This window comes from Bacillus spongiae, assembly GCF_037120725.1.
Taxonomy (GTDB): Bacteria; Bacillota; Bacilli; order Bacillales; family Bacillaceae_K; genus Bacillus_CI; species Bacillus_CI spongiae.
Genome location: NZ_JBBAXC010000014.1, coordinates 57,672 through 115,342, shown reverse-complemented (window position 1 = coordinate 115,342; position 57,671 = coordinate 57,672). Strand labels below are relative to the sequence as shown.

General features: G+C 35.7%; 65 protein-coding genes, 1 riboswitch and 1 other annotated feature (2 of these 67 cut by a window edge). Of the genes, 54 read left to right on the top strand and 11 right to left on the bottom strand.

All coding sequences use genetic code 11. The features are described from left to right. The 3 genes in view from liaF to WAK64_RS16455 are tightly spaced (each overlapping or abutting the next) and all read left to right on the top strand, a layout consistent with a single transcriptional unit that may run on beyond the window. On the top strand, positions 1-408 hold the 3' portion of the coding sequence (gene liaF / locus WAK64_RS16465; RefSeq protein WP_336588086.1) for a cell wall-active antibiotics response protein LiaF. The gene continues 318 nt to the left of window position 1, outside the view; the window shows 408 of its 726 coding nt (coding positions 319-726); the start codon falls outside the window, past its left edge; the stop codon is at positions 406-408. Then, positions 405-1,439, top strand: a complete 1,035-nt coding sequence (locus tag WAK64_RS16460) for a sensor histidine kinase (protein WP_336588085.1) — start codon at positions 405-407, stop codon at positions 1,437-1,439. Before liaF ends, WAK64_RS16460 begins: the two co-directional genes overlap by 4 nt. Then, on the top strand, positions 1,432-2,064 hold the full coding sequence (locus WAK64_RS16455) for a response regulator transcription factor (RefSeq protein WP_336588084.1): 633 nt from the start codon (positions 1,432-1,434) through the stop codon (positions 2,062-2,064). Before WAK64_RS16460 ends, WAK64_RS16455 begins: the two co-directional genes overlap by 8 nt. A gap of 200 nt (positions 2,065-2,264) precedes the next feature. Here the strand turns inward: WAK64_RS16455 and WAK64_RS16450 are convergent, their stop codons facing one another. Further along, entirely contained in the window at positions 2,265-2,552 is a 288-nt protein-coding gene (locus WAK64_RS16450; RefSeq protein ID WP_336588083.1) for a hypothetical protein, read from the bottom strand. Positions 2,553-3,382: 830 nt separating this feature from the next. Here WAK64_RS16450 and WAK64_RS16445 point away from each other — a divergent pair. The 3 genes from WAK64_RS16445 (at position 3,383) to WAK64_RS16435 (ending at position 6,087) form a co-directional block, all read left to right on the top strand. After that, positions 3,383-3,877 (top strand): PH domain-containing protein, encoded by a 495-nt coding sequence (locus WAK64_RS16445; protein WP_336588082.1) that lies wholly within the window; start codon positions 3,383-3,385, stop codon positions 3,875-3,877. Continuing rightward, positions 3,877-5,364 (top strand): PH domain-containing protein, encoded by a 1,488-nt coding sequence (locus WAK64_RS16440; protein ID WP_336588081.1) that lies wholly within the window; start codon positions 3,877-3,879, stop codon positions 5,362-5,364. The genes WAK64_RS16445 and WAK64_RS16440 overlap by 1 nt, the downstream gene beginning before the upstream one ends. Before the next feature lie 168 nt (positions 5,365-5,532). Then, positions 5,533-6,087 carry a GNAT family N-acetyltransferase gene (locus WAK64_RS16435; RefSeq protein WP_336588104.1) on the top strand — a complete coding sequence of 185 codons (555 nt, stop codon included), beginning with the start codon at positions 5,533-5,535 and terminating at the stop codon, positions 6,085-6,087. Positions 6,088-6,300: 213 nt separating this feature from the next. Here WAK64_RS16435 and WAK64_RS16430 read toward each other — a convergent pair whose 3' ends face one another. Further along, entirely contained in the window at positions 6,301-6,873 is a 573-nt protein-coding gene (locus WAK64_RS16430) for a beta-class carbonic anhydrase (protein ID WP_336588080.1), read from the bottom strand. A gap of 272 nt (positions 6,874-7,145) precedes the next feature. Further along, a riboswitch (PreQ1 riboswitch) is annotated at positions 7,146-7,192 on the top strand. 73 nt (positions 7,193-7,265) lie between these two features. Here WAK64_RS16430 and queF point away from each other — a divergent pair. The 24 genes from queF to WAK64_RS16310 all read left to right on the top strand — a co-directional run bounded on the left by queF (position 7,266) and on the right by WAK64_RS16310 (position 28,301). Further along, positions 7,266-7,763 carry a preQ(1) synthase gene (queF, locus tag WAK64_RS16425; RefSeq protein WP_336588079.1) on the top strand — a complete coding sequence of 166 codons (498 nt, stop codon included), beginning with the start codon at positions 7,266-7,268 and terminating at the stop codon, positions 7,761-7,763. A gap of 354 nt (positions 7,764-8,117) precedes the next feature. Then, positions 8,118-8,330 carry a hypothetical protein gene (locus tag WAK64_RS16420; protein WP_336588078.1) on the top strand — a complete coding sequence of 71 codons (213 nt, stop codon included), beginning with the start codon at positions 8,118-8,120 and terminating at the stop codon, positions 8,328-8,330. 278 nt (positions 8,331-8,608) lie between these two features. After that, entirely contained in the window at positions 8,609-9,268 is a 660-nt protein-coding gene (locus WAK64_RS16415) for a uridine kinase family protein (RefSeq protein ID WP_336588077.1), read from the top strand. Between the two features lie 90 nt (positions 9,269-9,358). Next, a complete protein-coding gene (locus WAK64_RS16410; protein WP_336588076.1) occupies positions 9,359-9,535 on the top strand; it encodes a hypothetical protein in 177 nt (58 codons plus the stop codon). Positions 9,536-9,655: 120 nt separating this feature from the next. Continuing rightward, positions 9,656-9,866 (top strand) — a binding site (T-box leader). A gap of 42 nt (positions 9,867-9,908) precedes the next feature. Continuing rightward, the gene (locus WAK64_RS16405; protein WP_336588075.1) at positions 9,909-10,484 is read left to right on the top strand and encodes a GNAT family N-acetyltransferase; all 576 of its coding nucleotides are present in this window, start codon (positions 9,909-9,911) and stop codon (positions 10,482-10,484) included. Positions 10,485-11,239: 755 nt separating this feature from the next. Then, positions 11,240-11,371 carry a hypothetical protein gene (locus WAK64_RS16400; protein WP_336588074.1) on the top strand — a complete coding sequence of 44 codons (132 nt, stop codon included), beginning with the start codon at positions 11,240-11,242 and terminating at the stop codon, positions 11,369-11,371. Positions 11,372-11,443: 72 nt separating this feature from the next. After that, entirely contained in the window at positions 11,444-11,575 is a 132-nt protein-coding gene (locus tag WAK64_RS16395; RefSeq protein WP_336588073.1) for an RAxF-45 family protein, read from the top strand. Positions 11,576-11,748: 173 nt separating this feature from the next. Further along, complete coding sequence (abc-f, locus tag WAK64_RS16390) at positions 11,749-13,596, top strand: ribosomal protection-like ABC-F family protein (protein WP_336588072.1); 1,848 nt, start codon at positions 11,749-11,751, stop codon at positions 13,594-13,596. A gap of 362 nt (positions 13,597-13,958) precedes the next feature. Next, positions 13,959-14,189, top strand: coding sequence for a hypothetical protein (locus tag WAK64_RS16385; protein WP_336588071.1), 231 nt, complete (start codon positions 13,959-13,961; stop codon positions 14,187-14,189). A 336-nt stretch (positions 14,190-14,525) separates the two neighbouring features. Continuing rightward, complete coding sequence (locus WAK64_RS16380) at positions 14,526-15,194, top strand: PspA/IM30 family protein (protein WP_336588070.1); 669 nt, start codon at positions 14,526-14,528, stop codon at positions 15,192-15,194. Between the two features lie 19 nt (positions 15,195-15,213). After that, a complete protein-coding gene (locus tag WAK64_RS16375) occupies positions 15,214-15,750 on the top strand; it encodes an NfeD family protein (protein ID WP_336588069.1) in 537 nt (178 codons plus the stop codon). A 10-nt stretch (positions 15,751-15,760) separates the two neighbouring features. Beyond that, positions 15,761-17,308, top strand: a complete 1,548-nt coding sequence (locus tag WAK64_RS16370) for a flotillin family protein (RefSeq protein ID WP_419465961.1) — start codon at positions 15,761-15,763, stop codon at positions 17,306-17,308. 326 nt (positions 17,309-17,634) lie between these two features. After that, complete coding sequence (locus WAK64_RS16365) at positions 17,635-18,711, top strand: nitric oxide synthase oxygenase (RefSeq protein ID WP_336588068.1); 1,077 nt, start codon at positions 17,635-17,637, stop codon at positions 18,709-18,711. Positions 18,712-18,958: 247 nt separating this feature from the next. After that, positions 18,959-19,651 (top strand): hypothetical protein, encoded by a 693-nt coding sequence (locus tag WAK64_RS16360; protein WP_336588067.1) that lies wholly within the window; start codon positions 18,959-18,961, stop codon positions 19,649-19,651. A gap of 76 nt (positions 19,652-19,727) precedes the next feature. After that, on the top strand, positions 19,728-20,153 hold the full coding sequence (locus WAK64_RS16355) for a GNAT family N-acetyltransferase (protein WP_336588066.1): 426 nt from the start codon (positions 19,728-19,730) through the stop codon (positions 20,151-20,153). A 226-nt stretch (positions 20,154-20,379) separates the two neighbouring features. Next, positions 20,380-20,907: a GNAT family N-acetyltransferase gene (locus WAK64_RS16350; RefSeq protein WP_336588065.1), complete on the top strand. Its 528-nt coding sequence runs from the start codon at positions 20,380-20,382 to the stop codon at positions 20,905-20,907. Between the two features lie 217 nt (positions 20,908-21,124). Continuing rightward, entirely contained in the window at positions 21,125-21,694 is a 570-nt protein-coding gene (locus WAK64_RS16345; RefSeq protein ID WP_336588064.1) for a non-canonical purine NTP pyrophosphatase, read from the top strand. Positions 21,695-21,834: 140 nt separating this feature from the next. Next, entirely contained in the window at positions 21,835-22,386 is a 552-nt protein-coding gene (locus WAK64_RS16340) for a putative glycolipid-binding domain-containing protein (protein ID WP_336588063.1), read from the top strand. 353 nt (positions 22,387-22,739) lie between these two features. Beyond that, positions 22,740-24,314, top strand: a complete 1,575-nt coding sequence (locus tag WAK64_RS16335; protein WP_336588062.1) for a DNRLRE domain-containing protein — start codon at positions 22,740-22,742, stop codon at positions 24,312-24,314. 18 nt (positions 24,315-24,332) lie between these two features. Continuing rightward, complete coding sequence (locus WAK64_RS16330) at positions 24,333-24,902, top strand: hypothetical protein (RefSeq protein WP_336588102.1); 570 nt, start codon at positions 24,333-24,335, stop codon at positions 24,900-24,902. Between the two features lie 10 nt (positions 24,903-24,912). Beyond that, a complete protein-coding gene (locus WAK64_RS16325; RefSeq protein ID WP_336588061.1) occupies positions 24,913-25,278 on the top strand; it encodes a hypothetical protein in 366 nt (121 codons plus the stop codon). 16 nt (positions 25,279-25,294) lie between these two features. Then, positions 25,295-26,686: a hypothetical protein gene (locus WAK64_RS16320; RefSeq protein WP_336588060.1), complete on the top strand. Its 1,392-nt coding sequence runs from the start codon at positions 25,295-25,297 to the stop codon at positions 26,684-26,686. Positions 26,687-26,700: 14 nt separating this feature from the next. Continuing rightward, on the top strand, positions 26,701-27,039 hold the full coding sequence (locus WAK64_RS16315) for a hypothetical protein (RefSeq protein WP_336588059.1): 339 nt from the start codon (positions 26,701-26,703) through the stop codon (positions 27,037-27,039). Between the two features lie 209 nt (positions 27,040-27,248). Then, the gene (locus tag WAK64_RS16310) at positions 27,249-28,301 is read left to right on the top strand and encodes an aldo/keto reductase (protein ID WP_336588058.1); all 1,053 of its coding nucleotides are present in this window, start codon (positions 27,249-27,251) and stop codon (positions 28,299-28,301) included. 119 nt (positions 28,302-28,420) lie between these two features. On the opposite strand, the gene WAK64_RS16305 is transcribed toward WAK64_RS16310, so the two are convergent. After that, complete coding sequence (locus WAK64_RS16305) at positions 28,421-28,645, bottom strand: hypothetical protein (protein WP_336588057.1); 225 nt, start codon at positions 28,643-28,645, stop codon at positions 28,421-28,423. Positions 28,646-28,829: 184 nt separating this feature from the next. Here WAK64_RS16305 and WAK64_RS16300 point away from each other — a divergent pair, with 184 nt between their 5' ends. The 10 genes from WAK64_RS16300 (at position 28,830) to WAK64_RS16255 (ending at position 35,291) form a co-directional block, all read left to right on the top strand. After that, entirely contained in the window at positions 28,830-29,795 is a 966-nt protein-coding gene (locus WAK64_RS16300) for a helix-turn-helix transcriptional regulator (RefSeq protein WP_336588056.1), read from the top strand. A gap of 72 nt (positions 29,796-29,867) precedes the next feature. Beyond that, on the top strand, positions 29,868-30,500 hold the full coding sequence (locus tag WAK64_RS16295; RefSeq protein ID WP_336588055.1) for a type 1 glutamine amidotransferase family protein: 633 nt from the start codon (positions 29,868-29,870) through the stop codon (positions 30,498-30,500). Between the two features lie 440 nt (positions 30,501-30,940). After that, on the top strand, positions 30,941-31,837 hold the full coding sequence (locus tag WAK64_RS16290; RefSeq protein WP_336588054.1) for a phosphotransferase enzyme family protein: 897 nt from the start codon (positions 30,941-30,943) through the stop codon (positions 31,835-31,837). Positions 31,838-31,965: 128 nt separating this feature from the next. Next, entirely contained in the window at positions 31,966-32,238 is a 273-nt protein-coding gene (locus tag WAK64_RS16285) for a hypothetical protein (RefSeq protein WP_336588053.1), read from the top strand. 94 nt (positions 32,239-32,332) lie between these two features. Further along, positions 32,333-32,641 carry a hypothetical protein gene (locus WAK64_RS16280; RefSeq protein WP_336588052.1) on the top strand — a complete coding sequence of 103 codons (309 nt, stop codon included), beginning with the start codon at positions 32,333-32,335 and terminating at the stop codon, positions 32,639-32,641. A gap of 98 nt (positions 32,642-32,739) precedes the next feature. Then, the gene (locus tag WAK64_RS16275) at positions 32,740-32,997 is read left to right on the top strand and encodes a hypothetical protein (RefSeq protein WP_336588051.1); all 258 of its coding nucleotides are present in this window, start codon (positions 32,740-32,742) and stop codon (positions 32,995-32,997) included. A gap of 76 nt (positions 32,998-33,073) precedes the next feature. Beyond that, positions 33,074-33,286 (top strand): ATPase, encoded by a 213-nt coding sequence (locus WAK64_RS16270; RefSeq protein ID WP_336588050.1) that lies wholly within the window; start codon positions 33,074-33,076, stop codon positions 33,284-33,286. Positions 33,287-33,403: 117 nt separating this feature from the next. Beyond that, positions 33,404-33,835, top strand: coding sequence for a GNAT family N-acetyltransferase (locus WAK64_RS16265; protein ID WP_336588049.1), 432 nt, complete (start codon positions 33,404-33,406; stop codon positions 33,833-33,835). A gap of 96 nt (positions 33,836-33,931) precedes the next feature. Next, the gene (locus WAK64_RS16260; RefSeq protein WP_336588048.1) at positions 33,932-34,822 is read left to right on the top strand and encodes an alpha/beta fold hydrolase; all 891 of its coding nucleotides are present in this window, start codon (positions 33,932-33,934) and stop codon (positions 34,820-34,822) included. Positions 34,823-34,943: 121 nt separating this feature from the next. Then, positions 34,944-35,291, top strand: a complete 348-nt coding sequence (locus tag WAK64_RS16255; protein ID WP_336588047.1) for a hypothetical protein — start codon at positions 34,944-34,946, stop codon at positions 35,289-35,291. 743 nt (positions 35,292-36,034) lie between these two features. Here WAK64_RS16255 and mreBH read toward each other — a convergent pair. After that, positions 36,035-37,042 carry a rod-share determining protein MreBH gene (mreBH, locus tag WAK64_RS16250; protein WP_336588046.1) on the bottom strand — a complete coding sequence of 336 codons (1,008 nt, stop codon included), beginning with the start codon at positions 37,040-37,042 and terminating at the stop codon, positions 36,035-36,037. A 302-nt stretch (positions 37,043-37,344) separates the two neighbouring features. Beyond that, positions 37,345-38,568, bottom strand: a complete 1,224-nt coding sequence (locus WAK64_RS16245; protein ID WP_336588045.1) for an aminopeptidase — start codon at positions 38,566-38,568, stop codon at positions 37,345-37,347. A gap of 229 nt (positions 38,569-38,797) precedes the next feature. On the opposite strand from WAK64_RS16245, the gene WAK64_RS16240 reads away from it, so the two are divergent. Together WAK64_RS16240 and WAK64_RS16235 are read left to right on the top strand one after the other, a co-directional pair. Next, positions 38,798-39,187, top strand: a complete 390-nt coding sequence (locus WAK64_RS16240) for a hypothetical protein (protein WP_336588044.1) — start codon at positions 38,798-38,800, stop codon at positions 39,185-39,187. Positions 39,188-39,327: 140 nt separating this feature from the next. Then, the gene (locus tag WAK64_RS16235) at positions 39,328-40,092 is read left to right on the top strand and encodes a creatininase family protein (RefSeq protein ID WP_336588043.1); all 765 of its coding nucleotides are present in this window, start codon (positions 39,328-39,330) and stop codon (positions 40,090-40,092) included. Between the two features lie 82 nt (positions 40,093-40,174). Here the strand turns inward: WAK64_RS16235 and WAK64_RS16230 are convergent, their stop codons facing one another. Then, positions 40,175-40,801: a hypothetical protein gene (locus WAK64_RS16230; protein WP_419465960.1), complete on the bottom strand. Its 627-nt coding sequence runs from the start codon at positions 40,799-40,801 to the stop codon at positions 40,175-40,177. 214 nt (positions 40,802-41,015) lie between these two features. Between WAK64_RS16230 and WAK64_RS16225 the strand changes: the two genes are divergently transcribed. Continuing rightward, a complete protein-coding gene (locus tag WAK64_RS16225) occupies positions 41,016-42,032 on the top strand; it encodes a catalase family protein (protein ID WP_336588041.1) in 1,017 nt (338 codons plus the stop codon). A 152-nt stretch (positions 42,033-42,184) separates the two neighbouring features. Here WAK64_RS16225 and WAK64_RS16220 read toward each other — a convergent pair whose 3' ends face one another. Beyond that, complete coding sequence (locus tag WAK64_RS16220; protein WP_336588040.1) at positions 42,185-42,349, bottom strand: hypothetical protein; 165 nt, start codon at positions 42,347-42,349, stop codon at positions 42,185-42,187. 314 nt (positions 42,350-42,663) lie between these two features. Here WAK64_RS16220 and WAK64_RS16215 point away from each other — a divergent pair, with 314 nt between their 5' ends. From WAK64_RS16215 to WAK64_RS16205, 3 genes are all read left to right on the top strand, one after another. Further along, the gene (locus tag WAK64_RS16215; protein ID WP_336588039.1) at positions 42,664-43,785 is read left to right on the top strand and encodes a carbohydrate kinase; all 1,122 of its coding nucleotides are present in this window, start codon (positions 42,664-42,666) and stop codon (positions 43,783-43,785) included. Further along, the gene (locus WAK64_RS16210) at positions 43,769-44,683 is read left to right on the top strand and encodes a pseudouridine-5'-phosphate glycosidase (protein WP_336588101.1); all 915 of its coding nucleotides are present in this window, start codon (positions 43,769-43,771) and stop codon (positions 44,681-44,683) included. Before WAK64_RS16215 ends, WAK64_RS16210 begins: the two co-directional genes overlap by 17 nt. 240 nt (positions 44,684-44,923) lie before the next feature. Then, positions 44,924-45,436 carry a type 1 glutamine amidotransferase domain-containing protein gene (locus WAK64_RS16205; protein ID WP_336588038.1) on the top strand — a complete coding sequence of 171 codons (513 nt, stop codon included), beginning with the start codon at positions 44,924-44,926 and terminating at the stop codon, positions 45,434-45,436. A gap of 137 nt (positions 45,437-45,573) precedes the next feature. Here the strand turns inward: WAK64_RS16205 and WAK64_RS16200 are convergent, their stop codons facing one another. After that, a complete protein-coding gene (locus tag WAK64_RS16200) occupies positions 45,574-45,795 on the bottom strand; it encodes a DUF1128 domain-containing protein (RefSeq protein ID WP_336588037.1) in 222 nt (73 codons plus the stop codon). 247 nt (positions 45,796-46,042) lie between these two features. Between WAK64_RS16200 and WAK64_RS16195 the strand changes: the two genes are divergently transcribed. Continuing rightward, positions 46,043-46,858, top strand: a complete 816-nt coding sequence (locus tag WAK64_RS16195; protein ID WP_336588036.1) for a YihY/virulence factor BrkB family protein — start codon at positions 46,043-46,045, stop codon at positions 46,856-46,858. Between the two features lie 223 nt (positions 46,859-47,081). Here the strand turns inward: WAK64_RS16195 and WAK64_RS16190 are convergent, their stop codons facing one another. Both WAK64_RS16190 and WAK64_RS16185 read right to left on the bottom strand, forming a co-directional pair. Next, positions 47,082-49,001, bottom strand: a complete 1,920-nt coding sequence (locus WAK64_RS16190) for a heavy metal translocating P-type ATPase (RefSeq protein ID WP_336588035.1) — start codon at positions 48,999-49,001, stop codon at positions 47,082-47,084. A gap of 306 nt (positions 49,002-49,307) precedes the next feature. After that, positions 49,308-50,501 carry an MFS transporter gene (locus tag WAK64_RS16185; protein WP_336588034.1) on the bottom strand — a complete coding sequence of 398 codons (1,194 nt, stop codon included), beginning with the start codon at positions 50,499-50,501 and terminating at the stop codon, positions 49,308-49,310. A gap of 155 nt (positions 50,502-50,656) precedes the next feature. Here WAK64_RS16185 and WAK64_RS16180 point away from each other — a divergent pair, with 155 nt between their 5' ends. Further along, entirely contained in the window at positions 50,657-51,046 is a 390-nt protein-coding gene (locus WAK64_RS16180; RefSeq protein ID WP_336588033.1) for an OsmC family protein, read from the top strand. A 64-nt stretch (positions 51,047-51,110) separates the two neighbouring features. Here the strand turns inward: WAK64_RS16180 and WAK64_RS16175 are convergent, their stop codons facing one another. Continuing rightward, a complete protein-coding gene (locus WAK64_RS16175) occupies positions 51,111-51,533 on the bottom strand; it encodes a pyridoxamine 5'-phosphate oxidase family protein (RefSeq protein WP_336588032.1) in 423 nt (140 codons plus the stop codon). Between the two features lie 88 nt (positions 51,534-51,621). On the opposite strand from WAK64_RS16175, the gene cax reads away from it, so the two are divergent. The 6 genes from cax to WAK64_RS16145 all read left to right on the top strand — a co-directional run. After that, the gene (cax, locus tag WAK64_RS16170; protein ID WP_336588031.1) at positions 51,622-52,680 is read left to right on the top strand and encodes a calcium/proton exchanger; all 1,059 of its coding nucleotides are present in this window, start codon (positions 51,622-51,624) and stop codon (positions 52,678-52,680) included. Positions 52,681-52,867: 187 nt separating this feature from the next. Beyond that, positions 52,868-53,668, top strand: a complete 801-nt coding sequence (locus WAK64_RS16165) for a YfkD famly protein (RefSeq protein WP_336588030.1) — start codon at positions 52,868-52,870, stop codon at positions 53,666-53,668. Positions 53,669-54,144: 476 nt separating this feature from the next. Next, positions 54,145-54,573, top strand: coding sequence for a 3-deoxy-8-phosphooctulonate synthase (locus WAK64_RS16160; protein ID WP_336588029.1), 429 nt, complete (start codon positions 54,145-54,147; stop codon positions 54,571-54,573). Positions 54,574-54,587: 14 nt separating this feature from the next. Beyond that, on the top strand, positions 54,588-54,911 hold the full coding sequence (locus tag WAK64_RS16155) for a hypothetical protein (protein ID WP_336588028.1): 324 nt from the start codon (positions 54,588-54,590) through the stop codon (positions 54,909-54,911). Positions 54,912-55,458: 547 nt separating this feature from the next. Beyond that, positions 55,459-56,436: a substrate-binding domain-containing protein gene (locus WAK64_RS16150; protein WP_336588027.1), complete on the top strand. Its 978-nt coding sequence runs from the start codon at positions 55,459-55,461 to the stop codon at positions 56,434-56,436. Beyond that, on the top strand, positions 56,433-57,671 hold the 5' portion of the coding sequence (locus WAK64_RS16145) for a sensor histidine kinase (protein ID WP_336588026.1). It continues 225 nt past the right edge of the window; the window shows 1,239 of its 1,464 coding nt (coding positions 1-1,239); the start codon lies at positions 56,433-56,435; its stop codon lies off the right edge, out of view. The genes WAK64_RS16150 and WAK64_RS16145 overlap by 4 nt, the downstream gene beginning before the upstream one ends.

Here is a 57,671-nt window from a genome sequence, read left to right as displayed (position 1 = left end):
GGGGGAGGTTATGCAGATGAAATAGTACGATCCCAACCTTTATTTCAAAATAAATGGATTGGTTCCCAAGAAACTACAGAGCGGGTATATGAGTGGAATGACATAAATGTACAAGGTGGAATTGGAGATACCGTTGTTGATCTAAGCTATACTGTATTACCAAAAGGAGAGTCTGTTATATTTATTCGTCATTTTTTAGGAAATATAAAGATTCTTGTTCCTTATGAAGTCGAAGTAAATATTCAACATTCAGTGATTGCAGGTGCAACAAATATTTTTGGGATAGAAGAGAAAACACATTTTAATAAAGTGTTTTATTATAAAACTACTCGATATGAACAGGCAACATCAAAAGTGAAAATTGTCACTTCACTGGGAATTGGAGATATTGAGGTAAATAGAATATGAACATCATTCAGCGACATACGCTTTTAATCATTCTATTTACGTTTATTATTGGCCCCCTTTTTTTTCTCGTTACCTTTATGACGTTTCCAATTAACTCACTTTCACAGCTTTGGGAACAGGAGCTGTTTGATATTCCATTTATCTTTGCCGTGCCTGTTTTGCTGCTATTAATTGGCTCATTCTATGGACTTATATCGGGCATTTATTGGCGAAAGAAATGGAAATCGATTGATTATGCTGTTAAGCAACTTCAACAAGGGATACATGTTCAACCAGGCATCATAGGTATAAAAGAATTAGATGATATTATGGATCGACTTATATCTGTAGATAAACAAATAACAGAGCAAAGAAAACAAGCGCAGAAACTTGCTAATGAAAAGGCGGAAGTTCAAGAAAAACAAGTACAAAAGCTCGTATCTCAAGAGCGAAATCGATTAGCGCGTGAGTTACATGATTCCGTTAGTCAACAGTTATTTGCTGCGTCGATGTTAATGTCTGCTATCACAGAAACGGTTGATGCTAAGGACTCCAAGCAATTACTTATGGTAGAAGAAATGATTCATCAATCTCAGCTTGAAATGAGAGCATTACTACTTCATTTAAGGCCTATCGCATTAAAAGGGAAGACGTTAAGAGAGGGGATAGAAGAACTTCTAATGGAGCTGCTTCAAAAGGTACCGATAAAAATTTCTTGGAAAGTAGAAGAAATGTCTCTAGATAAAGGGATTGAAGATCACCTTTTTCGTATTTTGCAGGAATCTGTATCGAATACTCTTAGACATGCAAAAGCCAGCTCTTTGAGAGTGTTGTTAATTGAGCGTGATGATGTGCATATATTAAGAGTAGAGGATGATGGGGTTGGATTCAATGTTGAAGAAACCAAAGCAGGTTCCTACGGATTACATATGATGAATGAACGTGCAATTGAGTTAGGTGGTTCATTGAAAATTATTAGTCTGCTGAATCAAGGAACAATTCTAGAAGTAAGAATTCCTAAAATAGCCAATGGAGGGGAAGAGAATGATTAGAGTTTTATTTGTAGATGATCATGAAATGGTTCGAATCGGAGTTTCTTCCTATTTATCTGCTCAATCCGATATTGAGGTCGTTGGTGAAGCAGACGATGGCAGTACGGCAATTGACCTTGCTTTGGAATTAAAGCCTGATATTATCTTAATGGATTTAGTCATGAAAAAAATGGATGGAATTGAATCGACAAAGGAAATTATTAATAGATGGCCAGAAGCGAAAATTATTATTGTAACCAGCTTTATTGATGATGAAAAGGTTTATCCTGCGCTTGAAGCTGGGGCGACTAGTTATATGTTAAAGACATCGAAAGCAAGTGAGATTGCTGATGCTATACGTAAAACATACAATGGCCAAACTGTACTAGAGCCAGAAGTGACAGGAAAGATGATGACAAAGATGAGATCAGGCAATCCTCCCGCACTTCACGAGGATCTTACAAACCGAGAAATGGAAATTTTGTTATTAATGGCTGAAGGAAAAACAAATCATGAAATTGCTGATGGGTTATTTATTGCACATAAAACAGTTAAAACTCATGTAAGCAATATTCTCAGTAAATTAAATGTCCAAGATCGTACACAAGCAGTAATATATGCATTTAAGCATGCACTTGTAGAATGAAAAATCTCAGTCCTGTATCTGAGATTTTTCTATTTTTAGTGAATAAGTAGGTATAGCTTTTTACTCTTCACAACATAGTATCTCAATCTAGTAATTAGGAAAAATTAGTGGAATAAGGGAGAGGGTAAACGAGTGTATTGTCAATGTTACATAAAAGAAAGTAAAAAAGCACTTTTATGAGAAGTGCTTTTTTCTTATCCCTATTCTGTCCCTGGCCCTTTTTTGAGTTCTAAAGCGAGGACTAGTGCTGCTATTCCGTGCGCGAATACGCGAATGACGGGGAAAAAATTAGTGAAAGCAGCTACCATACCAAGAAAACTTCCCAAAGTTGGTTCGTCTTCATCCCTTGAAATAACGAGAACAGCAGCGTGCCAAATGGCGATCCAAGAAAGCAGGTATGGCATCATTTCAGCTAATACTCCCCCGAAAATAGGGATGGCTAAAAATAATTCGATAGAAAGGGAAAGCCACTTTAAGCGAGAGATCATGAAACACCCCTCCTTTTATATCGCCTTTTCTTTTAGTGTATGGATGAAGGCAAAAATTGCCCCTGTCAGCTGGAAAATAGAATTATTATTAGACGTTTTACACTTATCTACCTAATTTCAAGTAAGACTTGAGTGCCACTTTTATGAGCTATTATTGTAATACCAATCCGATACACTTTAAAGAAACGGTTTCTCCATCAATATTAGTTATTTTGGAATGAGATGATGTGTGCAAAATTCACATAATGAAACGTTTATCGTTTCAAGTACAGAAGATGCGGGTGGAGGTTGGTGTTAGTCGGAAAATGTATGTCCCGTTGAGATTCTTACGAAAGAGGTAGAGAAACTGTATGCTTTACCGTTTGCTTTTTAGTGATGTTTCATATAGGGAGTCAACCTGACTAAATGACATGAAGAAGGGCGTTATCACTTTACTTTCTATATAGATTAAGAGAGTAAGTTTACTAATAAAATTATTTACATTTATTTAAAATATTGATACAAATAGATATTGTGGTATTTTTTTACCATTTAGTTTAGTAGAGTTGGTGTCTTTCATTGGGAGGAGAGCGAAAATGAAATGTTTAACTAACTTTATTTAAGCTAATCCAGATTACACTAAAATGAGTAAGTGGCAAAAACACTAATAGCAAGAAAGAGCTTAAATTTCCTCAAATACATAAGAACAATGAATGTTTTTTTAAACTCTTTGAATCGTTTAAATGACTTATTATATCGATGATTCTAGGTCGATTACATACTACAAAATTGAATTTATTTCCTTTTAAAAAAGGGAATATTACTATGTTTAAAAATGAAGGAGTGATTTCTTGTTTTCTCAAATTCACGCACCACAAAACCGCCTATCTAAAGATGCAGTAAAAGTATGGATCATTAGTGAAGTGATATCTTCTAGCATTATTTTCAGCCTACTTACAGTGGTGTTTTATTTAGACCATCTGTTTTTATGGAAAGAGTGGGTCGGTTGGATTCTTATCGGAATCACTGTTCTATCGATATTTTCTACTGTGTGGTCAATTTTTTTTCGCCCATTTCTCTTGTATAAAATTTGGCGCTATGATGTCGATGAAGATTTTCTACAATTGAAATCTGGTGCATTTACGGTTCGGCATGAGCTTGTCCCTATGACGAAAATACAATCAGTCGAAACAAATCACGGACCATTATTAAGGAAATATGGGCTTCGGACTTTGTCGATTACTACGATGGGCTCCACTCACGTCATACCTGCTTTACCAAAAGATGTAGCAATCGAACTGAGGGATCAAGTTGCTCATTTTGCCAAAGTGAACGAGGTGGGTTAATGATTGACGTGAAGCATTACAATCCATTACTCATTCTTTTCAACTTAAGAAAACTTGTAAAGAATTCAATCTTTATTTTCATCTATTTGTTCGTTATAAAAATGGGATCAGAATCTACATTTATTCAATATGGAAGACTTATTTTTCTTCTATGTATAGGAGTGACCATTGTTTCCATTATTATTAAATGGTTAACCCATACATACCAATTAGATGAAACTTCCTTTCATCTTTATAAAGGGTTGTTCAAAAAAACGAAGCAAACTATCCCTTTTTCCAAAATTCAAAATGTTAATCGTCATACAAGCATACTTCATCGAATATTTAACGTTACTTCCCTTAGCTTTGAAACGGGGACGGCTGGTAAAGATGGTACTGTAGAGTTCGAGGTTATTTCTCGAACCGAAGCAGATAAAATGGAAGAATACATATCAAGAAAGTCAATTGATGAGTTAGCTCAACCTGAGACTAAAAATGAGGAGAATGAGTTAACTTTATCGAATCGAACACTTCATTTTAAACCGACGAAGGTAGATTTATTAAAGGCTTCTTTTACCTCTTTAAGCTTCTTTGTTCTTATTCCGTTAATCATTTCTACTTATTTCAGTGTGGATGATATGTTTGATGTGGAAGGAAAAGTAGTTGGCTTATTTTCAGCTATTTTCAATAGCTGGTGGGTCGTAATGATCATGATGATTGTTTTGATTGTTGCCTCTATTAGTTTCGGAATGCTTCGGACGTTCTTAAAATATGGAAAATATGAAATTTATTCAGATGATGATAGAATTTACATATCAAAAGGAATTATCGATGAGACGGCTTTCTCTATATCAAAAGAGAAAGTGCAGGCAATTGAAATAAACCAGTCTATCATGAAACGGTTGTTTGGGTTGGCTGAAGTAAAGCTGACAAGTGCAGGTAGCATTAAATCTGGCGGTGAAGGCCTTGAGATAAACTCACTGTACCCCTTCTTACCTATTAGTCGTGTTGAGGATCTACTATTGGATATTTTACCAACATATAAAGTGACACAAAAGATGGTGAAGCTTCCTTATAAAGCTTTATTCATTCGTATGCTGAAACCGAGCTGGGTATGGATAATTGCAACGATTGCTCTAGGCTATTTTAAGCCAGACTTTTTAGGCAATGAGCAATCCTGGTGGATTCTATCTTTAGTACTGTTTGTCATCATCTATGTTTCTAGGTGGTTAGATTTCACGAATACAAGCTATATATTGAATAATAACTTCATTCAACTTAAATCTGGGAGTTTAACAACTTCACTATTCGTATCAAAGCGAGAAAAAATAATAGAAGTACAAGTGACATGTAATAAATTTCAAAAGCTATTGGGGCTTGCATCAATAGAAATAACTAATCGGGCTAAGCCTGTACGAAAAACAGGAATTAGTGATATCCCCTTGGAATTTGCTGATTTATTTTATAGGTGGTATATCGATCGTAAGCAGGATATAGAAGTTGAGTGACCGAATTACGAGTTAAATAGCGGTAAAATAAGGTAGCCATAATTAGGGGGAAATTAATGTCTCATGAAAGAATAGGATTGTGGATATGGCAATATCGGAAGAGTTAAAAAATATAGAATGGCTTCAGTGAATTGTTTTGCCATTACGTTACTAGGAAGGGAGCATTTTATGATTATCGAGAAACTAAGGTTCGAAGTTAACGGATTAACTTATACGATTCGGTCGGCCATTGAAACCGATGCAAGGGATTTGTCTGCTTTGAGACTAAAGATTGATGGTGAGACGGAAAATATGGACAGAGAGAGGGGAGAAGCATTTATTGATGTACCTGAATTCGAACAGGTAATTAACATGGATACGAAAATGGAAAGAAATTTATTTTTAGTAGCGGAAGTTGATGACCGCATAGTAGGGTATTCAAGATGCGAAGGAACCTATTTAACGAGATTCTCTCATAAAGTAGAATTTGGCGTATGCGTATTAAAAGAGTTTTGGGGATATGGAATGGGAAATAATCTATTAAAAGAATCGATCTCTTGGGCGGATTCGAATGAGATAAAAAAAATTACGCTAAATGTAACGGAAACAAACGATAAAGCTATTCAATTGTATAGGAAGTATGGTTTTGAAATTGAAGGAATATTAAAAAATGACAAAAGACTCTCAGACAATAAATACTATAACACTGTACTGATGGGAAGGTTAAAAGAGGGGAAAAATTAGATGAAATGAATGAAGCTCTCTAATATATAATGTACCAAAATAATGGAGAGTTGATATAAGAATCTATTTATCATTGAAACAGTGGGGACCGAGAGATTTTCAATCACCCTGGTATGGGAGTAGGAAATAATACGCCGATCTGTAGTAAATTGCTGACCAAATGAGGGTAGGAATTGCCCCACCCTCATTATTCAGCAATAAGTAGCTTGTTATTTATTTGTCCAGATGATTGTATCCATTCACTACTTCATCCAGTTTACCTGTAGTAGGGTCAATGACAAGCCCGTGAACAGGGATAGAGGAAGGGAGTAATGGATGGTTTCGAATCATATCGGTACTGTGGGAAACGCTCTCTTCCACACTTGTAAATCCTTTTAACCAATTATGTAAGTCGATTCCTCCATAGTTAAGTGTTTCAAAGGTTTCTGCTTCGATTCCACGCTCAGTCATCTTTTTCATCATGCTATGACTATCAAGACTACTCATTCCACAATCATAGTGACCAACAACGACAATTTCATCTGCCTGTAGTTCATATACGGCAACGAGAAGGCTTCTCATAATGCTTCCAAAAGGATGGTCCACAACGGCCCCAGCATTACGGACAATTTTCGCATCCCCATTTTTTACGTTCATTGCTTTTGTAACCAATTCAAGAAGTCGTGCATCCATACAAGTTAAAATAACTAGTTTTTTATCAGGGAATTTACTGGTTTTAAACGGTTCATATTCTTTTTCTTCAACAAATGTTTTATTAAACGACAAAATTTCCTGTAATAATGGCATTTCTTCACCTCATTGGATAGTATATTCATTATTATTGTATATTGAAATCGAGTGATTGTTCAACTTATTGTGCTTTTGATTGTTGTTAAAAGCACAGACATCATAAATGCAGAGCGTATGAAAGCGGTATTTTCATAATACATTCTCTCATTGTCTCCTTGTACACTTATTAATTGTAGGACAGGCCATAAGAAAGGACAGTTTTTCCTTACTATTGACTTTTGCATAAGATTTTTCTACTATAAAGCATGTAATTGATTGCCCGTATAATGATGGGAGAGGTTCATAGCATTAACCCTCTATAAAAAACTATGAGTCTGATACTTAGATTCAGTTTTAGTGAAGAGAAGTGAAACCGACCTGTCTTCCTGGGCTTCTTAGGAGGAAAAAAGATGAGTGGAAGAAAAGATGAAGAATTAAATGGTGTGACGTTACTTGGTAACCAAGGAACAAAATACACGTTCGAATACGCCCCAGAAGTTTTAGAATCATTTGATAATAAACATCCAAACCGAGATTATTTTGTAAAATTTAACTGTCCAGAATTTACGTCTCTTTGTCCGAAAACGAATCAACCTGATTTTGCGACAATTTATATTAGTTATATTCCAGATAAAAAAATGGTTGAGAGTAAATCGTTGAAGCTTTATTTATTCAGCTTTCGAAATCATGGCGATTTTCATGAAGATTGCATGAATATTATTATGAATGACTTAATTAAATTAATGGACCCTCGCTATATTGAAGTATGGGGAAAATTTACTCCCCGTGGTGGAATTTCGATTGACCCTTACACGAACTATGGCCGCCCTGGAACGAAGTATGAAGAAATGGCTTCGTACCGTTTAATGAATCACGATCTATATCCAGAGACAATTGATAATCGTTAAACTGAAAAAACAAGTGAATACAATACGGTAAAATGTAAGGAGTACACAGAAGCGTTATCCAATAAAATGTGTGCTCCTTTATTTTATTCTCCATTAATATTCAACGGCTAAAGGTAGTATTTACAATATGTTGGATAATGTATATTATTAATCACTTGAAAAATGTTTGATCAAAAACCCTGTTGAAATGTTGGCAGGGTTTTTCTTATTTCAGAAAGGGTCCATAAGCTTGAATACTTGATTTCGAGATATATGGATATGTGTTAGTATAAAATAAAGCTTCTGGTAAAATATAACTTGGTTTTGAATTATTGGTAGTATGTTGTCAGTTTAATTTACTATAGAGGAGATGAAATGGTGAAGAGGATGACGGTAAAACAGCAGCTAATATTAGGATGTGTATTGTTTGGGCTAATCATTATTTTAAATAGTTTACAAGTTGTTTTTTCGCCATTTTCCTTTGTTAGAGGCATCAATTTAATCGTAGTTATTAGTTGTTCAATCGGTGTGGGTGCATTTATTAGAGAGTTATTTATCATTAAAGAGAATGTGAAAGAGGATTCTTAACTTTTTTCTTAAGGTTATAAGATGAATAATATTTAACTAAAGCCTCAAGATGGGGGCGTGCTTATTGAAAGGTGCGTCTATTTTTGTATTGAATCATATTCGTGGATAACTAGTTTATCATTTGAAAAGCATAAAAAGTTTGAAGCTAAAAAAGTAAAATCTGTTAAGTTATATCATAACCCGATGGAATGATTGAAATCCTATTTTAATAGACAGTTAGGGAAACATTTAATTAAAGATTTGTCTCATTGGAAATAGAAGATAAGAGGAGTTAGGGAATGTCGAATTCTATTGTTTCTTTAAATAATTTATTAACCAAATTTTATTCACTAAAAGATAATCAGAATACACTTATTATTGGTATTGACGGCCCCAGTGCTGCAGGGAAAAGCACATTGGCAAGAAAGTTAAAAAATTTAGGTAAAGAGGTAACGATTGTTCATATGGATGACTTTTATCGTCCTTCTAATGAGAAGAAGATTGTTGACTCCACTAGTGTTGGTGAAAGCTTTGATTGGGAAAGGCTGATGAAACAGGTTTTGCTTCCAGTTAGTAATAATAATAAAGGGAGTTATCAGAGGTATGATTGGGATACTGACCGGTTAGCTGAATGGCATAAAGTACCTGTAGGAGGAATTGTTATTATAGAGGGATGCTATTCTTTAAGGAATGAGTTGCTTCCTTTTTATCATGTAAAGCTATGGGTAGATGCTTTGAAGGAAATATCTAGTGTCCGAGTTGTAGATAGAGAACGAAGAGGTACAGGGAACAAGAAGATGTGGGAGGAAGTCTATAGACCAGCTGAAGAAAAATATATAGAGTTACAAAAACCTTATAAGAATGTAGATATAATTGTAGATGGTGCGGGTGAAATAGCCGATATTAATCAGTGTGAAGTTAAAATACTTCACGAGAGCGATAGATGGCTAAACTTATAGTACCGTAATAAAAAATAATGGTATCAGGTGCAATTCAAAAGTACCGAGTGGTTTTTTTCTTTGTTAAAAGGGCAGGTGCACTGGAGGAGTATGAAAATAAAAAGGTTTTTAATTGCCTCGATGGCTTATTTAGCCACGGGAATCGGTTTTTATCATACTTTTTTGGGTAATACCAACATTTATGGTGTAATCATTTTATTCATTGGTTTATTAGGAGTTCTAATTGACATAAAAGAATTGTTTTTTCATGAATCTGACCATAAGTAGCTTGGGTATGAGGTAAGTTAAAATAGAAATGATGTGATGGTTTACGAGTGTTTTATTCATTAAATATAGTGCATTTACAACAATCGGTAATTTCAATATAATTTAAAAAAATAATATATTTTTAGTTCAATGATGAGGAAAGTAATGTGTAATAGATTCTGTAGCGAGTCAGGGGTGGTGAGAGCCTGGTGTATCCTTACATAATGAAACGCACCTTTAAGAAACATTCTTGAATAAGTAGTAGGGAATGTCGGGGAATAATCCACGTTATCAAATTGAGCGGACCGAAAAGGTCTATTAGAGTGGTACCACGGGAAGACTCGTCTCTTAATTGGAGATGAGTTTTTTTTATTTTAAAAGGGGAGAGATATTTATGAATAATGTGTCACCAACCATCATAAGTGAAAGAATTATTCTAAGAAAACCCAAAGAGAGTGATGTTACTGATCGTTACAAATGTGGAAGAAGTAAAGAACTTGTAAGAATGTATGGTGGAGATACAAGGAATATAACATCTCTAACAATGGAAGAGGCGACTCAGTTTATACATAGAATTTTAGACAATAAATTTGAGTGGTGTGTTGAGTATAATGGACGGTGTATTGGTGCAGCAAGGCTGACAGTCAATAAAATTGATCATCGAGCACGATATGCAGTAGGAATATTTGATACCTCTATGCTGGGAAAAGGGGTAGGTACAGAAATTACTCAATTATTGTTGCAATATGCTTTTGAAGAACTTGACCTTCATCGAGTAGATTTACGAGTTCTTGAATATAACAAACGTGCTATAAAGTGTTATGAAAAGTGTGGTTTTATACAAGAAGGTGTCGAAAGAGAAGGGGCATTAATTGAAGGAAAATATGAAACAGATATTATGATGAGTATATTAAATAGAGAATACAAAGAATTAAAAGAGTCATTTGTCAAAATGGAATTATTACATTAAAGTCCTTTTAGAGTGTTGCTTGGAAGTTATATGAAGAAGAAATTTAAAAAATTCCGTAATATGTAATCGTCCATTTTGATTATGAACTTTTGTTATTGCTTCTATTGGAGTTGTTTTTGCGGCATTAACAAAAAGCTATTGGATAATAATTAATATTCTATTTATGACGTTCAGCTATTTTGGCTTGTGGGTTATATGATTGGTTACAGAACGGACAGGAAGCCAGAAGTCACAGATTGATATATAGTAAGGAAAGTTATTTGAAAAGGGAGGGTGGGGCTCTTATGAAAATTAAAAGAAAAAGATACATTCTATTCGCTATCGCTTTATCATTTCTTTTCGTTGCATTTTTTTCGAATTTTAAATCTCTAGAAAAGGCGAAAAGCTCTTGTATTGACAATGAAATGACGCCTAATGTAAAGCAAGATTTCCTAGCATTTAATTGGTCTGTTTTTTGCCAATAAATCATGTTATCCACATGTTAAGTGCGTCGATTGAGTAACGCTTATGTAAGACAGTTTAATCCTTGTTGAAAAGGTCTAGCTAATATTCAGTTAACGGTGGATAAATGATGCTTACATATGTAAAGATTGGAGAAGTTCTCACGTTATTTATTCGTTCCGACTATGTATGTCTACGTCCTTTTTTTGTCATTTTGACTCTATCATTAGTTATACCCCCATATTAGTTGTCCTTCTACCGAATAATGTTATTAGATGCAACGGGGGGTTGTTTCACAAACGACAGAGAGGCTGATGACAACAATGGATATCGATCGATTGCTTGAAGAAACAGCAGAATTTGCTGATGAAAAGTGGAACATAAATATAGATTATTTTGACATTGACAAGCTATTAGAAGGAATAGAGAAAACAAAAGATAATTAAAATAGGCTTGCATAAAATTGTTGGAAAATTGTATACTATTGATATATTCAATATTAAAGGAGGGGAAAAGAGATGAAACATTTTGGACTGCGCGAACAATTTTTGGCTTTTATCCATATTTGTCGTGCAATTTTTCATGCGAATGTTGCTAACGGGACACGTGTGCCCTTTTTTAGCAACTTCATAATGAATGCAAAATGTTAAGAATTCTCTTTGCCCTCAATCATAATAAATATTAGAGCTATGGGAAGGACATTCTTTCCTATGGCTCTTTTTGTCGTTTAAAAAATAGGTGACATCGGACTTATTTAGAGTGGTGGAGGGAAGGAGAATTTTTAACCCCAAAACTTTAAGAAAATTAGGAAGGACGAGTGACGATGATTATCTGTAGTGCGAATGAAATAAGTAAAATGTACGGTGGAAATAGTATTTTTGAGAATATATCGTTTGAAGTTCATGAAAAAAATCGAATTGGGTTAGTAGGAAGAAATGGATCAGGAAAAACAACGATTTTTAAGCTACTTGCAAAAGTGGAAGATCCAGATAGAGGAAATATAGCTTGGAAAAAAGGAATGAAAATTGGTTATTTAGCTCAAATCCCAACCTTTTCTTCGACGATGACGGGTTTAGATGTACTAGAAACAGCGTTCTCAGAGTTGAATGAAATCGAAAAGGAAATGAAAGCGCTAGAAATTGCCATGAGCAAAGAGCCTGACAGGATTGAAAGCCTGTTAATTAAATATGGTGAGCTACAAGAAAAGTTCACGCTAAATGGTGGCTACGAAATGGAGGCGAGCATAGCTAAAATTAGCAATGGGTTAAATATTCACAACCTTATCCACAAACCATTTCACACATTGAGCGGGGGAGAGCAAACGAAAATCTGCTTAGGCCTTATGCTGCTACAGGAACCGGATCTTTTATTATTGGATGAGCCGACCAACCATCTAGATATTCAGGCTGTTGAGTGGCTTGAAGGGTTTTTGAAAGAATATAAAGGAACGGTTGTCCTTATCTCTCATGACCGTCACTTTTTAGATGAAGTGGTAAACAAAATTTTTGATCTCGAAGATGGGGAAATTCACATTTATCATGCAAATTATTCTCAGTTTGTAAAAGAAAAGGAAGAAATGTTACTACAGGAGTTTCAAGCTTATCAAGAACAACAAAAGAAAATAAAGAAGATGAAGGAGACCATCAAGCGGTTGAGAGAGTGGGCAAATCAAGCGAACCCTCCAAATGCAGGGCTCCATCGAAGGGCGAGCAGTATGGAAAAAGCTTTGGAAAGAATGGAAAAGCTTAAAAGGCCTATTTTGGAAGCGAATAAAATGGGCTTACATTTTCAGCAGAAGGATAGAAGTGGCAAGGATGTTTTTGTCCTCGAAAATGTAGAAAAATCCTTCGGTGATAAGCTCTTGTTTACTGAAGCAAACATGCTTGTTCAATATGGGGAGCGTACAGCTATAGTAGGGGCAAATGGATCAGGCAAATCAACGATTATTAAAATGCTCCTAAAGGAAGAAGTACCAACAGCAGGGAAAGTAAAGGTCGGGAATAGTGTAAAGGTAGGATATTTATCGCAGCATTCATCATTCCACAATAGTGATCGTAAGTTGATTGACGTGTTTCGAGAGGAGGTAGCTATTCCTGAAGGAGAGGCAAGACATATTCTTGCGCGATTTTTATTTTATGGACCATCCGTCTTTCGCAAGGTAAGTGGGCTTAGTGGTGGGGAAAAGATGCGCTTACGCCTTGCTCAGCTTATGTACCAAAATATTAATTTCCTTGTACTGGATGAGCCAACCAATCACCTAGATATTGAATCAAGAGAGGTATTGGAAGAAGCGCTTGAAGATTTTCCTGGAACCATTTTAGCTGTCTCGCATGACCGATATTTCTTGAATAAACTCTTTCCTAAAACGTATTGGATTGAAAACGAAACACTATATCCCTTTGCTGGTCCATACTCATGGGCGAAGGGAAAGTTAGCAGAACAGCAGCCTAAAGAAGAGGTGACGCGTAACCAAAAGGAAACAACACCTACTGTCGTAAGAAAACAGAAAGCAAAAAAGGTAGACCACTCCTATCAGGAGATAGAAGAAAAATTATTACGGTTAGAAACAGAATTGGCGAATCTAGACGACAATATGATGCGAGAAAATAATATCGATCGTCTTCAAGAACTGGAGGAAGAAAAAAGAACAATAGAGAAGCAAAAAGATTAACTGTATTTGGAGTGGGAAAGATTATTGTGAAATTTTAGAAAAAACAATACACTAGGTGTAACGACTTCTAGTGTATTGTTTTTAATGGAATACGGTAGTGAAAATGCAGGATATTAGTGAATATTTGCGACTAACTAATGTATGGTCCCCAAAAAGGTGAAGATCGAAGGGTGTGACTTGTATGAAACACAACTTACAAATAATGAGGAGACGAAGGAAACGGGTAAAAAATATAGGTAGTGTCAGTCTCTCGTTTGCTGGAATGAACAGGACTATTGGCTAATCTGAAAGGGTCGATTTTCTTGAGCCTGTAAGGATCGGTCGGAGTTCAATGAAAACAGTAAGGAAGGTGCGATGAATAAATGAGTAATATTGATAAACGAAATCGTTTAGATGAAGATCCATTTAGCTATCGAGTGACGAAAAGTAACATGGTGTTCATTGATTTTAATGGGAAACAAGTAAAGGTGATAAAAGGAAAAGAAGCAGAAAAATTGCTGGCGAAGCTTAATGCAGCAGAAGGTGAAAAGGATGTACAGCTTATACTAGCTAAAATCACCGGGAATTTTAAGCGAGGAAATGAACGAAAATAAGAATTTTTTTGAGTAGGATAGTGAAAATATCGAAGGCATTTTTTTTCGACTTCATTTAAGTTACAGTTTTTGCGGTGAACTTATTGAAAAGTATAAAACTACCATAATGAGATTGCTGAATGAAACTTAAAATATAGTTTGAAAATATTGTATAATAGAATAATTGAGACATTTATGAGAAGGATAAGTGATGAAACGTAAAATGAACGAGAAAATTGGTTTTCCACGAGATGTGAAGTTTAACAAAGATATAATAATAAAAAATGAAACTTTCTAGTTTGTTTAACGTAAATAAGGTATGAAAAAAATGAAGCAGTTACAGAAAGGAGTAATACGATGTTCGAATTGTTTAAACGAGTAAAAACCGTTGTGAGTGCTGAACTTCATTCGTTAATAGACAAGGCAGAGGACCCAATTATTATGATTGAGCAGTATTTACGAGAAATGAATCAAGAAATTGTCTCTGCAGAAAAAGCAACGGCAAAAATAATGGCGGAAGAAAAGTTACTCAATCGAAAAATTCAGGAAGCAAAAGTACTCGTTGAAAAGCGGGAAAGTCAAGCGATAGAAGCATTGAAAAGTGGGAGAGAAGACTTAGCAAAACGCGCACTGCAAGATAAAAAGAATGTAGCAGAAGAAGTAGATCAATTGGTCGCTCTCCACCAAAAAACACAGACGCAAGTAGATGATTTAAAAGATAAGCTAAAAGTAATGAAAGCTGAATTTCGTGAAATGGAATTAAAACGAGATGGCTTGAAGTCTCGTGCACAAGCAGCAAAAGCGAAAACGTCTATCAATCGTAGCTTATCGGCAAGTAATTCTATGAGTGCTAAAAAAGGTTTTCAGCGGATGGAGGAGAAGGTACTTCAATCTGAAGCAGAAGCTGATACTACCGAAGAACTACAAGTAATGAGTAAATCACTAGAACAAGAGCTGAATGATTTAAATGATCAAAGTGAAATTGATTTAGAATTACAGCGCTTAAAGGACCAATTAAATAAATAGTTATAAAGGGTGAGAAGGTATGGAGCTATTTGGTACTTCATTGCAATCCATATATTTAACCGTACTCATCATATCAGGTAGCTTGACGCTATTGTATATGCTATTCGGGGATGTTTTGGATGGGGTTTTTGAAGCTTTTGACTTTTTAAACCCTACCTTGATCCTTGCGTTTTTTACCTTTTTTTCAGCAAGTGGATATATATTTGAGCTTGTAACTAGCTTGCATAGTATTCTTATCATTGTGATTTCTCTTCTCATCGCTTTTCTGCTTGACACATTATTAAATGTATTTGTTCTTATACCACTTTCTACTGCAGAAGAGTCGCTCGTTTATACAGAAGAATCATTGAAGGGACGGATTGGAAAAATTATTGTTTCTGTCCCAGAAGACGGATTTGGAGAAGTCATTATTGAAGGAATTAGTGGAGTTATTTCTAAACCAGCTGCGAGCTTTGATAACGAAGGAATTGCGGAAGGTGAAAAGGTATTAGTCATTGATGTGAAAAACGGTGTGCTTTATGTGACACCACATGATACAGAACAATTATTAGGGTAGGGGGATAACCATGGCACCAGTATTTATTGTTGTAGGAATCGTTGTATTTTTATTAATTGCTCTCATTGCGGTATTTGTCTCGAAATATCGTACGGCAGGACCAGATGAGGCGTTAATTGTTACAGGAAGTTATCTAGGGAAAAAGAATGTTCATATTGATGAGTCTGGTAATAGATTGAAAATTATTCGTGGTGGCGGAACCTTTATTCTGCCCGTTTTTCAACAGGCAGAGCCATTAAGCTTGCTTTCTAGTAAACTAGAAGTAACAACACCTGAAGTATATACTGAGCAAGGCGTACCTGTCATGGCGGATGGTACCGCCATTATTAAAGTCGGCGGTTCTATTTCCGAAATTGCAACAGCTGCTGAGCAATTTCTTGGCAAGCCAAAACAAGACCGTGAAAATGAAGCTCGTGAAGTGTTAGAAGGACATTTACGCTCAATTTTAGGAAGTATGACCGTTGAGGAAATTTATAAAAATCGTGATAAATTTTCACAAGAAGTACAACGAGTGGCTTCACAAGATTTAGCGAAAATGGGGTTAATTATTGTATCCTTTACGATTAAGGATGTTCGTGATAAAAATGGATACCTTGATTCTTTAGGAAGACCGAGAATTGCTCAAGTGAAGCGTGATGCGGATATTGCGACTGCTGAGGCAGAAAAGGAAACAAGAATTAAACGAGCAGAAGCAGGGAAAGATGCACAAAAAGCAGAGTTAGAACGTGCAACAGAAATTGCAGAAGCGGAAAAATCAAATCAATTAAAAATTGCGGAGTATCGTCGTGAACAGGACATTGCTAAAGCAAAAGCAGACCAAGCCTATGATTTAGAAACGGCACGTGCAAAGCAAGAAGTTACCGAGCAAGAAATGCAGATTCAAATTATTGAGCGTCAAAAACAAATTGAGCTTGAAGAGAAAGAGATATTACGTCGTGAGCGTCAATATGATTCTGAAGTAAAGAAAAAAGCGGATGCTGACCGTTATTCAGTTGAGCAATCAGCCGCTGCAGATAAAGCCAAACAAATAGCAGAGGCAGATGCAAATAAATACAGAATTGAAGCGATGGCAACCGCAGAAGGGGAGCGCGTTCGAATCGATGGGGTTGCAAAAGCCGATTCTCAAAGAGCACAAGGGGAGTCGGAAGCAGATATCATACGCTTAAAAGGTTTAGCAGAAGCCGAAGCGAAACGAAAAATCGCAGAAGCCTATGAGCAATTTGGTCATGCTGCAACGCTTGATATGGTCTTGAAAATGCTTCCGGATTACGCTAAACAAGTGGCAAGTCCGCTTTCTAACATCGATAAGATTACCGTTGTGGACACAGGTAGTGACGGTAGTAATGGCGGGGCAAACAAAGTAACAGGCTATGCAACAAATCTGATGTCAACGATGCAAGAATCGTTAAAGGCGTCCGCTGGAATAGATGTTAAAGAATTATTAGACAATTTTTCTGGAAAAAAAAATGTGCGAGAAAGCATCGACCAACTTACAGATGAAATGAAACAGCAAACGACAAAGCAAGTGGAAGAAGCTAGCACTACTATAGAAAAATAAAGGGATTATCTCTTAAAGGCAGCTAATAAGAAAAGAGAAGAGCAGTGGATTTCGAAATATGAAATCACTGCTTTTTTTAATGTGTGTAAACTGATTGCAAGTAAACGGCGTTGAATTACAATTATTTTAAGGCTTTTCTCAAAGAAAGTGGTAGTGAATAACAAATAGATTATGATAATTCGCAAGTACTATATACATAGGTCCTATTTTGCAACCTTCTCATTAAAATTGTAAGAAAACGATCATAAAAACAATGTGAATTATGAGTTTTATCCATTATGCTTTATGCTATAGGTACATTACGTTAGGAATGAGAGGAAAAGTGAGTGGAATCAACCGTATTTAACAAGGCAGAAGAATTTATAACTCTTTGTTATGAAGAGTTAGGAAAAGTCGATCAAATTTCGTCACGCTTGAACGACATAAAAATAGAAATTGAAGAATCTGGTACGTATGTTCATACTTTTGAAGAGCTGGAGCATGGAGCAAGAGTCGCTTGGAGAAATAGTAATCGTTGTATTGGTCGTCTTTTTTGGAGCACTTTACAGGTTATTGATGAGCGTACGGCGGAAGAAGGAGACATTTTGGATGCCCTTGAGAGACATGTAAAGCTTGCCGGTAATCAAGGGAAAATCCGTCCTACAATTACAATTTTTCGCCCGTCACACCCTGAAAAAGAGGACCTTCGAATTTGGAATCATCAATTGCTTCGTTATGCAGGGTACAACACGAAAGAAGGCGTTATGGGGGATTCTACGTCTATTGAATTTACAAAAGTATGTGAATCACTAGGCTGGACAGGTGATCGAACAGATTATGACCTGTTGCCTTTTGTTGTGGGAACGGACAAAGAGCCAAGTGCTTGGAGAGAAATTCCTACCTCTTTAGCGCTAGAAGTACCCATTTCCCATCCTGAATTTCCATGGTTCGAGGATCTTGGATTAAAATGGTACGGGGTGCCTATTATCTCTGATATGAAGTTAGAGATTGGTGGTATCCATTATACGGCAGCACCATTCAATGGCTGGTATATGGAGACAGAAATTGGAGCAAGAAATTTAGCAGATGAAGATCGCTATAATTTACTTCCTAAAATCGCAAGCTGTATGGGGTTGGATACATCTAAACAGTGGACGTTATGGAAAGATAAATCACTAGTCGAATTAAATATTGCTGTGTTGCATTCATTTAAAGAGGCTGGTGTTAGTATTGTTGACCATCACACAGCGGCTCAACAATTTCGTAAGTTTGAGCAAAATGAGCAAAAAGAAAAAAGAGAATTAACGGGTGACTGGGCATGGCTTATCCCACCTGTCTCTCCAGCTGTCACCCATATCTTTCATAAAGAATATAATAATTCATGGAAGTCCACCAACTACTTTTATCAAAAAAGGCCTTTCTGAAGTCATTGGCAAAGCTAGAATGGTTGACATTAGTATGAAAGAAAAGGGTTCAGTTATTCTACTTTCCTGGTGCAATCTGTTTAAAATGATAGATGAAGACACTTGAGGCTTTTGAAGAGGTCTCAGGTGTTTTTTGTGGGAAAAGTAAGAAATTTAAAGTGAATAGTGATACATTCGTATGCTATTCTGTTAATTGATAAAATAATTAACGTGTGAATGTTTAGAGAATATAAAAGGGGGGATGAAATTGACTACTCACGTAGATAAGGCAGTAATAAATAATATTGTATGGTGTGAAATAGTATGTGAATCACATGGAATTTCTTCTATTTCAACCAAATATTTATGGGGCTTAAGGTCAAAAGCACCGACTTTTTATCCTGATGTAATTTCATCAAAACAAGATGCTACGTTGGAAGAGGTTAGACGATTTATTAGCAATAAGGAAGTTTTTAGTGTTAAGGATAGTTATGCTTCTCTGAATCTGTCTACACTTGGCTTTCAAGTCCTTTTTGAAGCGGAGTGGATTTCCTATGAATCAGCTAAAAATACAGAGCCATTGAAAGCGGAATGGGAAGTCATTACAACAGAAGAAAAACTGGTGAAATGGGCTTCGTCTAGCGGTTTAGAAGGTGTAATAAAACCAACTCTATTAAAAAGAAAAGACGTCAAGCTGTTTATGTGTGAAGAGGGTGATACCATGTCTGGATTTATCGCGAATGTGAGTAATCAGGTCATTGGGATAACAAATGTCTTCTCAACAAACGAAGAAGATAATAGTGTGTGGGGGATGATTCCAAAGGTTGTATCATCCGAATTTCCTAAGTTGCCATTGGTAGGATATGAACATGGTGAAAGCCTGCAAAATGCTAGTCAGTTTGGATGGAAATCAATGGGGCCATTACGAGTTTGGATTAAGTCGGATATGGAATCATCATGATGTGAAAAAGTGTAATACGTCTCTCATTAATGTCGTTTAGGGTGATGTTATCATTTAATCATGAGGAGGAAATGGTATGAAAATCATGCAAAAAGAGAGTCAAAATGAAACTGATTTCATTAGGAAAAAACTGATTGAATATAATATGTCTAAGCTACCTGATCATATTAAAACACCAAAAGAAAATATTTGCTTCGTTTTAAAAAATGACGATGGAGAAACTTTAGGTGGCGTTACAGGAACGACGTATTGGCAGCATTTGCACATTGATATTCTATGGGTAGACGAAGCGATAAGACATAAAGGCTATGGGAGTCAATTATTAATGGAAATAGAACGAGTAGCAAAAGAGAAAGGCTGTAGGCTTATTTGTCTTGATACGTTAAGTTTTCAAGCGCCTGATTTTTATGAAAGAAATGGGTATAAAGTCTTTGGAGTTATTGAAGATCACCCGAAAGGTTACAATCAATACTTTTTAGAAAAACGCTTATCAATTGATTGAAGGTGTTAGAATTTTCTTAAAAAGACGAGTCATTACCGTTTCAAATTCCATTAAAGGAGCATGGTTTATTTTCATAAATCATGCTTTTTATGTGAAATGAATTCACCTATTTTTAGGAGATTTCTCACAAGTATTGGTTATTGGTGATAATATAGTTGACTAACTAGTAATCTCTTATTGATAAACTATTCATCTACACTTTGTTATAGAAAGGAGAGAAAAAGCTATGTTTAAAATCGAAAATGTTGATCTTACAGCATTAGAAACGGATCAGTTATATTTAAGAATATTAACCTTAAAGGACACGACAGCAGTCTATACACATTTTTCAAATGTAAGCATGATGGAATATATGGACATTCAGCCTTGCCAAAATCAAAAAGAAGCTGAAGACATCATACAATTTCATATAGATGACGACGGTTGTCGTTGGGGCATATTTACAAAAAAGCAGAATGAGCTTATTGGTACATGTGGTTTTCATTGTTTAAGAAATACAAATAATGTAAGGATGGCGGAAGTTGGTTTTGATTTAGCGCCAACTTACTGGGGAAAAGGGGTTATGTTTCAAATATTGCAGAAAATAGTCCACTTTGGATTTTTATATATCGATTTAGAGGTGATTGATGCAACAGTTGACCAAAAGAACAAACGATCACAACATTTATTGAATAAAGTAGGATTTAAAAGAGAAGCCGAATTACAAGAAAAACTTCTTTATTATTCTTTAAATAAAGAAGACATAAAACGTTAATCCTGTTTGAAGTAGAACTACACTGTTTAGTTACTGCGCTGCCGTCAACCTAACTCTATTTTACTATTCCGCTCCCAGCGTATTGCTCATAGGAATTCCTGGTTTTACACCTTTAGCGAGCGGAAAAAGTGGTAATAGAAACTTGTATAAGAATTGTATTGAAACTATTAGTATAATGTAAGAAGAAAATAATCTTAGTAGGAAGGAAACAGCTGCTATGAACGAAATAGTGTTTGTAACGACTAATAAGGGGAAGATTGCGTCTGCTCAAAAGGAATTAAAGAACATAAAGGTCTTGCCAATTAGTGAGGAATTAAGTGAACCAAGAAGTGATGATATTCAAGAGATAGCAAAGCACAAAGTTTTACAAGCTTATGAGATTGTTAAGCGACCATGTATAGCATTAGATGCGGGCTTTTTTATTTCACATTTAAACGGATTTCCAAGAGCCTACGTTAATCATATGTTAGATACTATCGGCATTAACGGTGTGCTTAAATTAATGAATAATGAAGATAACCGAAGTTGTGAGTTTAGATCATGTCTAGCCTACTATGATGGAGAAGAAATCAATTTCTTTGAAAGTAAATCTAAGGGGATAATCTCAGATGAAATAAGAGGGACAGAGAATGAGAAAAAATGGTCAGATCTTTGGTATATATTTATTCCAGAAAAATTTAATAAAACACTAGCTGAATTTAACGAAGCTGATTTCGATGAATATAGCCGTATTAAAGAAGCGTCTTGCATCACTCAATTTGGGAAATGGTTTCATAGTAAAGGATAGATTACTATTAAGGAAGCAGAAATACTCAAATTATTAGCTGCAAACTCGATTTTAAAGTTAAAGATAGCATTTGTAGGATTTTTTTCTATATCTATTATCAGTTTATGAGTCTAATACTTGAATAGTTAAGGGGGACTCTTATGATTAAGGAAGTTTTTTGGGAAAGTAAGGAGTTCGTAGGATGTGAATATTTACAAATTAGTAAAAATGGTTCACGTATTTTAGCTGAAGGAAGAGTTCTTTTTGCTACGAAAGAAGAAGCACGACATATTTCTTATGTAATCGAGATGAATAATCGTTGGTTTACGAGAAATGTTCAAGTTTACGATATCGGAAAGAATAAAAGCATTTGTCTTCAGTCTGACGGTAAAGGGAAATGGTTCTCAAATGAAAAACATGTAAAAGAAATGGATGGGGCTATTGATGTAGACATTTCGGTCACTCCATTTTCAAATACGTTACCAATAAATCGAGTTGAATGGCAGGAGAAACAGGTAAGAACGTTTAATATGATTTATATCGATGTCCATACGTTAAGCTTAAAGAATATTGAACAAGAGTACACCTATTTAGGAGCGTTTTCTGAAGGAAGAAAATTTCGTTATAAGTGTAGAGAGTATAAAACTATTATTACTGTAGATGAAACTGGATTAGTCCTAGATTATCCTGACTTATTTAGTCGTAGGTTTTAATCAAGTTTTAATGTGTATTAAGAGCAAGGAAAATGAAAGCGAATTTGCAACACACCTTTATATAGTAGTGTTGCAATGGTTGCTTAATTACATAAAATTAGAATATCGGGATGAGAAAGTAAAAGGAAGAATTTCTAGAAAAAGCGTGTTTTGACATACAAAATACGCTTTTTTAATGTGCATTTTTATAAATTGGGTGAATATGTAGTAAGCGTTAAAAAAAGTAAAGAATTTGTAAAGTTTTATCAACTTATGCCAATTTCACATAATAATTTGATAACATAAGCGACAGATTGAATAGTATTTTGTTAGAATTTATTGTTCTACTAAATAAAAATAGGAGGAAAAGGAAAATGAGTAACGTACTTAAGCAAAAATGGGTTATGTTATTCCTAATTTGTAGTGTGGTAGTAGCCTTGGTTATTGTTTCGTTTAAAGGCAATGAACAGGCGGATGCTGCTTCAACATCCTTTCGGTTTGTTGTAATGGGAGACAGTCGAGGAGCAAGTGATGGTATTAATGAGACGACTTTACGATCTTTGCTATCAGAAGTGCAAGATTTATCTGTGCAACCAGAGTTTATTTTTTTCACAGGTGACCAAGTGATGGGAGGCTCTGATGTCGAACAGGAGTTAGACGATTGGAGCAATATTGTAGATGATTATTTCCCATTAAATAAATTTTATCCGTCCCTAGGAAACCATGAAGATGATGAAACGATATTTAGTAATGCCTTTACCCATTTACCTTCAAATCAATTATCAGGGTATCAACGAACGGCTTATTATTTTGATTATGGTAATGCGAGATTTATAACGCTAAATTCAGATCGTAAAGATAATCGAGGGAACTATATTATTGACTCGTCTCAACGAGCTTGGTTGGAGAGCGTTCTTCACAATAATGGAAAAACGCATAACTTCGTCCAATTCCATGTTCCAGCCTATCCGATAGGTGCCCATTATGGTCGCTCACTTGATGAAAATTCAATAGAACGTGATGCTCTTTGGGATATATTTGATAAATATAATGTTACTGCTGTTATGACAGGCCATGAACATAACTATAATCGAAGGGAAATAGACAGTTCATTCAATAATAACGGGTATACATTTGAAAATAATATCAACCAATTAACGATTGGAGGGGCCGGAGCACCGTTGTCTTCTACTGTAAGAGACTCAAAAAATGTTGATGTAGGCCCTCTATCAAGTTATCACTATATGGTTGTAGATGTGGTTGACGAGGTGGCTGAGTTTAAACTATACGATATTAATAGTAACCTATTAGATTCGTTTACAGTTAATCGAGATGCGGATTCGGCGCCCCCTTCATCTACAACGACAACGGAATTTCAAAATGGTGTACATCCAACGTCAGCATATGATGGAATGATTGACTCATATCTTTCAGAGAATGATTCTACAAGTAATTTTGGCTCAGAAATAACACTTTTAGTTGATGGAGATGATCCTTCCAACAGTAATGAAGATAAATATGCCATTTTAAAATGGGATACTTCGACAATTCCAAGTAAGAGTGATGTTGTTTCAGCGAGTATAACGATAGATGTAACAGACGCCAGTTCCAGTTCATTTGAATTGTATGAACTAAAGCGAGATTGGTCAGAAGCTCAAGTCACATGGGAAGAAAGTAAAAATGGATCTAATTGGGAAGTGGCTGGAGCAGATGGATCGTCTGATAGAGGAGCATCTATTCTGGGAACCATTACGGCTAATTCAACAGGGAGCCATACCATTGAGTTAAATACGACAGGCATTTCAGTGGTTCAGGCTTGGATCGATAACCCATTAAGTAATCACGGCATAGTCATTTCTCATCCAAGCCATAGAAATGGAATCGACATTCGTTCTAGTGAAGCAACTAATGTAAGTGAACGTCCAAAGCTTACGATTGTTTATGAATAAGAGGAAGGTTAATTGAAGATGAAACCAGTATTTTCTGCTCGAGATTTGGCGGTTACGCAGGCTGGCGTTGCCGCTTTTCTCTTTATACTAATGCCGATTGTCCATTTAATCGATAATAGCCAATATAAATGGTTATCTGTCCTGCACGGTGTAGGGGCAACATTAACGGTGCTTGTTAGCTGTTATATGCTTCATTTACTGTATCCTTTATTAAGAAGAAGGGTCGGTACTGTAAAGAGGTTGAAGTTGATTTTATTCCTTGTCAATATCCTTGTGTTGGCGACGATTATTACGGCTAATTGGTTATACATTGGCTATCGTGCACCCGACGGAGCAAGGCAGTGGTTTATTTATCACCATCCTTCTATTCACTTAATCTTAATGGAATATAAAGAATTTATTTCTCTATTTCCATTGCCTCTTGGAGTCGGAGCATTATGGATATTACATCGATTTGGAAGACAGATGGAACAAACAAAGGATACTCTAGTTTCTTCTACCATAGCGGTTTTAATTACGCTAATGTGGATTTGTTTAATCATTGGTTTTGTTTTTGGAATGACGATTGTAAGAATAAAAGGGGTCTAGGTGATCTTCTATGAATACAGAGAGAAAAACGGGTGAAGTAGTAGCAGTATTTATATCTATATTTCTTTGCTTAGCAGCATTAATTACTAGTCATATTTGGAGTGTAGAAAATCCACTAACGGCCAATAAGTTTTTATTAAAAGTTGGATCGTTCCTTCCAGGTTGGTGGGGAATAGGTACATACGCTGGAAAAGAAATGTTGGCCTTGATTGTATGGGTGCTCAGTTGGGTTATCCTTCATTTTACTTTAAGAAATTTTCAATTTTCCTTGAAGAAATGGTTATCCCTTTTTTTGATCAGTATCCTCACCTTAATGATCATCACATGGCCACCTATTTATCATGCAATCTGGGGTTGGCTACCAACCAAACCATGATGAGAAGGGAATGATAGTGATGTTCTTTCAAGGTAAATATAAACTGAGCGTGTCCATTTTGTTGCTTCTAATTATATTACTCATTTCTTTCAAACTTACATCCATTCCAACTACGGGGTTTTTAAGTACAGAAATGAACGAACCTAAGCAGTTCAAGTTTGGTTATATTCGTCCAATAGAGCGATCGAGTAATTTGGAAGACTTAATGAAAATATTAAAGGATGTACCTTTTATTGCTGGTGCTGATCGAATCATGGAAAAAGAAGAAAATAGCAGCTTATCAAACTTTTATCCAATTTATGATGAGTGGTCTACTGATGAATTATTTAATGAAAGATATACTTATCTGCCGCATGATATGACTGGGGTATACGGAAGAAGTGTTTATTCAGTCAATTACGGGGATGCCACGATGATTTTCCTTCGAACAGACGGACTACAAGACTCTCTACAATTAGATTGGTTGAAATCAGTGGTCCACGACAGTAGTCAAATGAACCATGTCGTATTTGTTGATAAAATCCCGAAAGACTCTTTATTTTGGGAAGCAATGAATGAGTTAGGGATTCATTTAATTATTTCAGAAAATGAATTATTAACAAGAGAATCCGTTGTCGTACAGGAACCATCCGATTGGAGTGTGGCTTCTGAAGAGCAATGGGGCGTATGGAATTTGAATTCAAACGAGAGCATTCATTATTTATTGCTTGAAATGAATAGGGCCACCATCACGGTAAAGGCAATAAATACTGATGGAAGAAATATCGACCAAATGCAATTTGATGTCGGCTTACATATCGTTGATGGGTTGGACCATACAAATACGTTAGTTCCAATTCAATCATTATGGTATTATCACGAGGGCTCTGATGAGATAAAAACATTTATTCATGAAAACTTTGATATGACTGGTGAGACGCCTATCACGGATCGTTATCCCGTACCGACTGATGATTGGCGAAGCGTAGAATATGATCAGTCAAATTGGAAGCTTAGTAAAGGTCCCTTTGGGTATAGGAAAGAACCTTTTCCTTTAGCAATCAATCAAGCATTGCCTAGCTTAACTAATTCCGTAACCTATTATTTTCGGAAGACTTTTGACTTTCATGATGACTTAGAACAAATGACGAAACTATTTTTACATATGACATTTGAGGATGGATATGTTGCATACTTAAATGGTGAAGAAATAAGTCGAGATGGGATGAAGACAGGACTGGTAACGCATCAAACAGTAGCTTTACCGAATGAACCCCATTTATACGATGTGAAAGATATTTCAAATCATAAAGATAAGTTAGTAGTTGGTGAGAATACCATCTCTGTTGAAGTGCATAGTAGTCATCCCAAATCCCCAAATTTTATTTTTGATATGAGTTTAACCTATGAACGCAAAGTAAATGAATAAATGAGGGACAAATTATGAAGAAAACTGCGCTCATATGTTTGATCTGTACGATCATCCTTCAAGGGTGTGGAAATCAAACCAAACCGATGTTGTTGGCTACGATTCAATCTACTAATGACCACCTTATTATTGAAAATGGTGATCATTTTGTCTGGGAAAATGCTATCATTACTGTAGATGAAGAATACACTTATCATATGAATTACCTTCCTAGAGGTAAAACTAGTATTGCTTATCGTTTATTTACTAATGAAGCTGGGACAACATTTCAACCAGGCTTACTTAAAGTTAGAAAGGTAGAAATTATGGTCCCACAGCCAAATGATGAGAAGGATTTATATTATAGTTGGTAAGGGCCATTATTTTGTTTTGGAGTGGCAATTAGATGAAGTGATTGATAGGTGAGAAATTCAAAAAATGATATATAAATAATAAGAACCACGGCGAATAAAGGCCCTGGTTCTTATATTTTAATTATACCATATAAAAAACGTAATATTCAGTCTTTAAATGGTTTTTTTCTTCCTTTATAGTATTGAAGAACATAAAGGGGGGAATAAATATGATTTCTGGTTATGCTTCATTAAATGGTACGAAGGAATACGTGACACGATTCAATCAATTTTATCGAACCACACCGATGTTTTACACTTCTTCCATTGGCTTAGGGACCCATTTAGGTGATATGAACGAAAATGATTCAGCACTTTATTGTAAAGGAATTGAATATGGCTTACGTAAAGGGCTGAATGTTATTGATACAGCGATAAATTATCGCGGAATGAAATCGGAAAGAGATGTAGGTTATGTGTTAACATCGTTGATTGAACGAAAACTTATTAAGCGTGAGGATGTTGTCGTCTCAACAAAAGCAGGGATTATCGCGGGGGATATTGAGGCTAATCTTGTTCCAATAGACTATTTACAAAAGGTTTTAATTGAAGGTGGAATTATTACGGAAGCTGATTTATCAATAGTCGATCACCATCGTCATGTGTTAGCCCCAGCTTATTACGAATTTGCTATTCATAAGAGTAAGAACCATCTTAATCTTGAGACCATTGACATCTATTATGTTCATAATCCAGAAATCTCCATGATGACCCTTGGGTCCGAAGTTTTTTATTCACAACTCGAAACACTTTTTGCGTTTTTCGAAACCCAAGTTCAAATGGGTCATATAAAATATTATGGTCTTGCTACTTGGTTAGGGTTACTTACTAATCCAAATGAACATGGTTATATTTCGCTCGAAAAGGTAGTGAATATAGCTAAACGTTTGGCAGGGAACAGTCATCATTTTCGGTTTATTCAATTCCCGCTAAACCGAAAGATAAACAACGGGGTGAGGATGAAGAATCAGAAAGTGAATCATCACTGGGTAACCGTCGTTGAAGCAGCGGAGAAGCTAGGTCTTTTTTCTATCACAAGTGCCCCCTTTCATTTAGGTAAGCTAATTGACGAAGGAAGTAGTTCCCAATCAATGTTACTTGAGGTTATTCAAATGAAAGGAATCTTATCCACAATGGTTGGCATGAAGAGAAATGAACATATTAAAGAAAACATGGAAACCATTAGAGTATTTCAAAATCGTATAAATGGAAAGAGTCTATGATTTCAAGAAGAGCAATGCTCAACATCGCCTCTTTTGTTTGGAGGATTCGAATTGAAGACGAATACAAGTCACCACCTTCTTGCCTACATTACCATTCTCACAGTGCAAATCCCACTTTATTAACTAAAATTTTTTTTGAACACTAGAAAATAGGATAGCCAATATTTAAATTCATCAAAAAATAAATGAGGATGTTCAATGGTGAATTCTTCAAAAAAATCTTCTAATTGTTCTTCTTCTACGTCATCCAAAAGCCCACTAACATAAAGAGGATATTTGAACCGCTTATAAAGGTCATCGTACCCATAGTAAGAAAATACTTCTTCCATTTGTTCTTCAGTCATTTATTCACCTACTTTTCCAATACTGATTTATCCACTGTTATTACTATGTCGGAATTGTGTTGTTTTCATACTGTAATATTAATCATTGAATATATTTTATGAAAATTAGTTAATTGTAAGTGATAAATACGGTAAAATTTACGTAAATGATAGTGAATAGATTCCTAAATAGAGGTGGATGTATATGCCGAAAATTGACAATATATTAGCCATTCTCTGGATGCTTCGTTCAGGTGAAAAAATTACGGCCAAACAAATTTCAGAAAAGCTAGAGATCAATATTAGGACGGTATATCGTTATATTGATACACTATCAACAAGCGGTGTACCTATAATTGCACACACTGGACATAATGGTGGTTATACATTATTAAACCATTTTATTGATGCGCCTCTTTTCTTTGATTATGAAGAGAAAACCTCCTTATTTCACGCTGCTGTTTTTGCAGAAGAAGCGGGATATTATGGAGGTGAAGCTCTAAATAGAGCTATTTCAAAGCTAAGTAAATATTCAAATCAAGAGCAGGAAACAAAGATAAACCAACATGTAACGAGTCTTGAAGTAATAAGTAGATGGAGCTCGCTCTCTCTGGAACCCTATTTGAAGGAGTTGGAACAGGCTGTAGCAGGCGGATTCACTGTGAAAATTCGATACAATAAAACTGGAAAAGAGCCAACAAAGTATAGGTCAGTTGATCCGTACAGAATTATTTATTGGAATGATAAGTGGTATGTGATTGGTTTTTGTCATCTTAGGAATGATATTCGTAGTTTCAGAGTAGATCGAATGGAAAATCTAATGCTAACCGAAAAAACGTTTAGTCGGCCAGCAAATTTTTCAGCACGTGATTTTTTTATGAAAAACCTCCTTCCAACTATAGAGGATAAGGAACGGATTACTTCTTTAGTTATTAATGGAAATCCTAAGGCCTTAGGTGATATTTGCCAACATTGGTTTTTGGGGCATTATTTACAAGAGCGAACGCCAAATCAAGCAGTATTTTTACTTGAAGAAAATTTGATACATGCATATGTACCTCATTTACTATTACCATATGGTAAATCTATTCAAATTATTGAGCCGGTAAGTCTTAAGAAGAAATTGGTTGAAGTTCTGTCGGAATTAATTAAATTTCATCAAGTAAAATAACTTCCCTGACGTTAGCTGTCAGGGAAGTTATTTTATAATAGGCTATATCAATTTAGAATGGAGTGTTATGGAATGGAAGCAAAAAAAGCATACTTATATGTATTTAATACAATGTCAGACTGGGAATATGGATATTTAATTGCTGAACTAAATAAAGGAAGGTATTTCAAAAAAGGGTTAACCCGACGAAAAGTAGTGACAATAGGAACGACTAAAGCATCTATTACTACGATGGGGGGACTAAGTATAAAACCAGATATTACGGTTGATGAGTGTACTCTTGAGAGTAAAGATCTTTTAATTTTACCTGGAGGGGATACGTGGGGAGAAGATATTCATCAATCCATTTTGAAAAAAACGGGTGAAGCTTTGGAGCTTGGTACAACTGTTGCTGCAATATGTGGCGCTACGGAGGGATTAGCAAATAGGGGGTACCTAGATGCTAGAAAGCATACAAGCAATCATTTAGAGTATATTAAAATGGTTTGCCCCAAATATAAAGGAGAAGAGTTTCACGAAAAGGGACCTGTAGTATCTGATGGGAATTTGATTACTGCATCAGGAACTGCTCCTTTAGAATTTGCGATGGAAGTACTGAAAACGATGAAGGTATTTGCACCGGATACATTACATTCATGGTATAACTTAAACAAAACTCATAAACCTGAATACTTCTTTCAGTTAATGAATTCACTTAATAGGTGAGAATATCATTCACTTAGTAGTTATATTGTTGTAAAAAAGCACATCACGATTTCATAGCGTGGTGTGTTTTTACGTGGTTAACAGAACTATTAAGGAAATCATGTTCAGAGGCTATCGGAAAGGTTATTTTTAATATAACAGCCAGTCCCTTCTCATATCTTCTATTCTTTAACTAAAGAAACTAATAAGCCCATGAGTCTATACCGAAAAAGCTAAACGACAATCTTGTTTTTTAAGAAAAGGGTCATGTAATGGGGAAAATGATTTGGATAAATATGATAAAATGAGGTAGAAATTGTGAAGGGGTATCCTTAAAAGACCGAAGCAGAATAGTAAAAATCAATGATTGCTATCAAAGACCATCTTTATTGGTTAAACGAATTTTATAAGAAGAAATTGAATCAATCTTTTACATATCCTCGTGAAAAGGAGGGGGCAACTTGGAAAAGAGTTACATAAGGTTGAACGGGGGATTTCATAATGAAGTTTTTTACATCCCGTCTATAGATAAAGTTGTAAGAATATCTGAAAAAAGAAAAACCAAAGCAAGGATCGTGCAGGAAATAGAATGGATGAAATATTTAAAAAACAATGGGGTTGAAGTACCAAGCGTGGATAAAGTTGAAGATAAAACTGAGTGTTTGTGGACATATTTCGAATTTATTAAGGGTACGCAACTTGATGTAACAAAGGATTCCCACTGGAATGGCTGTACATTTGAGGAACTCGGGAGAATTTTAGGGAGAATGCATGCATTATCTAAAAACTTTAAGGTTAGTGCTATTGAACGACCGGTATGGACCTCTGAAACCACGGATGTGTTTGAAATTAGACATAAATTATCCCCTTGGCTAAAGGGGCATTATAATAATTTTATGAATAACCTATTACTCTATAAAAAAACGGTAGACACATTTGGACTAATACATAATGACTTTCATCAAGGGAACATAATTATGGATCAAAATGACTCTCTTGTTACGATTGATTTTGATGAATGTTCATTTAATTGGTTTGCACAAGATTTGGCTGTAGTATTCTATCATGCTTATTGGCAGAATAGCTCTTTCAATGACAATCAGGATTATTTTACCCAGGAGTTCATGACTCATTTCTTTAACGGATACAAATCAGAGAATTTCCTGCATGAAGATATCATTAAACAAATACCTATTTTTCTAAAATTACGTGAAATTTTCCTATATCAATTATTTATTACTAAATGGGATTTAAATAATTTGGGAAATTGGCAACAGTACACCTTAGATAACTTGAATGACAATATTAAAGGTAATAAACCATATGCAGGAGTAAGTGATTTTTCTATTTATGTATAAAGCGATGGATATTGATGAAATGTAGGAAACTAAAGACCAATAAAGAATTTCTTTAGAAACATAATTAGTTTTAAAACGTATGTTAATTAAGGAGTTCTTTAATATGCTATTGAAAGGAGGAAAACCAATTGATACCGATAATTCTATCTACAATACTAGTTGTCATTACTCTTATTTTTTCCATAGTATTTGTGGTTCAAAAAAGAAAAAAAGCTGGTATCACAGGAATTAAAAGTGCTTTATCTGCAATTTGTTTTCTTCTTGTAACTGTAATTAATCTTTTAGCTTATTGGTTTGACTATAGGGAGTTATTGACTTGGTCGTTTACTGCTTTTTTGTTCATTTTAGGTGCATATTTCACAAAGTATATTCCAGTAACCCAAAGTAAAGACGGAAACTAAAGAAGTCTTTTCTTTACCGCCAGTGTAGCGACACTCTACAAGGTATTGGCAATTGGTTTACTCATTAAGAAAATAATCTATAGAGGTAATTGAAATGAACTTTATATTACTTAGTATTGCTATGATTGTATGGCTATTCTCTTTGCATAGGTTATCCAAAATTAAATATTCTAGGAGAAGTACCATATTACAAGAAGCTAAACAAAATGTAATTTCTCTTTTTTGGGGCTGTCTAATCGTATTAGCTATAATTTTCATTCCTTATCAAGCTTGGTTACTGACTGGAAGTTCTGAAAATTGGGATGGAGTATACATCTTTGGTGGAACCATTGGGTTAATAATATTTGTTAGTTTACGGATTTATTATAAAAGGATGGAGAATGAAAACGAAAGAGAGTGTTAATTTACTTATTTTTAATAATTTGGGGAAAGAGGAACTTTAAGCTATCTGTTGCATTCACTGAATAACAGGTCTTCAAATTAATGATTGGAGAGATTTAAATGTTTAAGAGTAATCTAGCTAGTGAGGAAGCGGTCAAGCGTATTGATGACGTACTGAAAAATGTAGATGATTTGCAAGAAGCGCATGCAAAGGCTTTTCTAAAACTAATCTATGCTAGATTAGACATTGTTCAAAATGGTAATGGTGAATATACAAGCGAGCAATGTGTTACAGATTTAATAACTAATTATAAGGACCTTATTAAAATGACAGAACAGTTAAGAGAAGAAGATGGTTCTGTACCTGATAAATTATAAATCTGGTGACCAATATAGTTGTAGGCTAGCCACTTTTCAAATGTTGAACTGTAGAAATGAAAGAATAGGAGGTAATATGGTGAGAAAACCGTTATGGTTGCCATTATTATTGTCGTTCGCAACAATGTTTTTACTTTATTTGATGGGCTATATATTTGATATTTCTATATTCGAATTCAAACTTTACGAGGGCCCAAATTTAAATACCGAGATTGCTCTACTTCCAATTGTGATTGGCATAATCGTTGGTTTTATTGTGGAACGAATGATTATTGTCAAAAGGAAGTAACTAGATATCCATTACTAATTCCTGCGTAGAATAGATATATATATAAGTGGCTTCTCACATTCCTTGTGAGCTTTTTGGGGAATTGAAATGAAGTCATGAAGAATAGAGGGGAACAAAATGAAAATCAGAGCGAGTAAAGGGATAGAAATCGATAAAATGATAGATATATGGTATCAAGGTTCATTATTGGCACATGATTTTATAAAAAAGGATTATTGGAAATCTCAACAAAATGAGATGAAAGAAAAATACTTTCCTCTATCTGAAAACTATGTTATTTGCCTCGAGGAAGAAGTGGTCGGTTTCATCTCAATGGTCGATAACTATTTGGCTGCATTGTTTATTGATATAAAACATCAAGGAAAGGGATATGGAAAAGAGTTATTAAACTTTATAAAAGAAAAAAGGGAAAGTATACAATTGAAAGTATACAAGAAGAATGATCAAGCCGTTCATTTTTATAGGAGAAATGGTTTTATAAAAAAAGAAGAACAATTAGATAAAGGGACTTCTGAAGTTGAGTATTTAATGGAATGGAAAATAGTATAGAAGATAGGTAGTTATTTCCATATTAAGTTCTCATCAGTATCAGCGTTTTTCAGAAGGTTTAAAATGGATTTTTTAATGTATGAGGGGAAAAGGACTATGAATCAGCGTATATTAATAAACAATCATAACGTAGAAGTGCAATACAAAGGTAATACCGGCCCATTAATTGTGATATTAACAGGAATGGGCTGTTCTTTTGATGAGTGGCATGAAGTTATTGAAATGTTGAGTAAGAACAATAGAATGCTAACGTTTCATCGACCTGGACTTGGTCAAAGTGAACTTGGCAATGGAATACGAAACACAGAAACTACTGTCCAAGATTTGGATCGCTTACTACATCATTTTGAAATCAAAGAACCTTTTTATTTAGTAGGTCATTCTTATGGTGGTTTATGTGCGCAACACTTTGCCAAAGCCTATCCGGATCGTTTAGCTGGAATCATATTGGTGGATTCTACTTCTGTCGAATTGACTGTTTTGGATGAGCTAGAATTGCCTGTATTAAATGAAGATTCAGATGAAGCTTGGATTAAAAAATGCCTAAATTATGCGTCCAAAGAAAAGGAACAATTGCAGAAAATAATTAAACCTTCTTTGAGTGAAAAGCATCGTCAGTTTCCTGAAAGAATTCAACAGAGATTATTAGATTTTCAAGTTAATCCATTATTATATAGGGCAATGACTTCCGAGATTCAGCAATGGAAAAAAGATGCGATAAAGATTAAGCAATTGGGTGAATTCCCAGACGTTCCACTAATGGTGATTGGTCGTGATAAGAAGTATGTGATAAAAGAAGAAATGAATAATGGGATTCCAGAGTGGGAGTTAAAGATATTTGAAGAAAAATGGGAAGAGTTAATAAAGGATCAAGCAAAATTATCAACAAGTAGTAAATTGATTTTTGCGAAAAATTCCGGACATTCCGTATACCTAGATCGACCAGATCTTATCATTGAATGTATACAAGAAATTTTAACAAATTGATAAGATAAGCTAATTGTATGCCAGTAAAATACTTAAGTGATGCCTATTTTGCCTTAGCAGAACAATGTTCACTTGAAATAATTAGTAGTAACGAAACTATTTAATGGATTATGGAGGGACTATGAATCATTATTACATTAAGGGCTTCATCTTAGTAATTTCTATTCTATTATTAGCGGGGTGTAATGCACCTCTAAAGACAGCATTAATATCAGAGAATTATCATTTATTGAGAGTATATAAAGAAGATGCAATAGTTTATGAAACAAAAGATTCTGATGAAATAAAAAAAATTATTCATAAAATCAATACAAGTCGAAGAGATACAACCGAGACGTGGGAATTGCCTGAGCCCATCGGGAAGATGATCTTTATAAATGATAAAGAGGAAGAGGTCGTTCTTAGTTTATTCGAGGGAGGACATGTAGCTTTTCGTGGATTTTATGTTTATTCGGGCTTTAATTTTTGATGGGTGAAATTCTCGCTAGTGGAGGAAAGAGGAAATCTTCATTTTTCTTCAAAAGAAACTTTTTTCGACCATGCTAAGAAGATGTGTTATATATCTTGTCTGACAAGTCGATGGTATTAACGAGACTAAATCGTAATGACATTTGTTATAGAGGAATCACTACAAAAGAAAGATCATACTCCCAGGTCTATTTGCATGATCATTAAATAGAAGAGGTCATGAATATGGTGGACTAGGCTGGTTACTTTTTTCACAAAGTAGAGTTTATAGAAAGCAAGATAAGCTCTATTTTGTGGACTTAAGGATGAAACGATGAATAGTAGCTATTAATTGTTCACAGCTTGCCGTCCTTTTTCCACCACCAAATCCGAAAACTTCCGAAAACAGAGACGAATAAGAGGAGCAACATTGTTATAACCCATATAGAAAATTGATTGATTTCCTGCAAACCTTGTGCGTTCTTTAACACAAATATAGTCACTCCGAAAAACATGAGATAACAAAAGATATTGGGAATGATCCACAAAATCATTAGGGTGGTTTTATTCAAAGTGCTTCTTCCTTTCTTGAAAAAATGCTGTAATATTATGATTGAGCTAATGAATACTTGATGAGATTTTTTTGTGATAGATAGAGAAATTCAGAGGGTCGTTCATTCATCGTAATAGTAACACAAAACCGCTGAAGAGAGTATATCTTCAGCGGTTTCTTGTTATTTTTTTGGACAGTCATTAGCAAGCTATTTACTTTAGCTGGCTTTGAAATTTATTAATAAATGGTGCTGATTTTCCAGTTCCAATCGCAGCAGATTCTAGAGGGTTTGGAGCCATGTGAATCGGTACGAACATTTCCTTTTGGAACCATTCTTGCATCCCATGCAAAAGGGCTACGCCTCCTGTGATGACAATCCCTCTGTCAACAATGTCCCCACTTAATTCAGGTGGGCATTTTTCTAAGGCGTTTTTTGCGGTGTCAATAATATGTTGTAAAGGCTCTTTTATTGCTTCTTGAATTTCATAAGAAGACAAACTAATGGTCTTTGGTAGCCCAGTTACTAGGTTCCGACCACGAATGTCAGTGAACTTCTCCTTATGATCTATTAATGCATGACCAATTTCTATCTTAATTTCTTCAGCCGTTCTTTCTCCAATTAAGACATTATATTTTTTTCTAACAAATTGAATAATATCTTCATCTAGTTGGTCTCCACCAATTCTAATTGACTGACAATCGACAACACCATTGTAGGAAAGAATGGCTATTTCGGTTGTTCCTCCACCAATATCAATTACAACACTAGCAATTGGTTCATCTACTGGTAGGTCTGAGCCAATTGCAGAAGCTAACGTTTCTTCCATAAGTGTTACGTTTTTGGCTCCCGATACTTTAAAAGCATCTTCAATAGCTTTTCTTTCGACAGGTGTAGCACCTGAAGGGTAACAGACTACCACATTTGGCTTTCGGAATGTATACCCAAGTTGTTTTTTTATTTTTTTCATAATTAGCTCAATCATGTCAGTTGTTACCTCGAAATTGGCAATTACACCATTTCGTAACGGGCGAATAACTTGTATATGAAGAGGTGTTTTTCCTATCATATGTTTTGCTTCATGTCCTACTGCTAAAACTTGATTTGTATTTGTATTCATCGCTACAACAGTCGGTTCGTTAAAAATAATACCTTTTGATTTACTATATACGAGGATATTGGCTGTACCTAAGTCAATTCCTAAATCTTCATTTCCAAACATATCAAATCCTCCAGTTAAAAAAATACGATCCTTATATTGTTTCTGCTCAATCCCTTCAATATATGACCGTCAAAAAGATGGGTATTTTTTCTATGGGAGAATTGTTACGAAAGGGGAAATTCGGAAGAGGCGTTTAAGCCTATTATCATAGGGGGGAGAGGGAATTAGGTCTCGCTCTTGTAATATGGACTTAATATGTTTGTAAAATAATATTTTTGAAGAAAAAAGGGGATATAATAGCTTCCATGCATAAGAAAACCGGTTGAAGAGAGAAGTTCAACCGGTTTAAAAAATATCCTCTTTTATGCCCAGTTTCCGTTACGGAAAATAGGTTCTTTTGTACCATCTTCTTTTATTCCATCAATATCCATCTTGTCTGAACCGATCATAAAGTCTACGTGAGTAATACTAGAATTTAGCCCATTTTTCTCCAGTTCTTCAGATGTCATTGTTTTCCCACCTTCGATACAGAAGGCATAGGCATTTCCAATCGCAAGGTGATTGGAAGCATTTTCATCAAATAACGTGTTATAAAATAGGACATTGGACTGGGAGATAGGAGATTGATGCGGAACTAAAGCAATTTCTCCTAAGAAATGCGCACCCTCGTCTGTTGAGATAAGATTTTCTAAAATATCTTCTCCTTTTTCCGCTTTCACATTAACAATACGTCCAGCTTCAAAAGTAATCACAAAGTTGTCAATAATATTCCCACCGTAACTTAGAGGCTTAGTACTTGAAACGGTACCATTAACCCCTGTTTTTAATGGTACTGTAAAGACTTCTTCTGTTGGCATATTTGCCATAAAGCTATCGCCTTGTTCATTCACACTACCTGCACCAACCCAAAGGTGGCCCTTAGGGAGCTCGATAGTTAGATCTGTACCAGGTGCTGAATAATGAAGCTTATGATATTTTTTATTGTTTAAATAGTCCACTTTTTCATGTAGTGTTTCATCATGTTTTTTCCATGCGGCTACAGGATCATTTTGGTCCACTCTTACTGCTTTGAAAATCGCATCCCATAGTTTTTCAACCGCATTGTTTTGCTCAGGAAAGACAAGTTTAGCCCAATCTTCCGAAGGAACTGCAACGACAGACCAGCTTACTTTATCAGAAGTTATGTATTGGCGATAGTTTGAAAGTGCAGCACCAGCTGTCTTTTGGGAAGTAGCAATTCGTTCAGGCTTTACTCCTTTTAGTAATTCAGGAGAAGAAGAAACTACGGATAAGAAGGCAGCACCTGCTTTAGCGTATTCTTCTAGCGCGCTTACTCGCCATTTAGGGAATTCTTTAAATGATTCATCCGGTGCTAGATCAAACGTATAGCGAGATACGATGTCATCATTCCAAAATATGTGTACTTGCTTGGCTCCTGCTTGATACGCTTTTTTCGTAATTAAACGTACAAATTCAACGGAATCAGTTGCTGCATTAACGATTAATGTCTGTTTCTCTTGAATATTGACTCCAACTTTTACAACCAACTCAGCATACTTCTCAAGGTTTTTTTGAAATTGATCCATTCATTAACACTCCTTATCTGTATTCTTCTTCATTGTATCAAGGCATTGTAGGAATGCAACTGTTTTCGTATTCAGAATAAAACAAAAAAGAGTGAACGATTTAAAAAACATCATGAAAGAAATTTACATAGGGAGAACTTTTACGAAGAGCATTCTCGGTAGACGAATGGCCTATCTATCGATATAATGAGGCAAGTAGAATAGGAAAGAAATAAAAGGAGGGTACAAGTTGACTTATTCAGCATTACTATTAAGAATCTCAGCTATTTATGCTTTAATAGGTACCTATATAGGATCCCATATGGCAGGAGCAGGGGCAGGTTCCTATGCATTAAGACCCATTCATGCTCATATTTTGCTCGTTGGGTGGTTAAGCTTATTTGCTTTCTCGGCTTATTATAAAATGTATGAAGTCCCGAAGCAGTCTAAGCTTGCCTTTTTACATGTATGGACAGCTATAATTGGTTCAGTAGGTCTCACGCTTGGCATGTATTTTTATAACTTAAATCCATTAAATTTACCTGAGGTATTTACAACGGTCTTCTACATCGTAGGTGGGAGTACGCTACTGTTAAGCTTTGCGTTGTTTGTCTTATTAACCTTTAAATATTCAAAATAAAGAGGACGACGAAAGGGTGCTGTATTAGCGCTTTTGAGTCGTTTTTTTGTTATATAGCTTTTAGTGATAGATTGGAATGAAGGAGGAGTATGGATATAATTGAATCGATATTACGATTAGGAAAATAGATGGAGGTTTACATGTTAAGTTATAAAGACTCTACTACAAAGCTTGTTCAAAGTGGTACGGATACGGCCATTATTTCTGTGGGTGCAACAGAACAATTCGGTCCCTATTTACCTATGCACTTAGATACTTTAATTGCAGAGAAGTATGCAGAAGCATTCGGGAAAGTGTTAAACGCCTATGTTTTACCTACTTTGCCCTTTAATACTTCGGAAGAACATGCCAATTGTAAAGGGACAGTGACAGTCAGTCCTACTGTATTAATGACGATGCTAGAAGAAATAGTCGTTAACTTGAATCGACAAGGTTTTAAGAAGTTTGTTTTATGTAATGGTCATGGCGGTGCATATTGGGAGGCCTCTTTTGTAAAGCAAATTAATTACAAATACCCTGAATTAATATTGGTGACAGCTCATCGATATTTAGCTTGGGAAGAAGCTTTAGAAGAGTCAGGACTTCAAGGCTTAAATGAATTGCATGGCGGTCTGTTATCGGTATGTACGGCTATGTGGTTATGTCCCGATTTAGTTGAGCTTAAACCAATGGGGTCGGCGGTACCACCAGAGAATAGAATGTTTGCAGATTATATCTTTTGGGATAAATTAACAGAGGATGGATGTTGGGGACAATTTGATCCGAATGAATATACTCCTCAACAATTGTCTGAGATAGGGGAAACTTTTTGGACTTCGTTCATTTCTAAACGAAGTGAGATCATTGGAACGATTGTGGAAGAGGCGTTTCAGAAGAAATGTCGTCAAAAGGAGACAATTTTGTAGTTTATAATGATTCTTTGTCTCCTTAATTCCAATGCGTAGCTTGGATAATGATGAAGGCAGCGAAGTAGCTGCCTTTTTTATTTTACGCCTTGAATGTTCCTACCCAAACATTACCTGTATCAATATGATAATAGCGGGTTATTCCTTCTTCACTTTTATAGCTTGAAACATTGTAAGCTCGATTTTTTATGGCTTGAACTTCTTTTTTCGATGACAATCCGTCGATTACCCATTCATTCAAATCCGTTTCATCATAAGATACGGTCTCGATGCATGACTCCCATTCAAATTGTTCCAACTTATCTTTTAAGGAAGGAAATTTTTCATATGGAAATGGTTTATATTCTTCCCTCTTATCGAAGGTTTTGTCATAAAAATTCAAACAGTCTTTATAGGCAACAACAATTTGTGAATTGATAAAATGAGGGTCATACAACCAAATTTTTAAATAAAAGTTCTCGTTTTCCTGTTTCATTTTTTGATACCAAACCAAATAAACATCCAGCATGGCGTCTAGTAAAAGTCTGTTGTACCAAACGGGTGGATTTCTACGTATAAGTGCATAAAAGGGATGTATCCATAGCTTTACGTATGTCCTTTGATAGTCCCTTACATTATCCATATTTAAATTAATCGCATCATGTTTCCATCGTTCAATCTTTCTTTTGTGTCTTTTCCATCCTCTTATTTTTTTCTTTTCTGAGTGCAATCTCATTCCCCTCCAAAAAAATATGTCATATAGATTATATCCAAAATTAATAGAATAAAGGGATTCACTTGCAAAAAAGCAAAAGAATCAGGATTTCTATTGTTTTTTTGTCAGAATAATAATTGGTTTATTTTTCTAATTAATGTAAAAAGATGCATACAAAGCTTGGATAAGGAGAGTCTATAAATCAAAAGTGTACAAAGGAGTAGGATCAATGAATAACGAAATGGAGACATCAAAATTTGAAACGATTCCAAATGGGGAACCTGCTTTAATAGAAAATATGGAAAACTTATTAAAGGAAAAAATGGAGCGGGTTTACGCGAAAGGAAATACAAAAAGGGATGCACACCCTAAGCATCTTGCCCTCTTACAAGGAGAATTTACTGTTGAACCCAATCTTCCTCCTGAACTTAAAGTAGGGTTATTTGAAAAAGAGAATACTTATTCAGCCTGGATTCGAATTTCAAATGCTAGCGGCACCGTACAATCTGACAAGAAGAAGGATTTTCGGGGGTTTGCAATTAAGCTTATGGGAGTTGACGGAGAAAAATATGAAAATAATGTAGAAAAGGAAACACAAGACTTCGTATTAATGAGTCATCCTACGATGCCATTAGGCACGGTAAAACTGTTCCATGATGCGGTATATTATAGTTTAAAATGGTCACCCATTATTTTGTTACTTAGAATGGTGGCAACTGGGAATGGGAGTAAAATGAGAGAATTAAGCAACGGAAGGAAAAATCATACATCACCTCTAGATATTCGTTATTGGAGTACAACTCCTTATTTGTTTGGAGACAATCAAGTTGTGAAATATTCCGTTATCCCAACCTCTAAGTATAAAAGTACATTACCTGAACCATTAACCGACACGTATTTAACAGATAATATTGAAAAACATTTAACGGATGAGGAAGCAAGCTTTGATTTTCTCATTCAATTTCAGAAAGATCCTAAACAAATGCCAATAGAAGATGCTGGAGTTGAGTGGAAAGAAGCAGCTTCTCCCTTTATAAAGGTGGCTACTATTAAAATTCCTCCACAAATTTTCAGAACGAAACAGCGAGATGACTTGGCAGAAGAGTTTTCATTTTCACCAGGGCATACTTTAAAGGAACATAGCCCGTTAGGCGGGATTAACCGTGCGAGGGTTGAGATATACCGCAACCTTTCTGCTTATAGGCATGACAGAGATAATAGAATAATGAATGAACCAAAAACATGAATGAACTCAGGAAATTTCTTTATGAAGTAGTGTTTAAATAATAATTCAGTGTTGAAAACAAACAGAAGACTTTAGGACAGCGCTCGCTTTACGCATAGTGGTGTTAACTGTTCTAACAGCGAGCGTTGTCTCTAGTCTGTTGTAAGGTTATGCTACTCTTCCTCTACTCTATTTTTATAGGCCTCCTGTGTTACGAGATATTCTTCGTCTTCAATTTTCTCTTTCGCATGTTTCTCAGCTACTGAGTTTTCTGGGAAATTGCCAGGATGGTTTTTCTTTTTGTGATTAAATGCTTTGCCGCGAGCCATCATCATCATCTCCTTTCCTCTTTAGTATGGATTTGAACAAGAAAAATATGATAAAAGACAGTTTGTCCATAAAGGAACAAGCTGTTTTTTGCATGAAGTGGGTAAAAGGCAGTAATAGTAAAATTGTGACAAAAAATTTGTCCTCAAAAAGTAAGGAAATCTTTCTTTACGAAACGATCTAATATGGCATTTGTCATGAGTGGTTGTAGCCTATGGTAGTCAGTATAGGATAAGGAAAAATGTCATAAATTATCTGAATATAACCAATTGTTTATGTATTGACAATTGTTTATAATTAAGACAAATGTTGGGGGAGGGGTTAAATGAATGATAACGGAAGGTGGCTGTTAAAGCTCATTGAGCAAAATCCGTCAATTAGTCAAAATGAGTTATCGAAATTAACAGGTTTGTCGAGGTCAACGATTGCAGGTTACATATCTACCTTTATGAAGCAAGGGCAGATTATCGGTAGAGCCTATGTTCTTCCTAAAAAAAATGGTGTAGTCAGTATAGGCGGAGCCAATATTGATCGAAAACATCAAATTGAAAAGGAGTTACACCTCGGAACATCCAATCCGGCTAAAACATACTTTTCAACAGGTGGCGTCGCTCGAAATATTGCTGAAAATATAGGTCGAATGGGCATTTCTAATTCATTAATTAGCGTAGTTGGCAATGATCATGAAGGAAAATGGCTATTAGAAGAAACCATCCCATACGTTGATATTGAACATATTACGACTGTCCCTAATGCTTCGACAGGAGCTTATTCTGCTGTTCTTAATAAGGAAGGCGAGATGGTGATTGCACTAGCTGACATGGATATTTACGATGAAGTGGATATCGAGTTTGTGAAAAGAAAGTGGGGAATGATTTCGTCAGCACAAATGGTGTTTTTAGATACCAATTTTTCGAAGGAAGTAATTCAGTACGTATTATCTCGTTGTAAAGAAGAAATGATTCCGGTCACTGTTGCTCCCGTTTCGGCACCTAAGTGTGAGAAGCTTCCGAGAAACTTGAGCGGTATATCATGGCTTATTGCTAACAAGGAGGAAGTTGAAGCGCTTGTAGGAATGAAAATGACGAAACAGGCAGATTTCTTTAAAGCGGCTGAACAACTAACGCAAAGAGGGGTAGAAAGAGTCGTCATAACAAGAGGAGAAGAAGGAGGATTTTTTTATAGCAAGGAAGGCACGTCATCTATCCTACTACCACCTAGAATAAAGGTAGTTGACGTAACAGGGGCAGGAGATGCGCTCGTTGCTGGAGTTATTTTTGGTCACATAAATGGTTTAAATCCTATAGATGCGGTAGGAATGGGGCTGGCCTGTTCTTGTATTACGCTTCAAAGTAATGAAACCGTCTCAAAAGAAATGAGTAAGGAAACACTTCAAGAAGCATTTAAAATGTATAAGGAGGGAGTTAATGATGGAAAAGTGGATTGAATACTCAAATGAGGTGCAAGTAGCGAAAGAAAGTGGAGCACCTATTGTAGCACTTGAATCAACCATTATTTCTCATGGGATGCCCTATCCACAAAATGTGAAAACGGCAAAAGAGGTAGAGGCAATTTTACGTGATAATGGTGTAGTACCTGCAACGATAGCGATTATAGACGGAAAAATAAAAATTGGTCTTTCAGAAGAAGAGCTCGAATTACTAGCAAAAAGTGAAGAGGTATTAAAAGTTAGTAGGAGAGATTTACCGTATGTGCTAGCGAGTAAAAAGATGGGAGCTACGACCGTTGCTGCTACGATGATCTGTGCGCAAATGGCTGGAATTTCTGTTTTTGTTACTGGTGGAATCGGGGGAGTTCATCGCCAAGCGGAAACGACAATGGACATATCAGCAGATTTAGAAGAACTGGCCCGAACGAATGTGGCCGTAGTGTGTGCTGGAGCTAAATCTATCTTAGATTTAGGATTAACACTTGAATATTTAGAAACAAAGGGAGTTCCAGTTATCGGCTATCAAACGAAAACCCTACCTGCATTTTATACGCGAAACAGTTCGTTTGAAGTGGATTATTCGCTACATTCTACAGAAGAAGTAGCCAACTTTATGCAAACAAAATGGGAGCTTGGTCTACAAGGAGGACTTGTTATTGCCAATCCGATTCCTGAAGAATACTCGATGGGAGAAGAGATTCATACTGTTGTTGAGCAAGCTTTAAGGGAAGCGGAGGAACAGGGGATTCAAGGGAAAAGTGTTACACCATTTTTATTAGGGAGAGTTAAAGAATTGACGAAGGGACAAAGTTTAGAGTCAAACATTGCTCTAATAAAAAATAATGCTAAAGTGGGAGCAATGATCGCGAAACAATATCAGCACCTAGTAAACTAGTGTCAAAAGAAAGGGAGGTTCCAAAAGGAATCTCTCTTATTTTTAACATTACCGATAATTATGAAATAATGTTCTGTTTTTACCGCCTATAGAGGAGAAAAAACACATTGTTGAAGATTTACGCGGAAGAAGGTATTTAACCGTAAAGTGTAGATAATTGATGGTAATAAATACTTTTTGATTTAGTCTTTTAGATTGTGCAACCCTATATGTGTAGTAAACATAAAGGAGTGAAGAAAATTGGCCACGATTGCTTGTGTCATAACGAAACTATTTGAAGATGTAGAATTCACTGAACCAGCAAAAGCCTTTAAAGAAGCAGGACATAACGTCATCACCATAGATAAAGTAGCAAATCAACGCATTGCAGGAGTCCAAGGAGAAACAACCATAAACGTCGAACAGGCTATTGACCATGTTAAACCGTCTGATTTTGATGCTTTATTCATTCCAGGAGGATTTTCACCGGACCAACTACGAGCAGATGACCGTTTTGTACGTTTTACTAAATCATTTATGGAGGATAAAAAGCCTGTATTTGCTATTTGCCACGGACCACAACTATTGATAACAGCAAAATCACTAGAAGGGAGATGTGCAACTGGTTTTACCTCCATTCTAGTAGATATGGAATATGCAGGGGCAGAGGTGAAAAATCAAGAAGTCGTTGTATGTGGCAATCAATTGGTAACAAGTCGAAACCCCAATGACTTACCTGCCTTTATTCGCGAGAGCTTAGCGTTATTAACATAAAGAAAAAAGGTTACGGTTTTTAGTTGTGGACTCCCGAAGTAGGGGAAGAAATTCTAGTTCGTGTAAAAAACAAAGATAAATAAAAGGGGTAGCGTCCTTACGAGGATTAGGACACTACCTTGTCAAGTTAGTCAGATTTATTTACGCAAGCTGCCAAGCTCTTCTACAATTGCTTGCATTTCGTTAGGACTAAAGGTCGGTTTTTTCATTACAAATTCATAAATGTCTTTAATGTCATCATATTTATCAATGTTAAAAGCGCTTGAATTTACGGCGCTTTCATTCACCATCCGTAGCTTTGCTTTAATCTCATCTAACATATACACCATATTTTCAGTAGACTTTGTTTTTAACTCCATTGTATCGTCCTTTCGTATAGGCGTTTATATGCCTTGTTTTTATACTTTTATCTTACAGCCATATTCTTCATTCGTCTACCTTTGCTCCGTCGATAGGATCATATTTGGAAGAAAAGTAAGAAGTTTAATAAAGTGAACAATTAATGCATCTAGATGAATGATGCATTAAATCAAATACATAATAGTATAGTAATAAAAATACTTCTGTTATCGAATGCATCCACTTTTTAAAGAGAGTAGGGTAAAAATGTTGAGTTTTATTACTGAATTAGGAGAAAGAGTAAAGAATTCCGAAGTATCGGGCTTTGCTGCTCAGTTAGCCTATTTTTTTCTACTTTCTCTTTTTCCATTGCTCATTTTTTTAGTTACGTTATTATCCTATTTGCCGTACACAACTGAAGATATTTTGCAAGTCATTGAGGATTTTGCCCCAAGTGAAACCCTTATTCTTATTAGGAGTACATTAAATGAAGTGATGGAAAAAGGGAATACAGGTTTACTTTCATTTGGGATTATTGCGACAATTTGGTCAGCTTCGAGAGGTCTTCATGCTGTGATTAAGTCATTAAATCGAGCGTATGAAGTAGAGGAGGAACGACCGTTTCTTATGCAAATAGTCGTTTCAATGTTACTAACATTAGCGTTAATTTTCGTCTTTTTTCTTGTTTTACTGTTACCAGTATTCGGTGAGCAAATAGGCTTTTATATTTCTGCAGAACTAGGTTTTTCTCGATTTTTCTCCATTGTTTGGGAAAGCGTCCGTTGGGCACTGACCCCATTTGTTCTCTTTGTTATATTTGTGGTCATCTATTTTTTAGGGCCAAATAAAAAGATAAGGTGTACAAGTGCCTTTCCCGGAGCTATCTTTGCTTCTATCGGTTGGGTAATTGTATCTTACGGTTTTTCCTATTATGTAAGAATTTTTGCTAATTATTCGGCAACATATGGAAGTATTGGTGGGGTCATTGTTCTAATGGTGTGGCTTTACTTATCCGGCATTATTATTTTAATTGGTGGAGAAATTAATGCCCTATATCAAATAAGAAAAGGAGAAAACTGTTAAGAAGAAAGGTGATTGCTTTTATAAAAATCGTTCATACTAAAAAAGACAGTAAAGGAGGGGATGATATGTCCAATAAGGCAAAGAAAGATGGCGGAACTAAACAAAATAGTAAGCATAAGCCAAAACACAAAACATCAAGTTCCGCCAATGGACAAAATGGATATCACTAACACGCAATTATGATTCAAAACACTACGGAAAGATGCATTCCGTAGTGTTTTTATTAGTTCTTTAACATTCGTAATCCATTTAGGATAACAAGAATAGTACTCCCTTCATGGCCAATTACCCCAATGGGGAGGTCGAGCACTTGTAGAAAATTAGAGATAATGAGAAGAAAGATGACGCCGATAGAGAAAATGATGTTTTGCTTAACAATTTTTTGCATCCTTTTTGAGAGACGGATAGCTTCTGCAATTTTCGGTAAATCATTCTTGATTAAAATGATATCGGCTGTTTCTAAAGCCACATCTGTTCCTTCACCCATTGCAATTCCCACATTTGCTGTAGCGAGTGCTGGCGCATCATTGATTCCGTCGCCAACCATTCCAATAGGACCATAACGTACCATTAATTTCTTCAGCTCAGCCACTTTTATCTCAGGTAAACAGTCCGCGATGTACTCATCTACACTTGTTTCCTCTGCAATGGCCCTAGCGGTTTTCCCACTATCTCCAGTAAGCATAACGGTGTAGATTCCATTAGTACGTAGCATCTTTATCGCGTCTATCGTCTCATTACGGATAATATCTTTTAAAGCAATACAGGCAACGACTTTCGATTCCTTTGCTACATAGACAATTGATTTTCCTTCACTTGACCATGTTTCGCAATCAGAAACACCAAATTCCCCACGGGCATCTTTTTTTATAAAATCTGCTTTCCCTATTTTCCATTTCTGTCCATTAACAATGGCCTTCACTCCCCAACCAGATACATCTTCTAATAAATCAGGCGTAATTAATTGAACTTGATTGTTTTCTTTTACGTATCGGACAATGGCTTGAGCTAGTGGGTGGTTCGATTGATTTTCAATAGAGGCGACAATGGGTAAAATATCTTCTTCAGCATAGTCGGGATGAATGGTGATATTAGTTACAACGGGTTTCCCTTGAGTAAGTGTTCCAGTTTTATCAAAGGCTATTGCTTTTAAGTGAGCTAAGTTTTCGAGGTGGACCCCGCCTTTAAATAGAATTCCACGCTTTGCGCCCGTAGAGATTGCCGACAATGTAGCAGGCATAATGGATGCAACAAGAGCACAAGGTGACGCTACGACAAGAAGAACCATGGCGCGGTAAAAGGTATCCGTCCAGCTCCAGCCTAGAACATAATAAGGAAGAAACATCATCAATAATACTACTAAAAGGACAACCTTCACATATGTTCCTTCAAACCTTTCAATAAAAAGTTGGGAAGGGGATTTTTCACTTTGTGCTGTTTGGACAAGTTCAATAATCTTTTGGAATAAAGTTTCATGCGCTTCTTTCGTAATTTCGACGATAATAGAACCATTCATATTAACCGTTCCAGCAAATACTTCATCATGGTTCAATTTCGTTACGGGAATGGCCTCTCCAGTAATAGCCGATTCATCGATCGTCGTTTGTCCCTTAATAATTTTACCATCAGCAGGGACACGTTCTCCTGGTTTAATGACGATATGATCTCCAACCAATAATGCAGTAATATGAACCGTTTCTTCAACGCCTTTGTTGATTCTAAGTGCTTGTTGAGGTTGGATGTCCATTAAAGCGGAGATTTCTGCGTGACTTTTATTCATCGTATACGTTTCAAGTGCACCGCTAATAGCAAAGATAAAAATCAAGATAGCGCCTTCTGTCCAATAGCCAATAAGAGCAGAACCGATAGCTGCAAAGATCATTAACATTTCTACATTAAGTTCTCGGTCCTGAATCGTATCTTTAATTCCTTCTTTTGCTTTAAAAAATCCACCAATGATAAAGGCTAGAACAAAGAAAATGAAAGAGGAAGGTACATCCATTCGATCTAGAATCCATCCAATTAGAATCAGCCCTCCACTACATAATGCGGTAATAAGTTCAATATGAGGAATCATTTTTTTGAAGTGAGAACGAAGTTCCCGCCGTTCCCTTTGCTCGATCAACAAGTATTGTGAGCTCATACTATTTTCCTCCATTTCGTTAACAATTGAAAAGATGGCTGAAAGAGTCATGAAATTGACAACAAGATTGTTACTTGAAGAAATGACATTTACTTTTTCATGTTTTCAATTTTCTTCACCTACTTAATTGATAATAATATTCATCTTCATTTTCCTCCTTATACGACGAATGCTGTCACCACAATGGGTGACAGCATTTATAAGGCTATATTGAAAAAAGTTGCGCTTGGTGAAAAATGTTTGATTTACCTTAATCTTACTATACATCGTATTCATTTAAAAGCAGAATGGTTCTTTTCTTTCTCTTTATCTGCTCGCTTCGGTTTTTACTTGTGTTTTGTTTGATTTTAAAGAAGAGACGGTTATACTCATAAAAATGGAAAACAGTAACAGACTAATTAAATAGAAAAAGCTTGCTCCTTCGAAAAACTCTATCGTTATGCCACCTAGTATCGGTCCGCTTATACTACCTAGACTAAATAGAATTCCACACATAATATTTCCTGCAGGAAGGAGTGATTTTGGCAGTAAGTCTGTCATAAATGTAATTCCTAATGAGAAGGTCGAGCCCACAGCCATCCCAGCTACAAAGAAGGTAATCGTTAATCCTATGACGGACTCATTCAATAAACCCGACACCAAAAAGCAACTCGCTCCAATAACTAAAATAATTTGAAGAATAGGCTGTCGACCATATTTATCACTTAACATCCCTAGAGGGAGTTGAAAAACAATACTTCCTATAGCAAACGCAGGAAGTATGATTGAGATTGCCCCTGTATCTATCCCACTGCGAAGAGCAATAATAGGAAAGTTTCCATTTAAGGAAGCTTCTAAAAAGCCATAGCCAAATGGAGGTAATAGAGCTATCCAAGCATATTTCCAAACTTGTCCAAATCGACCAAGTGTGTTTAGAAAAGAATGTTGCGATGAATTTCCATCATTTTCTGGAAATTCATTCTTTAGGGTGAAAACAAATAGCCATAACACAAGGCTAATAAAGGAAGAGATGATAAACGGAAGAGCTTCGTGAATATCAAGCAATTTTGTTAAACTTGGCCCAGCAGCAAAGCCAAGGCCAAAAGATAATCCGTATAAAGAGATATTTCTTCCTCTCGTCTTTTCCGGTGAAAAGGAGGTAATCCATGTTTGCGTGGCAAAATGAAGCATGTGATCGCCAATTCCAATTAATAAACGTAAAAGGAACCAAAACCAAAAGGATTGCCATACAGGAAACAGTAGTAAACTGACTGCAACAGTGAGTCCACCTACTATAATCATCGGTTTATATCCAACTTTTCGAAGTGGAGCTTCCATTAATGGTGAAGCAAGTAAAACACCAATATATAGGGCGGTAGCATGTAATCCATTTAAGGAAGATGAAATACCGTCTTTTTCAAAAATAACTGCAATAATAGGAAGTAGCATCCCTTGTGAAAATCCCGAAACGGCTACGATTGCAACTAAAATACGAAAGCGATTTTGTAAGCTTTTGTTCATTATTAAATCTCCTATTGAAATAACTTCAGCAAAAAGCTGATTAATGGAGCATCATTGTCCCCACCGATCGTACCGCATTCATGTATATTTGGCAACATAGAGAATTTGATTTACAATTTTAATGATACATACTAAACATGGAAGGAGTGGGGGCATTGAAGTTTCAAATGAAAGAAGGAGGTTTTACCTCAGAGTTACCTTACGGTGAATTACATATATCTGGAGATGAAACGTACGGTTTTCGTCCTTATCAACTACTTGTATCATCAATTGCCGTTTGTAGTGGAGGCGTGCTTCGAAAAATCTTAGAGAAAAAGCGAATGAACATTGACGATATTTCCATTAATACGAAGGTAAAGAGGAATGAACAACAAGCGAATAGGGTAGAAATGATACACCTTCACTTCGTGATTAAAGGAAAAGGGATTGAAGAAAAAAAGATTGAAAAAGCGATGGAGTTAACAAAAAAACATTGTTCGATGGTTCAGTCTGTTAAAGGTAGCATTGAAGTAGAAGAGACGTTTTCCATAATAGAGATAGACTAACAAACGTTAGTCTATCTTAAAAAAGCTATGTTTTCTATGATCTAGTAGACCAATCTGAAATCGATTAATCGATCAAAAGTTCAATTGGACCTTCTCCTGTCTTTTCATAAAAGAGATAAGAAGATGGAACCAACTTTAGTAATAAATATTCAGGATCATCAGGACTATCAATCCAGTGTTTCAAACACTCATTCCAAATCTTTTCTTTCAGTGTCTGTGAATGTTCAATTTCTGCCTTGGCCGCTACTTCGATGTAAGGTTTACTTAATTCATCACCTGGAAAGCCTAAAAGAATGTGAACATATGGTTGAGTTAGTATATTCTCTACTTTATGTGAATGCTCATTGGTCGCTGTATAAAGTATTAGTTCTTCATGATGAAACATCATGTAACGGGTAAATGGCTTTTTATCCACAATAGTTGCTAAAGTGCCAATTTTATTTGTATCTAAGAACGATACTATTTTTTGTTTAATATTCTCTGACAATGACTTACCTCCTTTTGTTTATTCACTATTACTTTGTGTACTTTTGGATAAAAATAAACAGTAATCTGTTCGAAAGAGAGGAAATAAGATGGGAAAAGTATTTGGGATAGTCGTATTAATGGGTGTTCCTCTATCCATCATTGGCTCCTTGCTTCATTGGTCTTATGTGCTTATGTTTATCATCTATTGCATCACCATTGTTGGGTTAGCCAGCTATATGGGGAGAGCAACTGAAAGTTTAGCCATTGTAGCGGGACCGAGAATTGGAGGGTTACTTAATGCGACATTTGGAAACGCTGTTGAACTGATCATTTCCATTTTTGCTTTAAAGGCAGGATTAATTGGAGTTGTACTTGCTTCCTTAACGGGTTCTGTACTTGGAAATTTACTATTAGTTGCAGGGCTAAGCTTTTTTGTAGGAGGGCTGAAATATAAACAGCAAACCTTTAATGTGTTTGATGCACGACATAATTCAGGTCTATTAATATTTGCGGTAGTGGTGGCATTTGTTATTCCAGAAGTATTTGCCAATACATTAAGTGAAGAAAAAACGATGACGTTAAGTATTGGGATATCCATAATATTAATTGCGCTTTATTTAGCGGCACTCTTTTTTAAATTAGTAACTCATAGGGGAGTTTATCAGCATACCGAGAACGAAGGGGATGCTCATCATGAAGAAGAGCCTGAATGGAGTAGGGGAAAAGCCTTACTCATTTTAGCTTTGGCAACAGCGGCAGTAGCATATGTGTCAGAAAATCTCGTTCACACATTTGAATCTGTAGGAGAAAGCTTCGGTTGGACAGAGCTATTTATTGGGGTCATTATTGTAGCCATTGTAGGGAATGCTGCTGAGCATGCTTCAGCGATTGTGATGGCCTATAAAAATAAAATGGATATTGCCGTTGAGATTGCTGTTGGATCAACCCTACAAATTGCGATGTTTGTTGCCCCTGTTCTTGTCATTATTTCACTATTTTATGAACAATCAATGGCGCTTGTATTTACGCTCCCTGAATTAATATCGATGGTAACAGCGGTGTTTTTAACCATCGCCATATCCAATGATGGAGAAACAAATTGGTTTGAAGGGCTCACTTTATTAGCAGCCTATCTAATCATGGGAATTGGCTTTTATCTATTGTAATAAAATACCTTGGTTTATGTGGTATACATAATCCGAGGTATTTTTTAGTTTGTATAGGAATGGTTTTTTCTGTGAAAAGAATTGTTAAGCCATTTAAGAGGATGTTTTTATTTTTGGATAATGTGAGAACGACAGGAAAAGCTATAAGCAAATGATTAATCTTTAGACATTGAAAGGAGTTTAATGAATGAAGATAAAATGGATTGTCATGATGATGCTTTTAAGCTTTTTAACATTCCAGTCCACAGCAGATGCTGCAAAAGCCAAGCAGGAGGGTAAACCAAAAGTTCCTTCATCTGTATTAAATATAGGAAAAGAAAATACGTATCCTAATCCTACGCAGGACCTTCCGTACTTGCAGCCCAGTGATTTAACTCAAGAATTAATTGAAACATCCGAAGTGGAAATCGAAAACCCAAATCTTATCCGTATGCTAAATGAATCGACAATGAACAAAACCCCCTTTTCCATTGGGCTTAGGGCGACCATTTACTTAGGTGAGTGGCCGTTAAATTACGAATCAAGTGAAACAGCGACGAACTGGGAATATCAAAGGGTGAATACAAACTTTTATGATAATCGTGGTGGAAAAGGCAATTATCAAATTCACTACGTACAAGAATCGCAAAAAGTAATTAAAGGAGGCCTAACAGCAAAGGTTTCCAAAGCAGATGATGTAAAAAAAATGATGCTGTTATCAGCGATGGAAAAAACCGCCCTTCCTCTCTCATTTCAAACGATTGTTGGAGCTGGAACGAAAAAAGATCAAGTTTATCATATTCCCTCCAAAAGACTAGGTTACTTATATAGCTATGCACCCGCTGTAAACGAAAAAGGTAAAGTAACCTACGGGGAAGTGTACCTCATGATGAAAGGGACAAAAAAAATGATTGTTGTAAAAAATATAACGTCCCAAGGTATAGGGGCATGGATACCAGTACAAGATCATCTATCCTTTGGTTTTCTTACTTCTGAGCAACCGAGATAGCACTAAGTTTCACTATAGTTGAAAATGGGGAGATGTGAAATTCACCCGAATCTCATGTCTCCCCGTTTTCTGTGCAGTTGTTCACAGCCCTGTGCATAGTTGTGTAACCTTCCTTCACCGATTTGCTCACAATCGTCGTGTTTGTTATTTAGATTAAATGGAACTTTTGTAAGATTATATTATTGGCTTTTGTTATTTAAAATCGTTAGTAATGAACCATATAATTAGTAAACACAATTGAAAGTGGGTAAGGAGAAAAAGATTGTATAGGCTCTCATTCTTAATGGTGAGTGCCTTTTTTATAGGTGTTAGGATGTTATAGTTAAATCAATAATTGATTTCCTGTGTGAAGTACTAATATCTCTATAGTCAGACTATGACTAAAACTTGAAACGAAACAACCAAAAAAATGTTACAATATTTGAAATCTAAATAATGATAGAAATGGGAATTTTCCCTTGAAAGGAAAGGGTCTTATGACTGAATTTAATTCAAAGAAGATAAAGGTTGATAATAACGCTGATTCTAAAGAACCTAACTTACCAGCTTTTTTATCAAAGCCAGATAATGCACCCGCATATTATGGTTTTCCATTAGTTAAGGAAACAGAAACAGATGGTTTTATATATGGTGAAATTACTGATTATATGGATTTTGATCAAGAAGAAGGATGTACATATGGAGATGGCTATGTTCAAGCACCAGATGGAAGTAGGGCAGGTTTGATTTGGGAAGTAGACGAAAAGCCTTATCTATCTGTATCTATTCAACCAGAAGAAGTAAGGTGGGGAGTTTATAATGTGGGGTTTGCTAAACCTATTCAATCAATTGATGATTTGATTTACAATTTTAGAAAGGTATTACCATTAATTAAAGAAGCTTATCAAAAGGCACACAGCAAATAAGGATGATATTGTTTTTGCAAAAAAAGGTAGAACGTATGAAATCAAGAAGTGTGATAGATAACGCTGAAAAATTATTAGCAAAGTTTATAACATTATCAGAGGGAATTATCAATTCGAATGGTATTTCAGAAGTAAAACACTTTTTTGAGCATGGTGAACATGAGGTGGCATTTGAGGGCTTGGTTATAGAATTAAGTGAAAATGGTTTAGACCCAAGAAATTTCAATTATTCTGATTGGAAAAACCTAGCGTTAGAATATGGATTAGATAAGGAGTCTGTCTTTAAAGCAGATTTTTGGAGTAGATTCAAACATTGGGGTAAAGCATACCAAGAGTAATGAAGGATATTTTTATTTTGTGGTCATAGAACTAGTAGAGTAAGTGTTCTTTCTTGTACCTTGCTCACTAATGCATGAGGGTTATCTTCTATATCACTAACAACATCATCGATACATCATTTAATCCAACTATCTATTCTCTCTCCTAAAAATAGGCGTCATCCAAACTTGAAATCTTTCAATGTAAATAGAATGAATATTCTACCTATGTTAAAAATATATTCCACTTTCAAATGAATTTCTTACTAATAGCGTATATAATAGTATAAAAGTTTGTCGCTTTTCGTTCATAAATTAGGATTTTTGAATGAAGCGTGTTGATGTGCTCTTTCGAATTCCATTTTAAAAGAGAGACGGAAAGACAATCTGCAAAGCTATATGTATATGAAAAGAGATTATTGTGAAATGACTTCAAGACTCATCCGATTGTGGCTAGAATGGGAGCAGTATCCTTGATAAACATGTTCTGAGAAGCGGCATAAGAGCTGTAACAAACCCTATATTAGAAGGGTGTCTATATAGTAAAGAAAAAGGAGATATCATTCCTGTGCAGAAATTTATTGTTTTTCTCCTCAGTTTCGTTTGTTGCGTGTTATTATATTTTACAATAATTTCCGTGGGGACCGTTTTTCGTACAGATTGGCAATTACCCCAATCCAAGAGTAATGAAGAGAGTGAGTACCATTTAGTGCTTATTACTCAAGAACTAGATACCCCTTTTTGGAGCCAGGTAGGAGTAGGTGCTAAGACTCAGGCGGAAAAGGAAGATGCTAGTTTAGAGGTGTGGGGAAGCTATGGGAAGAACCAAGAAGACTTTTTGAAGAAAATGGAGATTGCGATCTATTCACAAATAGATGGGATCATTGTTCAAGGGTTGGATACAGAGGAATTTACAGATCTAATCAGAGAGAAGGCATCGTCTTACGGGATACCGGTGATTACAGTAGCAAATGACATTCCGAAAGATGCTAGCTTAAGAAGGACGTATGTCGGTTCTAATCAGTATTTAGCTGGACAAATGGTAGCTCAGCAACTGGTTTCTGACATGGGTGAATCAGGGGAAGTCGTTCTAATGTACAATAGTGAAAAAGAGTACTACCAAGAACAACGGTTGAATGGAATGAAAGAGGTATTAAAGGATTACCCCACTATTCAAACGATTGAAGTTGGGACAGTTGATAAAAGGGAAGGGATTATTTCCACAACAAGAGCGTTGTTGAATGAAAAGCCCAATTTGGATGCTTTCATTGCAGTCGACGCAAACATTACAGGGGACATGATTCAAGAACTGGAAAGTCGGTCACAGATTGAGCCATACTACCTTTATTCATTTGACGACAATCCTGAATCGTTATCACTGTTAAAGCAAGGGAAGCTTGACGGTATCTTGGAGCAATCTCCTAGTGAAATGGGAAAAGTGAGCGTGACGCTTATGATGAGTTGGCTTAGAAATGAGACGGTTCCACTAGATTGGGAAGGGTATTTGACTGATATTCGTATGGTAAAGGTGACGGATATGAAATGACGAGCTTACATAAGAAAATTTGGCTTCTAGCCATGGTTGTCCTCTTTATTATGGTGGCAATATGGACTTCGCTTACTTACTATAATTATAGAATGCAAAATCAATATAATGAAATATTGGAACGATATTTGTTGATGAACGAATTGACAAATATGAGTCAACAAATCATTACAGATTTAAACAATTATTTGCTTACTCCGTCACTAGATAATTTAGAGACGCTGACTGTTAGTAAAGAAAATATTTTAAGTACAAAACAGAAAATATCTAACTTTCGAAACGACCAGAATGATTTCGTTCTAACAAATTATGAACATTTAATTGATAGTCTAGTTGATTCAACTAATCGGTCGTTAATGCTACAAACAAAGCAGGATTCGGAAGATTATTTGGAAGCGTTTTCTGAAGCGACACGTATATCGAAGTATATTTCAGAAGTAACCCTAACGTTAATTGATAAAGAACTCAAAACATATGACAATTTCTATAGAGAAACGATTGAACGCTCAGAAGAATTGAGGATGCTTGGAATCTGGATGTTATTACTCATCACAATGCTCCTTCTATTAGCTACTTATTGGTTATCTCAAAGGATAACACAACCAGTCCAAAAGCTTACTCAAGCGGCTATTGAGCTATCAAAAGGTCGTTTCGATTTAAAAGTAGAGGTTGACAGTAATGATGAAATTTCTTTTTTGGCAAAGATGTTTGATCGTATGAGAATTAACATCAATAATTATTTAGTAGAGATTCAACAGAAATCACAACTTGAACATGAGTTGCAAAAGAGTAAGCTTCTATTACAAGAAAGTCAGTTAATCAGCTTACAGAGCCAGATTAACCCTCACTTTCTCTATAATACTCTGAATATTCTTTCGAAGAAGGCCTACTTAGAGGGGTCAGAGGAAACAAGTGATTTATTAGTTAGTGTTTCAGACCTTTTGCGATATAACTTGAATAGACTAGATAAATCAACGACTCTCTTAGAAGAAGTTAACGTTCTGCAGCAATATATCGCCATACAAAAGGCGAGATTCACTGACCGTCTACAATTTTCGATGGACATAGAGAAGGAATATCTAGATGTGCAAATTCCTCGCTTTATTCTGCAACCGATTGTTGAAAACGCTGTCATACATGCTGTTGAACCAGAAGAAGAAGGTGGACAAATTTGGTTTCGGGTTTTGAATAAGGAAAAGTTCATCTTGATTGAAGTAGAGGATCATGGTCCAGGA

Bases quoted from the DNA above. Each gene is read 5' to 3' on its own strand.
- WAK64_RS16460 (WP_336588085.1), top strand. From the start codon at position 405: ATGAACATCATTCAGCGACATACGCTTTTAATCATTCTATTTACGTTT.
- WAK64_RS16455 (WP_336588084.1), top strand. From the start codon at position 1,432: ATGATTAGAGTTTTATTTGTAGATGATCATGAAATGGTTCGAATCGGA.
- WAK64_RS16450 (WP_336588083.1), bottom strand. From the start codon at position 2,552: ATGATCTCTCGCTTAAAGTGGCTTTCCCTTTCTATCGAATTATTTTTA.
- WAK64_RS16440 (WP_336588081.1), top strand. From the start codon at position 3,877: ATGATTGACGTGAAGCATTACAATCCATTACTCATTCTTTTCAACTTA.
- WAK64_RS16435 (WP_336588104.1), top strand. From the start codon at position 5,533: ATGATTATCGAGAAACTAAGGTTCGAAGTTAACGGATTAACTTATACG.
- WAK64_RS16430 (WP_336588080.1), bottom strand. From the start codon at position 6,873: ATGCCATTATTACAGGAAATTTTGTCGTTTAATAAAACATTTGTTGAA.
- queF (WP_336588079.1), top strand. From the start codon at position 7,266: ATGAGTGGAAGAAAAGATGAAGAATTAAATGGTGTGACGTTACTTGGT.
- WAK64_RS16420 (WP_336588078.1), top strand. From the start codon at position 8,118: ATGGTGAAGAGGATGACGGTAAAACAGCAGCTAATATTAGGATGTGTA.
- WAK64_RS16415 (WP_336588077.1), top strand. From the start codon at position 8,609: ATGTCGAATTCTATTGTTTCTTTAAATAATTTATTAACCAAATTTTAT.
- WAK64_RS16410 (WP_336588076.1), top strand. From the start codon at position 9,359: ATGAAAATAAAAAGGTTTTTAATTGCCTCGATGGCTTATTTAGCCACG.
- WAK64_RS16405 (WP_336588075.1), top strand. From the start codon at position 9,909: ATGAATAATGTGTCACCAACCATCATAAGTGAAAGAATTATTCTAAGA.
- WAK64_RS16400 (WP_336588074.1), top strand. From the start codon at position 11,240: ATGACAACAATGGATATCGATCGATTGCTTGAAGAAACAGCAGAATTT.
- WAK64_RS16395 (WP_336588073.1), top strand. From the start codon at position 11,444: ATGAAACATTTTGGACTGCGCGAACAATTTTTGGCTTTTATCCATATT.
- abc-f (WP_336588072.1), top strand. From the start codon at position 11,749: ATGATTATCTGTAGTGCGAATGAAATAAGTAAAATGTACGGTGGAAAT.
- WAK64_RS16385 (WP_336588071.1), top strand. From the start codon at position 13,959: ATGAGTAATATTGATAAACGAAATCGTTTAGATGAAGATCCATTTAGC.
- WAK64_RS16380 (WP_336588070.1), top strand. From the start codon at position 14,526: ATGTTCGAATTGTTTAAACGAGTAAAAACCGTTGTGAGTGCTGAACTT.
- WAK64_RS16375 (WP_336588069.1), top strand. From the start codon at position 15,214: ATGGAGCTATTTGGTACTTCATTGCAATCCATATATTTAACCGTACTC.
- WAK64_RS16370 (WP_419465961.1), top strand. From the start codon at position 15,761: ATGGCACCAGTATTTATTGTTGTAGGAATCGTTGTATTTTTATTAATT.
- WAK64_RS16355 (WP_336588066.1), top strand. From the start codon at position 19,728: ATGAAAATCATGCAAAAAGAGAGTCAAAATGAAACTGATTTCATTAGG.
- WAK64_RS16350 (WP_336588065.1), top strand. From the start codon at position 20,380: ATGTTTAAAATCGAAAATGTTGATCTTACAGCATTAGAAACGGATCAG.
- WAK64_RS16345 (WP_336588064.1), top strand. From the start codon at position 21,125: ATGAACGAAATAGTGTTTGTAACGACTAATAAGGGGAAGATTGCGTCT.
- WAK64_RS16340 (WP_336588063.1), top strand. From the start codon at position 21,835: ATGATTAAGGAAGTTTTTTGGGAAAGTAAGGAGTTCGTAGGATGTGAA.
- WAK64_RS16335 (WP_336588062.1), top strand. From the start codon at position 22,740: ATGAGTAACGTACTTAAGCAAAAATGGGTTATGTTATTCCTAATTTGT.
- WAK64_RS16330 (WP_336588102.1), top strand. From the start codon at position 24,333: ATGAAACCAGTATTTTCTGCTCGAGATTTGGCGGTTACGCAGGCTGGC.
- WAK64_RS16325 (WP_336588061.1), top strand. From the start codon at position 24,913: ATGAATACAGAGAGAAAAACGGGTGAAGTAGTAGCAGTATTTATATCT.
- WAK64_RS16315 (WP_336588059.1), top strand. From the start codon at position 26,701: ATGAAGAAAACTGCGCTCATATGTTTGATCTGTACGATCATCCTTCAA.
- WAK64_RS16310 (WP_336588058.1), top strand. From the start codon at position 27,249: ATGATTTCTGGTTATGCTTCATTAAATGGTACGAAGGAATACGTGACA.
- WAK64_RS16305 (WP_336588057.1), bottom strand. From the start codon at position 28,645: ATGACTGAAGAACAAATGGAAGAAGTATTTTCTTACTATGGGTACGAT.
- WAK64_RS16300 (WP_336588056.1), top strand. From the start codon at position 28,830: ATGCCGAAAATTGACAATATATTAGCCATTCTCTGGATGCTTCGTTCA.
- WAK64_RS16295 (WP_336588055.1), top strand. From the start codon at position 29,868: ATGGAAGCAAAAAAAGCATACTTATATGTATTTAATACAATGTCAGAC.
- WAK64_RS16280 (WP_336588052.1), top strand. From the start codon at position 32,333: ATGAACTTTATATTACTTAGTATTGCTATGATTGTATGGCTATTCTCT.
- WAK64_RS16275 (WP_336588051.1), top strand. From the start codon at position 32,740: ATGTTTAAGAGTAATCTAGCTAGTGAGGAAGCGGTCAAGCGTATTGAT.
- WAK64_RS16270 (WP_336588050.1), top strand. From the start codon at position 33,074: ATGGTGAGAAAACCGTTATGGTTGCCATTATTATTGTCGTTCGCAACA.
- WAK64_RS16265 (WP_336588049.1), top strand. From the start codon at position 33,404: ATGAAAATCAGAGCGAGTAAAGGGATAGAAATCGATAAAATGATAGAT.
- WAK64_RS16260 (WP_336588048.1), top strand. From the start codon at position 33,932: ATGAATCAGCGTATATTAATAAACAATCATAACGTAGAAGTGCAATAC.
- WAK64_RS16255 (WP_336588047.1), top strand. From the start codon at position 34,944: ATGAATCATTATTACATTAAGGGCTTCATCTTAGTAATTTCTATTCTA.
- mreBH (WP_336588046.1), bottom strand. From the start codon at position 37,042: ATGTTTGGAAATGAAGATTTAGGAATTGACTTAGGTACAGCCAATATC.
- WAK64_RS16245 (WP_336588045.1), bottom strand. From the start codon at position 38,568: ATGGATCAATTTCAAAAAAACCTTGAGAAGTATGCTGAGTTGGTTGTA.
- WAK64_RS16235 (WP_336588043.1), top strand. From the start codon at position 39,328: ATGTTAAGTTATAAAGACTCTACTACAAAGCTTGTTCAAAGTGGTACG.
- WAK64_RS16225 (WP_336588041.1), top strand. From the start codon at position 41,016: ATGAATAACGAAATGGAGACATCAAAATTTGAAACGATTCCAAATGGG.
- WAK64_RS16220 (WP_336588040.1), bottom strand. From the start codon at position 42,349: ATGATGATGATGGCTCGCGGCAAAGCATTTAATCACAAAAAGAAAAAC.
- WAK64_RS16215 (WP_336588039.1), top strand. From the start codon at position 42,664: ATGAATGATAACGGAAGGTGGCTGTTAAAGCTCATTGAGCAAAATCCG.
- WAK64_RS16210 (WP_336588101.1), top strand. From the start codon at position 43,769: ATGGAAAAGTGGATTGAATACTCAAATGAGGTGCAAGTAGCGAAAGAA.
- WAK64_RS16200 (WP_336588037.1), bottom strand. From the start codon at position 45,795: ATGGAGTTAAAAACAAAGTCTACTGAAAATATGGTGTATATGTTAGAT.
- WAK64_RS16195 (WP_336588036.1), top strand. From the start codon at position 46,043: ATGTTGAGTTTTATTACTGAATTAGGAGAAAGAGTAAAGAATTCCGAA.
- WAK64_RS16190 (WP_336588035.1), bottom strand. From the start codon at position 49,001: ATGAGCTCACAATACTTGTTGATCGAGCAAAGGGAACGGCGGGAACTT.
- WAK64_RS16185 (WP_336588034.1), bottom strand. From the start codon at position 50,501: ATGAACAAAAGCTTACAAAATCGCTTTCGTATTTTAGTTGCAATCGTA.
- cax (WP_336588031.1), top strand. From the start codon at position 51,622: ATGGGAAAAGTATTTGGGATAGTCGTATTAATGGGTGTTCCTCTATCC.
- WAK64_RS16165 (WP_336588030.1), top strand. From the start codon at position 52,868: ATGAAGATAAAATGGATTGTCATGATGATGCTTTTAAGCTTTTTAACA.
- WAK64_RS16160 (WP_336588029.1), top strand. From the start codon at position 54,145: ATGACTGAATTTAATTCAAAGAAGATAAAGGTTGATAATAACGCTGAT.